The sequence below is a fragment of the Deltaproteobacteria bacterium genome, assembly GCA_016208165.1.
Lineage (GTDB): Bacteria > Desulfobacterota > Desulfarculia > JACQYL01 > JACQYL01 > JACQYL01.
Window position 1 is genome coordinate 1 of the sequence record JACQYL010000067.1, and the last position, 44976, is coordinate 44976.

The 44976-nt window shown below is 54.8% G+C and carries 34 protein-coding genes and 1 pseudogene; 20 read left to right on the forward strand and 15 right to left on the reverse strand.

The window, feature by feature from the left end; translation table 11 throughout:
• From HY788_14420 to HY788_14460, 9 genes are all read right to left on the reverse strand, one after another.
• Positions 1–367: RNA polymerase subunit sigma-70 (locus HY788_14420; protein MBI4775340.1), on the reverse strand; the 367-nt coding region annotated here is incomplete at its 3' end.
• A 279-nt stretch (positions 368–646) separates the two neighbouring features.
• Entirely contained in the window at positions 647–1243 is a 597-nt protein-coding gene (locus tag HY788_14425; GenBank protein ID MBI4775341.1) for an LEA type 2 family protein, read from the reverse strand.
• A 23-nt stretch (positions 1244–1266) separates the two neighbouring features.
• On the reverse strand, positions 1267–2061 hold the full coding sequence (locus HY788_14430; GenBank protein ID MBI4775342.1) for an ABC transporter ATP-binding protein: 795 nt from the start codon (positions 2059–2061) through the stop codon (positions 1267–1269).
• 90 nt (positions 2062–2151) lie between these two features.
• On the reverse strand, positions 2152–3402 hold the full coding sequence (locus tag HY788_14435; protein ID MBI4775343.1) for an ABC transporter substrate-binding protein: 1251 nt from the start codon (positions 3400–3402) through the stop codon (positions 2152–2154).
• Between the two features lie 92 nt (positions 3403–3494).
• Positions 3495–4625 (reverse strand): branched-chain amino acid ABC transporter permease, encoded by a 1131-nt coding sequence (locus HY788_14440; GenBank protein ID MBI4775344.1) that lies wholly within the window; start codon positions 4623–4625, stop codon positions 3495–3497.
• A 63-nt stretch (positions 4626–4688) separates the two neighbouring features.
• Positions 4689–5573 (reverse strand): branched-chain amino acid ABC transporter permease, encoded by an 885-nt coding sequence (locus HY788_14445; protein MBI4775345.1) that lies wholly within the window; start codon positions 5571–5573, stop codon positions 4689–4691.
• 3 nt (positions 5574–5576) lie between these two features.
• On the reverse strand, positions 5577–7508 hold the full coding sequence (locus HY788_14450) for an AMP-binding protein (GenBank protein ID MBI4775346.1): 1932 nt from the start codon (positions 7506–7508) through the stop codon (positions 5577–5579).
• Between the two features lies 1 nt (position 7509).
• Positions 7510–8331 (reverse strand): ABC transporter ATP-binding protein, encoded by an 822-nt coding sequence (locus HY788_14455; GenBank protein ID MBI4775347.1) that lies wholly within the window; start codon positions 8329–8331, stop codon positions 7510–7512.
• A 651-nt stretch (positions 8332–8982) separates the two neighbouring features.
• Positions 8983–10221, reverse strand: a complete 1239-nt coding sequence (locus HY788_14460; protein ID MBI4775348.1) for an HD domain-containing protein — start codon at positions 10219–10221, stop codon at positions 8983–8985.
• Between the two features lie 322 nt (positions 10222–10543).
• Here HY788_14460 and HY788_14465 point away from each other — a divergent pair, with 322 nt between their 5' ends.
• A complete protein-coding gene (locus tag HY788_14465; GenBank protein MBI4775349.1) occupies positions 10544–11797 on the forward strand; it encodes a M48 family metallopeptidase in 1254 nt (417 codons plus the stop codon).
• A 39-nt stretch (positions 11798–11836) separates the two neighbouring features.
• Here the strand turns inward: HY788_14465 and HY788_14470 are convergent, their stop codons facing one another.
• Positions 11837–13159, reverse strand: coding sequence for an LbtU family siderophore porin (locus HY788_14470; protein MBI4775350.1), 1323 nt, complete (start codon positions 13157–13159; stop codon positions 11837–11839).
• Between the two features lie 428 nt (positions 13160–13587).
• On the opposite strand from HY788_14470, the gene gpmA reads away from it, so the two are divergent.
• The 3 genes from gpmA (at position 13588) to HY788_14485 (ending at position 17876) form a co-directional block, all read left to right on the forward strand.
• Positions 13588–14340, forward strand: coding sequence for a 2,3-diphosphoglycerate-dependent phosphoglycerate mutase (gpmA, locus tag HY788_14475; GenBank protein ID MBI4775351.1), 753 nt, complete (start codon positions 13588–13590; stop codon positions 14338–14340).
• Between the two features lie 225 nt (positions 14341–14565).
• Positions 14566–16896: a DUF3536 domain-containing protein gene (locus tag HY788_14480; protein MBI4775352.1), complete on the forward strand. Its 2331-nt coding sequence runs from the start codon at positions 14566–14568 to the stop codon at positions 16894–16896.
• The gene (locus HY788_14485) at positions 16893–17876 is read left to right on the forward strand and encodes a peptidylprolyl isomerase (protein ID MBI4775353.1); all 984 of its coding nucleotides are present in this window, start codon (positions 16893–16895) and stop codon (positions 17874–17876) included. The genes HY788_14480 and HY788_14485 overlap by 4 nt, the downstream gene beginning before the upstream one ends.
• 74 nt (positions 17877–17950) lie before the next feature.
• Here the strand turns inward: HY788_14485 and HY788_14490 are convergent, their stop codons facing one another.
• The 3 genes from HY788_14490 to HY788_14500 form a co-directional block, all read right to left on the reverse strand.
• The gene (locus HY788_14490; protein MBI4775354.1) at positions 17951–18553 is read right to left on the reverse strand and encodes a hypothetical protein; all 603 of its coding nucleotides are present in this window, start codon (positions 18551–18553) and stop codon (positions 17951–17953) included.
• Positions 18554–18560: 7 nt separating this feature from the next.
• Entirely contained in the window at positions 18561–20054 is a 1494-nt protein-coding gene (locus tag HY788_14495; GenBank protein MBI4775355.1) for a CCA tRNA nucleotidyltransferase, read from the reverse strand.
• Positions 20055–20475: 421 nt separating this feature from the next.
• Positions 20476–20832, reverse strand: coding sequence for a hypothetical protein (locus HY788_14500; GenBank protein MBI4775356.1), 357 nt, complete (start codon positions 20830–20832; stop codon positions 20476–20478).
• A gap of 467 nt (positions 20833–21299) precedes the next feature.
• On the opposite strand from HY788_14500, the gene HY788_14505 reads away from it, so the two are divergent.
• The 7 genes from HY788_14505 to HY788_14535 all read left to right on the forward strand — a co-directional run bounded on the left by HY788_14505 (position 21300) and on the right by HY788_14535 (position 28009).
• Positions 21300–21767 carry a helix-hairpin-helix domain-containing protein gene (locus tag HY788_14505; protein MBI4775357.1) on the forward strand — a complete coding sequence of 156 codons (468 nt, stop codon included), beginning with the start codon at positions 21300–21302 and terminating at the stop codon, positions 21765–21767.
• Positions 21767–23185 carry a putative selenium-dependent hydroxylase accessory protein YqeC gene (gene yqeC, locus HY788_14510; protein ID MBI4775358.1) on the forward strand — a complete coding sequence of 473 codons (1419 nt, stop codon included), beginning with the start codon at positions 21767–21769 and terminating at the stop codon, positions 23183–23185. Before HY788_14505 ends, yqeC begins: the two co-directional genes overlap by 1 nt.
• Complete coding sequence (gene amrB, locus HY788_14515; GenBank protein MBI4775359.1) at positions 23175–24650, forward strand: AmmeMemoRadiSam system protein B; 1476 nt, start codon at positions 23175–23177, stop codon at positions 24648–24650. The genes yqeC and amrB overlap by 11 nt, the downstream gene beginning before the upstream one ends.
• 52 nt (positions 24651–24702) lie before the next feature.
• Positions 24703–25653 (forward strand): DUF362 domain-containing protein, encoded by a 951-nt coding sequence (locus HY788_14520; protein ID MBI4775360.1) that lies wholly within the window; start codon positions 24703–24705, stop codon positions 25651–25653.
• A 74-nt stretch (positions 25654–25727) separates the two neighbouring features.
• A complete protein-coding gene (locus tag HY788_14525; protein ID MBI4775361.1) occupies positions 25728–26231 on the forward strand; it encodes a RidA family protein in 504 nt (167 codons plus the stop codon).
• 102 nt (positions 26232–26333) lie between these two features.
• On the forward strand, positions 26334–27623 hold the full coding sequence (locus tag HY788_14530; GenBank protein MBI4775362.1) for a diaminopropionate ammonia-lyase: 1290 nt from the start codon (positions 26334–26336) through the stop codon (positions 27621–27623).
• Between the two features lie 2 nt (positions 27624–27625).
• Complete coding sequence (locus tag HY788_14535) at positions 27626–28009, forward strand: hypothetical protein (protein ID MBI4775363.1); 384 nt, start codon at positions 27626–27628, stop codon at positions 28007–28009.
• Here the strand turns inward: HY788_14535 and HY788_14540 are convergent.
• Complete coding sequence (locus HY788_14540) at positions 28000–29916, reverse strand: hypothetical protein (GenBank protein MBI4775364.1); 1917 nt, start codon at positions 29914–29916, stop codon at positions 28000–28002. The genes HY788_14535 and HY788_14540 overlap by 10 nt on opposite strands.
• Positions 29917–30360: 444 nt before the next feature.
• Between HY788_14540 and HY788_14545 the strand changes: the two genes are divergently transcribed.
• Positions 30361–32100, forward strand: a complete 1740-nt coding sequence (locus HY788_14545) for a DUF342 domain-containing protein (GenBank protein MBI4775365.1) — start codon at positions 30361–30363, stop codon at positions 32098–32100.
• A gap of 326 nt (positions 32101–32426) precedes the next feature.
• Here HY788_14545 and HY788_14550 read toward each other — a convergent pair whose 3' ends face one another.
• Positions 32427–34604, reverse strand: a complete 2178-nt coding sequence (locus HY788_14550) for a hypothetical protein (GenBank protein MBI4775366.1) — start codon at positions 34602–34604, stop codon at positions 32427–32429.
• A 439-nt stretch (positions 34605–35043) separates the two neighbouring features.
• Here HY788_14550 and HY788_14555 point away from each other — a divergent pair.
• The 8 genes and pseudogenes from HY788_14555 (at position 35044) to HY788_14590 (ending at position 44744) form a co-directional block, all read left to right on the forward strand.
• A pseudogene (locus HY788_14555) lies at positions 35044–35599 on the forward strand (hypothetical protein).
• A gap of 321 nt (positions 35600–35920) precedes the next feature.
• Positions 35921–36346, forward strand: a complete 426-nt coding sequence (locus tag HY788_14560) for a virulence RhuM family protein (protein ID MBI4775367.1) — start codon at positions 35921–35923, stop codon at positions 36344–36346.
• Between the two features lie 42 nt (positions 36347–36388).
• Positions 36389–36592: a hypothetical protein gene (locus tag HY788_14565; protein MBI4775368.1), complete on the forward strand. Its 204-nt coding sequence runs from the start codon at positions 36389–36391 to the stop codon at positions 36590–36592.
• 45 nt (positions 36593–36637) lie between these two features.
• Positions 36638–37903: a putative DNA binding domain-containing protein gene (locus tag HY788_14570; GenBank protein ID MBI4775369.1), complete on the forward strand. Its 1266-nt coding sequence runs from the start codon at positions 36638–36640 to the stop codon at positions 37901–37903.
• 451 nt (positions 37904–38354) lie between these two features.
• Entirely contained in the window at positions 38355–39416 is a 1062-nt protein-coding gene (locus tag HY788_14575; protein ID MBI4775370.1) for a virulence RhuM family protein, read from the forward strand.
• Between the two features lie 181 nt (positions 39417–39597).
• Positions 39598–41544 carry an ATP-dependent helicase gene (locus tag HY788_14580; GenBank protein MBI4775371.1) on the forward strand — a complete coding sequence of 649 codons (1947 nt, stop codon included), beginning with the start codon at positions 39598–39600 and terminating at the stop codon, positions 41542–41544.
• Positions 41545–41853: 309 nt separating this feature from the next.
• Complete coding sequence (locus HY788_14585) at positions 41854–43374, forward strand: cyclic nucleotide-binding domain-containing protein (protein ID MBI4775372.1); 1521 nt, start codon at positions 41854–41856, stop codon at positions 43372–43374.
• A complete protein-coding gene (locus HY788_14590) occupies positions 43371–44744 on the forward strand; it encodes an HD domain-containing protein (protein MBI4775373.1) in 1374 nt (457 codons plus the stop codon). The genes HY788_14585 and HY788_14590 overlap by 4 nt, the downstream gene beginning before the upstream one ends.
• The last annotated feature ends 232 nt before the right edge of the window (positions 44745–44976 follow it).

A 44976-nucleotide genomic window follows, 5' to 3' on the forward strand; every position in this document is an offset into this window, starting at 1 on the left:
AGGGATCGAACTTCTTTACAGCCTGCATCAACCCGATGTTTCCTTCCTGGATCAAATCCAATAGATTCTGCATCCAATATCTTTGGAAATCCAGGGCAATCTTGACCACCAGGCGCAAATTGGCAGTGATCAACCCGTAGGCCGCATCCATATCCCTTTTTTCATAGTACCGGGTGGCAAGATCCTTTTCTTCTTCCGGAGTCAGGAGCTTGTACTGGTTGATTTCCCAGAGGTAGCGACGAAGGGGATCAAATTGCGCCGGAGGGGTCGAATATGTAGGCGACGTGTTCGAAGACTCCGGCTCAGCCCTGGATTTTCGATCCCGGGAAACGTTTTCGCTTTTTGGCGTTCCTTTGCTCTGCTTCATACCTATCTATATAATCTCCGGAGCAAAAACTGGTCAATGAAAATATGAAACAACCCGATTTCCGTAGTTAGGAAGCTCCCGACAGCCGGAGGGTTTAGTCCCGGAAAGAATGCCGTGAGGTTTTATCCGAGAGTGGCGGTGGTAGGACCTGCCGGGGAAGACAAAGAAATACCGACGCTTCGAGGCTGCGTCGGTATCGGACTTGCAGGCCGAACGTATGGATTTCAGGGGTCGTCGAGCGCGTCTGATTTCGCCCGACGACCATCTACAAGCTACTGATTATTCGGGGAATTTTCCTGAGAAAGCGACGACCGCGCTGACGCCGTCGGCGCCGAACTGCGCCGCGCCCTCTTTAACATAGACGGGGAACGAGAAGGCCGAAATTCCCGTCCACCAAGACTCCAGCTGATCGAAAATGGACACATTCTTTTCTTTCAGTTTGAATCCGCCGGTTACACCCAGGCTCATCATGCTCGTTCTCGCGTCGAAAACCGCCGGGACGCGAAGCTCGTTTGTTTTGCCGGCGGGGATCCACATGGACTCATACGCATTTACGGTATTGAGATCGAAATCCTCGAACGCTACCGTAAACCTGAAATCATCCAACACGACCGGATACTCATTCGGGTTGGTTATCTCGAACACAAACGCCAAAACCAGCGGAGCGCCTCGATTGTCGGCTTTTCCTTTGGTCGGCTCTACCTGACTTGAGTAATACCACCAACCCCAGTAGCTTGCAACTTCAACCTGGCTCAACGTAACCGTGGGCATCTTAAAGTTGTCCTGGGACGGTTTGACGGGTATGCATCCTGTGGCGCTAAGAGCGAATGCGAGAACGATCATCAACCCAACTAGGATTATTCTTCTAATTTGCATGCGGGTCTCCTCTTATCAAGGTGTTAGGTAAGCCAGCGTTTCCTTCTCTTGTAGTGCTTGACATCACGGAAACTCTTTCTGCCACCCTTGTCGGTAAGGCCCAAGTAGAAATCCTTGATGTCCGGATTTTGTATGAGCCTTTCCGCTGTATCGTCCATTACGATGCGGCCGTTCTCCATGACGTAGGCATAAGGAGCTACGTTAAGAGCCAGCTTGGCATTTTGCTCGACCAAGAGGATTGTAATATGTTGTTCCCGGTTGAGCTTCGTTATGATGTTGAAGATCTCGTGAATGAGCATGGGAGCCAATCCCATGGATGGTTCGTCGAGAAGGATCATTCTGGGCTCGGTCATAAGCGCCCGGCCAACGACGGTCATCTGCTGTTCTCCACCGCTCACAAAGCCGGCGGTCTCGTTCCTCTTCTCTTTCAATCGAGGAAAGTATCGGTACACCATGTCCAATCCGTCTTTTATCGGACTGCCGCTCTTTCGCAGGTGTGCGCCAACTCTTAGATTTTGCTCGACTGTGAGATGCTCGAACACTCTGCGACCCTCGATCACCTGCACGATGCCCTTCTGAGCGATCTTTTCAGCGAATTGCCGGTCTATCCGATCACCCATAAACTCGATGTTACCATCCGTAACGGCTCCATCCTCATGTTTGAGAAGGCCGGAAATGGCTTTCAGCGTAGTGCTCTTTCCGGCTCCGTTAGCTCCCAACAGAGCCACGATACCGCCGTCACTTACTTCCACGGATACGCCTTTGAGGACGAGTATGACTTCATGATACTTGACCTCAATATTGTTGATCTTCAGGATCGATTCAGAGGATTCCGACAAGGACCTAACCTCCTTGGGATTCTTTACGTACGGATAGCGATTTCTTCGCGATTGGGGATACTGGAACTTCTACCAGCCGAGCCACTCCTTTTCCCATTTTTCGGACCAACGTCCTTTCATATCCACTCGTTCCAGCAGGTCGAACTTGCCTTTCTCCCATTTATATATGTTCACCTGTCCTGCGGGCCTGTGGTCCGTGGCCGTATACGTGACGGGAGAGGCGCCGAGACCTATGGGCCAATCCGCCATGGTTTCGAACCCTTTCTTGAGGATGCCTTCCCCTGCCAGCGATCCCTCTTTATCGGCGCGTTTCATGGCTTCGGTAGCGATAAGAACATTGCCCCAGCCCTGAATGGTCCGGATGAGGCGCTTTTCCGCCGGGATGCCGGGATTGTACTTCTTTGCGTACTCCATCACCTTATCCATCAGGGGCACATTTTCACCGAAAAAGGCGCAAGGGGCGGCGCCGATGGCTCCTTCGGCAGCCTCTCCGGCCAGTCGCGGCAGATTTTCGTCGAAACCCCAGTTATTGATGATGTGATCCGCGCCCAGATCGAGGGCATAGGCATCTCGAAGCGTAGCCGCAACGCTCATCGTGGTGTTCCCATGCCAAACCACGTCCGGCTTGAAATCCTTCATTCCCAGCACCTGACTCTTGGTATCCAAAGCCAGGAGAGACACGTCCTGATCGGGTCCGACCTCGAAGCCCAGCAGAACAGCCTGGTCTTTGACGGCCTTAATGGGCGCGCTGCAGTAAGGAGAAGCGAACATGTAGGAGCACAAAAACCGGGGTTTTCGTTTCTGATAGTCCGCTTTGGTGGGCCATACTTTATCGTACCAGGCGGTGAGAGCGGCTCTGGCATTGGTCGAGTAGTCCGTGGAAAAAAACAAATTGTAGGGTGTTTTCTTGGGATCCGTGAGATGCGCGGAATAGGAGGCGGACACATAGGGCATCTTGTCTTTCGTAACCGTGGGAGACAGCGCCTCTGTGTCACCCGTACCCCATCCTTGCACCAGGCTACATTTCAGTCGTTTGAACAGATTGTACTTGGTTAGGGCTTCAGGGATGCGGTAGCCGTAATCAAACTGGTACAGCTTGATTTCCTTGCCGTTGATGCCTCCGTTATCATTCACGTACCGGTAGGCTTCAGCGATGCCCAAGGCATAGTCCTTTCCAACGTCAGACGTGGCGCCGGTCATGTCGTTCAGCGCCCCGATAATCACCTTTTCGGCCATGGCCGATGGAACACTAAAGCCGGCTGCCAGAACAACGATCAAAGCTGGAATCAACAACCATCTAAAGCAAGTTTCGGATTTCATAGAACCCCCCTTTTTAGCGGATTGCAGGAAAGTTGCCACACTTCTCTACCCAAAGCCGAAGCAGTCGTCACCTCCTTCCTTGTTACTTGTTATTAGTAGGAAAAGGGCCATAAATTGAAGTAGTTCTTGGCCTGCCACCATCGATACGCCAAGCCGTTGGGCTCGTAAATCAGAAACCCGCAAATGGCCAACCCGAACAAACCGTCTTTGACGAACATGGACCGCATCAAAAGCGCCGGAAACACATCGGCCGTGATCATGATAAACTGATTCAGAATCTCGATAAGGATGCCCATGAAGATGGCGCCATAAATGGCGCCGTGCACGGAGCCGGCGCCGCCGATGAGGATAATCCCTACCAGCCAGAGAGAAAGAAACCAGGGAAAGTGCTCCGGACTTATAGCGGCCAGATTGCTCACCCAAAAGGCCCCCGCCACGCCGCCGATGAAACCGGCCACAAAAAAGGCAAAAAGCTTGTACTTGACGATATTGATGCCCATGGTCTCCGCAGCGATGTCATTGTCGCGGATGGCGACCCACGCCCTTCCGACCTTGGAACGAAGGAGATTCAGTAGACCGGCGCAGCAAAGAATGACCAGCACGAGCATAAAATAGTAAATCTTGATACCGGAATCCATGAGCCAGGGACCGATCTTAATGGTCCCCGGCGGCAAGGAGAAGGCTTGGCCCCGTCCGCCAATTTGAGAGACGTACTGTGTCAAGATAAAATCAACGGTGATAAATTGAGCGGCCATGGTGGTCAGAATAAGGTAAAACCCTTTGACTTTGGCCGATGGAAGACCGAAAAGGACGCTCCACATACCGGCCGTTACGGCAGCCACGAAAATACTGACGGGATATGCCAGTCCCCAGTCAAGCATGAACTGCGGCCAGGGAAACTGAAGGATCAACAGGGTGCTCGTATAGGCGCCGACCGCGATAAAAGCCGCATGCCCGAGAGTGACCTGACCGCAATAGCCGATAAGAAGCTGAACACCCAAAGCTCCTAACACATAGTATCCGATCACGATGAATACGGCAAAGGAAAATACCCCGCCGATGAATTCGACTTCTGCGATGTAAGGTTCGAGGAAAGGGAAGACCACAAACAGAAAAAGGAAAAGGAGGATCATCTTCCCCTTAACGAACCCTGTTTGCCACCAGGCGTGATCCTGGGAGTAGTTCTCGTGATAGGTACCGCAAGGCAGGAAAGTCGTCGACATACGATCCGCTCCTTTTACTCAACGATTCTCATGAATTGACAGGAAACAGTCACCACGAGTCGCTTACACCCGCTCGATTCGTTCCCAACCCCACAGACCGAAAGGCTTGAACAGCAGAAAAACGGCCATGAATGCAAAGGGCGCAATCTCTTTTACGCCTCCGGGGAAGTATTGGTCCAAATAGGCCCCGCATAGGTTCTGGAGAACGCCGATGATGATTCCACCTACGATGGCTCCGGGAACGGAGTTCAAACCGCCCAAAACCACGGCAGGCAACACCAGTAGGCCCAAATACCCAACGGAAATATTCAGACCGTTGATGTTGCCCAGCAGGCTGCCTCCAACACCTGCAGCCATGAACGCAATGGACCAGGCGGCCGCGTAAACAAACCGGGCGCTGACTCCGATAGAGAGGGCGGCCATCTCGTCGTCCGCGGTGGCCTGCATGGCCAAACCCCATTTTGTATATTTAAAGAACCCCACGAAAACGACGAGCAACAACAAAGCTACCACGAAACTCCATAGATACACACGGCCTATGACCAGAAAGCCGATGCGTATCGGCTCCATGGAGAAAACCGCAGGAGTGAAGACCCGGGTGTCCGTTCCCCAGATGATTTCGACTACGGCTCTGAAGAAGAAAGAAAGGCCTACCGTCACCATGATCACCGTCAGCACCGGCTCGCCAATGAGTTTGTCGAGGAAAATGCGCTCCGTAAGGATACCCAATATAAGTCCGATGATCAGCGAAATACCCACGGCCAGAACGAAGGGAACACCCGCCTCGTAGAAACTTAAGGATACATACGCTCCGATCAATGTGAGCTCGCCCATGGCAAGGTTCAGAACACCGGAACACTTGTAGATCAGCACCCAACCCAGCGCGATCAATGCATAGATGCCGCCCACCATGACGCCCGTTGTAATCGTCATCAAAAATAGTTCCATTGCTTACTCCTCTGAAACAGCCAGATCGGTCACGCGAAGATCGGTCTTGATATGCGTCTCACGTCCGTCTTCATATTTTATGGTGGTGTCAATATGAATGATTTCCTGATCGCCGTAGAGCCCTTCTACAATGTTCGAATATCTCCCCTCCACGAAAGCTCGCCGCAGCTTTCTCGTGCGGGTTAGCTCGTCATCGTCAGGATCGAATTCCTTGTACAGATTGATGAACTTATGAATTCGCGCCGGGGAGGGGAGGTCTTTGTTCGCTTCCCCGATCTGTTTGGCAATGAGAGCGCAGATCTCCTCCTTTTGCGACAATTCGTGGTAGGATGTGTAGTTGAGTTTCTTCTCATCGGCCCACCTGCCCACCACTTCATAATCGATACACGTGACCGCGGTCACGAAAGGCCTCTCATTACCGATCACCCAGGCGTCCTTGACGTAGGGGCTGAATTTGAGCCTGGTTTCAAGGTATTGAGGGGAAAAGAGGCGGCCGTCCGAAAGAGTCATAACGTCTTTGCTGCGGTCAAAAACCACCAGATGGCCGTCTTCATCGATGAACCCCTTGTCTCCGGAATACAGCCAGCCATCCACCAAGGTGTTCTTAGTCGCTTCGGGATTCTTGTAATACCCGAGGAATACTGAAGGACTTTTCGAAATGATTTCACCACCTTCCGTGATTTTGACTTCCGTGCCCGGAAGGGGAAGTCCTACGGTATCGAACTTGATGCTGCCGTTTCGATGAACCACACTGATTCCCGCGATCTCCGTCTGACCGTATATCTGCTTCAGGTTCACGCCCAAGGCATGGAAAAAACGAAAGTGATCGGGACCCATGGCCGCCCCGCCGGTGTAAGCATTTCGAATGTTCGAAAGCCCGAGATGGTCTCTCAGCTTCTTGTGGACGGTCCAGTAACAGAACTTCTGCAGCACTTTCCAATGAAAGGGTACGGGTTTCTTGTCGAATCCGAGATTGGCGACCTTATAGCCCACCTTCATGGCAAAAGTGTACAGATTGCGCTTGATCCACGTGGAATCCAAATGTTTGACTTGCACCGTTCGGGTCATCTGCTCATACATACGGGGGGGAGCAAACATGACGTGGGGTCCGATTTCCCGGATGTTCTCGAGAGCGGTTTCAGGTTCCTCGGGAAAATTGATCGTATAGCCAATCTGAAGTCCGCACGAGATGGACATCATTTGCTCTCCAATCCATGCGAACGGCAAATACGAAACAAAGTCGTCCGTGGGTTGGCATGGATCCACCGCCATGAGGTTGTGCCCCATGGTGAGCATGTTATAATGCGTCAGAAGGGCGCCCTTAGGGAGTGCGGTCGTGCCCGAAGTATAGAACAGAAGCGCGATATCATCCCCCTGCCCTTCGTTGATGCGATCCTCGAAAAGCCGGGGTTCTTTTCTGTCCAGTTTGCGTCCCAGTTCCATGACTTCTTTGAGACTGATCAACACGTTTTGCTGGTAATTGCGCATTCCTTTCGGGTCGTCCCAGACGATCTTTTCCAGCTTCGGGCATTCATCGAGGATGGAAAGTCCTTTATCCACCTCTTCTTGGCCCTCTCCCACCAGAAATTTGGTGTCCGAATGATCGATGATGTATTTGACTTCTTCCATCAGCGAATCCTGGAAGAGCCAGACACCGATGCCTCCGGCGCAGAGCGCCGCTATTTCCGTCCAGAGGCCCTCGGGCCTATTATCGCCTATGAGCGCTACCTTATCTCCCCGTTCGAGGCCTAAACCGATCAGTCCCAAAGAGATCAATTTCACTCGATCTAGATAGTCCTGCCAGGTAAGGGGGCGCCAGACGCCGAATTCTTTCTCCCGCATGGCGATTCTGGAAGCGCCGTATTTCCGGCACTGTTGCAGAAAAAGCTTGGGTATGGTCAGGTCTTTACTAATCTCGACGGAAGGACCGGTCATATTATCTCCTCGTAGCATAAAGATCTTCTTCCCCAAGATAGGCCTTGATCACCTCCGGATTGACCTGGACTTCCTGGGGAGTCCCATCCGTGATCACGTTTCCGAAATTCAACACCAATACGCGATTTGATATGTCCATTACCACACCCATATCATGCTCTACCAGAACACAGGTCACCCTCCAGCGCTCTTCTTCGTTCACATCCAGGATGAAGCGCGCCATATCCTCCACTTCCTCGAGATTCAATCCGGCGAGCGGTTCATCCAAGATCAGGAGTTCGGGTTCAAGGGCCAGCGCCCGGCCTAGTTCAACCCGTTTTTGCAGGCCGTAGGGAAGCATTCCCACGGTCTTATGCCGGATGTGTTCGATTTCCAACAAATCGATGATTTCTTCCTCGATGAACCTACGATGGTTAAGCTCCTCCTTGGCCGTCTTTCCCACATAGATACTGCCGGCGGCAATCCCCGACTTCATGTGGATATGACGACCGAGGCGGATGTTGTCCAACACCGTCATGCCGCTGAACAGTTCGATCTTCTGAAACGTGCGGGCGATGCCAAGCTCCGCCCGTCTGTGGGGGCTCAGCCGGCCGATGTCTTTTCCGGCGTATCGGACGCTTCCCCGTTGGGGCCTGTAGAGACCGTTGATGCAATTCATCATCACGGTCTTCCCCGCACCGTTGGGGCCTATGATGGAATGAATTTCCCCTTTTGCCACCTGCAGCGAAACTTCTACAAGCGCGGCCACCTTGCCGAAATGCATATGAACGTCTTCCAGTTCGAGAAGGACGTCTCCCTCTTTGAGGCCACTTCTTGGGACCATCTGGCTAACCTCCGAGTAACCTGGCGCTGCCGGGCAAGGCAACAATGATGTTTGAATACGGTGCGCAACCAAATCGGATTCGTTCTGGTCAAGTTGGATCAAGCAATTTCAACAAAAAACGAAAACTCAAAAAGCCATCCCCGACCGCATTGGCTCGGAAAGGGTGGCTTAAGAAACCGCATGTTCAAGTAAGCGGGGACAAAACTGAAGGGCTGATGTTAAAGGAACCAAAAACTTGTCCCGTACCCTCGCCTGTTTTTCTAGTACGGAGTTGAACGCGCTGGGGAGCGGCATGGATCCAAGGCACACTTCTTTCGCAACATTCCTTTTCTAAAGTTTTCAGGACGGCGTACAGCAGCGTTCTTCTTTGGAATGGGGTCGGGAACAACCATGGAGACGACCTACACACTGCTTCGTCTATCCTCCCACAGGAACCACAGAAATCCATTTCAAATTTTACCAAAAATCACAAGAAGTTAGATGACCTGTTCACCTGCAGGGGCACCTAACTTCTTGTCATGTTCTACATCCTTTGTCAAGGCAAAAACTGCTTTGAATCCACCTAAAAATCCAATATCGTCAAATACTAGTGCTGTATACAGAACGACCGCTTTTCTAAGTCGAACGGGGTACGGACAAGTTGTCGTTACTTTAGAACCGATCCGGAAGATGCTGGGGAATCAGCCGGCGTCGAGCACACTGCAAGAAGTATCGATCGGTCATTCCGGCGATGAAGTCACGCACGACCTCCTCATGTGAGTGCGTATCTACATAGTCTCGCTGCATCTGGTCAAGATAATCCAGAAAGATCTCGCTGTCCGTGCGTTCCAGACGGAGATCTTCCAGAAAGCCTGTAAACAGCTCAGCGTAGAGTCTGGCGATTTTGGGGCGCTCCGTTTTGATGAGCGGATTCGAATAGATGTGTTCGCGATTGAAATTAAGGAGTTCGCCAAGCGCGTGGACCATCCCTTCGCTCAAACAGAGCGTGTCCCGATCGAGACTGCTTTCGGCGACGTCTTCCACGAGTCGATACACAATGGTGCCGTTGGAGCGGCCCAGCGTTTTCACCACATTCGGCGGGATTTGCTCGGGCCGGACGAGGTTCAGTCGCATGGCGTCTTCCAGATCCCGCCCGACATAGGAGATTACATCGGCAATGCGGACCACGGCTCCTTCCAAGGTACCGGGAAGAGGCTCCAGGTTGCGGTCTTCCTGTTTGCGCGCTAGATCCCGATCCAGCTCTTCGAATCGGGATCTATGGACGGGTTTTATCGACGACAATAGCCTCTCGCCGTCGTGACAGAAAATGCCGTCCAGCACCTGCAGCGACAGATTCAGTCCTTTCCCGCCCGATTCGATCTGTTCCAGGAACCGAACACTCTGAATGCTGTGCTGATAAGAGGGCATTCCATGCTCCCGGCACAATGCATCAAGGATTTCCTCGCCGTCATGGCCGAATGGCGGATGCCCGATGTCGTGACCCAGGGCGATGGCTTCTATCAGATCTTCGTTGAGACGGAGAAGCCTCCCTACCGTTCGCGCGATCTTGGACAACAGTTGCACGTGGAGCACGCGATGCGTAATGTGATCATTCCGAATCAGATAGAACACTTGGGTCTTGTCGATGTATCGGGCATAGGAAAGCGAGTGGAGTACTCGATCCACGTCGATGGCGAATTGAAGCCGATGACCATGGAGCGCCTTCGGGTCAGGATTTCTCCGCAGCGCGAATCGGCTGCGGGCGGCATGAGGACTGAGCCACAGGTCTTCCCGTTCTTCAAGTTTTTTTCGAACGTTATCTAAAGGCGAATGACACAACGTATCGGACACGCTGAACCTCGGTCGGAATCTTTTGGAAGCGTACGTTGCAGCGGATGCTTCGAAGGTCATAATACCAAAACCCTGTTGAAATACAACATACCCTCACCCCTTTCTCTCTGGGAGTGAAGGCAAATGATCCGTCTCCGGTAAACGGAGAAGCAACGACCGTGACATACGGATCATCCGGCCGGACCTCCTTCCCGTACTGGAGCAAAGGGGTCGCAGGGATATTCCTTAATTTTTCGACGTGCTTATGGCATGATAACCTTGTTTCCTTGGGAAAAGACGCTTCGAAGGCCTGAAGGCTGGATTTTCACGATTCGAACAGGTAGACCGGAAGCAAACCGAGGCTGGACGCTTCCGGTCTCCGAATGAGGGAAGGTAACGAGTTATGATCGAGTGGAACCCCGTTCTCGTCGTGTTCCTATCCGTGTATGTGTTTCAGAGCGTGTTTGATCTTTGGCTCGAGAAGTTGAATCGCGATCATTTGAGGAAGTGGGGTGACCGGGCGCCCGATTCTTTCCGCACGGTGCTTGACGCAGAAAAGCTCGGGAAGATGCGCGCTTATACGATCGAGAACAGCAACTTCGATAGCTTTCAAACCCTGATCTCCGACGGCTTGCTGATTGCCATGATTGTGTTCGGGTTTTTTCCGGGCATCGAGCGTCCCATACAGGAGTGGGGCTTGACCCTTATACCGGCAGGGCTGATCTTCATGCTGGCGGCCGGGACGGTTTCCTTCCTCATCCATCTGCCTTTCGATTATGCTCACACGTTCGGGATCGAACAGAAATTCGGCTTCAATCATTCCACCTTGGCGATCTGGATCTCGGATCACATCAAGGCGGCAATACTGAATCTTCTCCTCGCTTCGATCCTCTTGTCCGCGTTGCTCTGGACCATCAAAGCGTTTCCGGACCGATGGTGGCTGGCCGCTTTCGCCATCATCTCCGGGATTCAACTCCTGCTGAGCGTACTCTATCCAATAGCGATCGCTCCGTTGTTCAACAAGTTCGAGCCGCTCAAGGACCAGGAACTGGCTCAAAAAGTCCGGGACCTGACGCGAGAAAACGGCATCCGCATTAAGAAGATTCTGCAGATGGACGCAGGGAAGCGGAGTCGCCATACGAACGCTTATTTTACCGGCTTCGGTAGGACAAAGAGGGTGGTTTTGTTCGACACGCTCCTTAATTCGCATTCGCAAGATGAGATTCTCGCCGTGCTGGCTCACGAGATGGGTCATCATAAAGGCCGCCACGTCTGGAAGCAGTTCGGGCTTTTTGAGGCCGCCATGTTTGCCGGCTTGTATGTGAGCTACAGGCTCCTGGATTGGCCTCAACTCTATTCGGCGTTCGGTTTCGTAACCATGAAACCTTATGTCGGGCTCTTCTTATTAGGGATTTTCTGGCAGAAAGTGGGTTATTTTCTCAGCCCTTTGTATATGGCGTTATCCAGAAGGCACGAGCGGTATGCGGACTCGTTTGCAGTGAAGCTGTTGAAAACGGGAAGACCGATGGCCGCTGCCTTGAGGCGTCTAGGCGTGGACAATCTGAGCAATCTGACTCCCCACCCTTTGTACGTACGTTTCCACTACTCCCACCCGCCTTTGGTCAAGCGGGTGGAAGCCCTGGAACCAGAAGCCTGAGAACATCCGGCGGATCGAGACCCGCGGAACGACCGGTTTTCAGAATTCGACGGCGAGCTGCGACGTTACCACATCTTCCTTGTCCAGATCCTCGTCGTTGTCATCGTACACGCCATGCAGATATTCGATGGACCAGGTGGTGAACGGGAAGATCTCCCACCCGAACACGCCGCCGTAACGCACTTGGGGAAGCAAGGAATACAAATCCATCGACCGTTCGTACTTGCCGGCAACCTGGAATTTCTCCAGAAAACTGAACGCCAACTCGAGATTCCAGGCGCTGGGCTTGGCCGATCTAGCCTCCTCGTTCAACACCGCGAAGTCGAGTTCACCGGGACGAAAGTCGTCCAAGGAAGTAACATATTCCGCCGACAAAGAAACCGGGCCGACGCTCCCTATGCCGAAAACCGAAAATCCGGCCACCAGCTCTTGCAGTTTCCGGTCCGGAACCCGCTCCGACAGCATATCCGAATCGGCCAGGTTACTGAAATACGAAGCGCCCAGCTTTACCCTGAAAAGTCCCAGAGTCCCTTCCGGATTATATACCTGAGCATTCGCCCACCAACTGTTGATCCGATCATCTTCTTCATCGGAAACATCACCGTTGAAACCGCCAATGCTCAAGTTGGCCCACGTTCCCACATATCCTACGGCCGCGGCGCTTTCTCGGGTTTCGGCAACCTCCAACGTCAATGGGTCGGAAATGAAATACGTATTGAATTCTCCGTAAGAGGGATAGAACCTCCCGGCCAGAAGATAGAAGGGAAAGGTCTCTGAAGCGCCCAACGTAATGGTCCCTTCGTCGACATCCAAAGGTTCCGTATCGTCTTCCTCCCACAACAGTATCAGATGAGCATTGACATATTCATGGATCGGGGCGTCGAACTCGAGCTGAGCGGTAGCCAACGTGATATCGGAGGTCTTCTCGTCTCCTTTGTCTCCTTTTCTTTCGAGGCTTGAATAGGAAGCCTCGATTTCTACAAGGCCGTTTACCGTTACGCGATGCGAGATTTCATCCAGAATGCCTTTCATACCCTTGTTCTCCTCCCCAAGGCGCGTCAATTCAGTGGAAACGCGTTCGTCCTCGGATCGAATACGATCGAACTCTTGGTGGGAGGACTTTTGCTCCCCGGCGGCGCTCCGCTGCCGGATCTCCTGCTCCAGTTCTTGAACTCGTTCTTTCAATAGTTTCAATTCCAGGAGCAACTCCTCATTGGACATCTGAGACCGGCTCGGAACATGAGAAACAAGCACAACGAACACACCCAGCAGAACGATGAGGACGCCTTTCAGATACATTTCAATCTCCTTTCCCGATCCGCCCCTCCTGGTGAACGGGACGGCCGGCAACAAAAAAGCCATGAAGCCTCTTCCCCCTTCTGGGGGAGCGTCTTCATGGCCCATAAAATACTTTCCGCGGCTTGCCTGAGGCATCGTCGCTGCCTTTGGCCCCGACAGCGACCTCGAAGCAAAAAAGTTATACCGCCGACTCTGCGTGACCTCGCCACACAGCGAGACCTAAACCGGCGTAAACACAGCCTCAAGACACAATAGCAGACCTTCGTGGTCCGCTTTACGGTGCGTAATAGACCAGATCGTCGGGAAATTGTCAATAAGCTTTCCACTCAGGGAAGTGTTTCGAATGGTGACAAAAGATGAACGGGTCTCTCCACCTTGATGCGATGGAGATGCGAGGGACGGACCGGGGGATGAATTCGCTTGGATTTTTCCCGGCGTTTGGGTATATAGGGGTAAATTTTGTTCAAAAAGCCGGAGCGGGTAGGTGGTTCATGCTGAAATTAGTACTATTGCGGCACGGTCAAAGCACTTGGAACCTGGAGAACCGTTTCACTGGTTGGACGGACGTGGATCTGTCCGAACAAGGCGTGCGTGAAGCCAAGGATTCCGGGAAGCTTTTGAGATCCGACGGCTACGTCTTTGACGTGGCCTTTACGTCCGTGCTCAAACGGGCCATCCGAACTTTATGGATCGTACTTGACGAAATGGACCTGATGTGGATACCGGTGCATCGTTCCTGGAGGCTGAACGAGCGGCACTACGGTGCGCTTCAGGGCCTGAATAAGAAGGATACCGCGGACAAATACGGTATGGATCAGGTGCATATTTGGCGTCGGAGTTACGACGTCCCCCCTCCCCCACTGGAGGAAGCGGACAGCCGGCATCCAAAACACGATGCACGATATGGCGGTTTGGACGCAGGGGCATTGCCTTCCACCGAGTCTCTCAGGAATACGCTCGATCGTGTCATGCCTTTCTGGCATCAGACCCTGGAGCCGGTGTTGCGTGAGGGCAAGCGGGTGCTGGTAGCGGCCCACGGAAACAGTCTGAGGGCCATGGTCAAGTATTTGGACGGCATTTCGGACGAAGAAATCGTCGGGCTTAATATTCCCACGGGTGTACCTTTGGTCTACGAGCTGGATAACGAGCTGAGGCCCTTGAAACATTACTACTTGGGGGATGAGGAGGCTGTAAGGAAAGCGACGGCCTCCGTGGCGGCTCAACTGGGAAAGGATCAAACGTAACCAGGCTCTCTGAGGCTCCTTTGACCGTTCGAGTCCGGCTTTCAAATCAGATTAGAACCTCGTTCGCCGGCGAACGATTAAACGATTCCATATCCGGAACCATCCTATGTGCGATTCCCGGCATGGACCAGCGGTCTTCCGAAAATCCGCCGTGGCTCGGTTCGCCTCATTTCCCTGCAGCGAAACTTTAAAGCCGAGTATTGCCCCGGTTCAAGATCGAGTTTTATGCATCGTTACATCTGTATTCACGGCCACTTTTATCAGCCGCTGCGGGAAAATCCCTGGCTCGAGGAAATCGAAGTTCAGGACTCCGCTTTTCCTTACCATGACTGGAACCACAGGATCACTGCCGAGTGCTACGCCCCCAACACCGCTGCGCGAATAGTCGACGCCGGGGGTCGAATATCGGAACTGGTGAACAACTATTCCAAGATCAGCTTCAACTTCGGACCGACCCTGCTCGGATGGATCGAGCGGCACAGACCGGACGTGTATGAGGCGATTCTCGGCGCGGACCGACTGAGTATGGAGAGGTATTCCGGACACGGGTCCGCGATGGCCCAAGCCTATAACCACCTCATCATGCCGTTGGCGTCCAAGCGGGACAAGATAACGCAGGTACGGTGGGGCATTGCCGATTTCCGGATGCGATTCGGCCGAAATCCCGAAGGGATGTGGCTTCCGGAGACGGCCGTGGACGAAGAGACACTGGACATACTGGCTGACCAAGGCATCAAATTCACTATTCTCGCCCCGACTCAGGCAAAACGGTTTCGAAGACTGGGCAAGGCGGAAACTTGGCAGGATGCGAGCTATGGTCAAATCGATCCGAAAACCGCATACGTGTGCCGGCTGTCGTCGGGCAGGGCCATAGCCCTCTTCTTCTACGACGGCGCAATTGCGCATGAAGTTGCCTTCGGAAGTCTCCTCATGAACGGGGAACGCTTTGCCGGGAGGTTACTCGGGGCCTTTTCCGAGGACCCAAACCGGGCCCAAGTTGTCCATATCGCTACGGACGGCGAAACGTACGGCCACCACCACCGCTATGGAGAAATGGCGCTGGCCTATTGCCTTCACGTGGTCGAATCCCACGAAGGAGCCAAACTCACCAACTATGGGGAATTCCTCGAGAACCACCCACCGGAATTCGAAGTTGAGATTCTCGAAAATACGTCCTGGAGTTGCGCACACGGCATAGAGAGGTGGAGGAGCAATTGCGGCTGCCGTGTGAGCCACCGACCCGAGTGGACCCAGGAATGGCGGAAGCCTTTGAGAACCGCGGTGGACTGGCTCAGGGATCTGGCCGCCGGCCTGTATGAGTTCGAGGCGGCCAAGTATACCGAGAAGCCATGGGAGGCTTGCGAGGCATATATCGAGGTGATCAGCGACAGGGCAAGGGTGCGGGCGGAACGCTTTCTGGAAGCTCACGCAGGCCGGACGCGTTCCGCGGAAGAAAAGGTCCGGGTTCTGAAACTGCTCGAGATGCAGCGGCACGCCATGTTGATGTACACCAGTTGCGGTTGGTTTTTCGACGAGATCTCCGGCATCGAAACCGTCCAGAATCTCCAGCATGCGGACAGGGTTCTTCAACTCGCGGAGGAATTCACGCATGAATCGTTGGAAGCCACCTTTCTGTCTCTTCTCGAGGTGGTGCCCAGCAACCGATATCGGAACGGGAAAGAAGTATACGAACAGCTCGTTCGACCTAACCGGGTCGACCTTTTCAGAGTAGCCGCCCACCACGCCATATCATCGCTGTTCCAGCGGCGTCCGAGCCAAGCGACAATCGGGCAATACGAGGCGCATACGAGATGCTTTGAGCAGGAGGAGGCGGGACGCTTGAAACTGATTGCCGGACTCAAGACCATTTTCGAAGAGCTGAGAATCGCGTTCAGGAAGTCGTCCGTCTCGCAACTTGTTCGCACCATGGATAAGCATTTTGGCAACCATTCCTATCACATATCGGATCTGTTCAAAGACAGGCAAAGAGAGATCATCAATCGCGTTCTCGAGGCCGACTATGCTCAAATTGAATCCTCGTACCGGCAGACCTACGAAAACAATTATCCACTGATGTGTTATCTGGAAAGCCTGGGAATGCCTCTGCCGAAACCGCTGTCCGTGGTGGCGAACCACATCGTTAATCTGAATCTGAAATCGGAGCTGAAGAGGAGCGACACCAATGGAACGGATCTCGAGGCCTTGACCCGCGAGGTTGAGCGCTGGTCCATAGACCTGGACAGGAAGAATCTGGCGTTTTTGGCAAGTTCGTGCGTTAAGCGTCTCGTGCGCCAGGTGATCGAGAAGCCTGAGAGCGTGCGGCTTCTGGAAAACACGGTACGGGTGTTGGAAGTGCTCAGGTCTTGGCAACTTGACTTCAATCTTTGGGAGGCGCAAAATGAATTTTTTCTCAAAAGGCGACAACTGCTGGATCGTCTGGCGAGTATGAAGGGTCCTGAAGACGGGGCCGCCTCGAATCAAATGCAGATGTTGCGACGTTTAGGTCATATGCTCTGCATAAACCTCGACATAGATATTCCAAAGGAGATCGTATGAATCGAAAAGCCGTGTGGGCGCTCGCTTGCGCCCTGTTCGTCCAAGTGTCCTTGATAGGAGGAGGCTGGTGCTCGGACAACTCGAAGGAAAGCACTCAAGGACTGGCTGCTATGGTGAACGGCAAACCCATCACTGTGGCGGCACTCGAGAAGAACCTCGTTATAGCCCAAAAACGATACGAAGCGATGAAGAAGAGGCTCACGGATCAAGAACGAAAGGAACTGAGGAGCACCGTTCTGAATACGATGATCGAGGAAATTCTGTTGGACGAAGTTGCGGATCGCGAAGGCGTGCGCGTTGACGACGCGGAGGTCGATTCCGTCATTGAGACATTCAAAGGAAAGTACCCTACCGAGGCGGCGTTTCAAAAGGCCGTAAGCGACGCCGGCTCGTCGCTCGATGAACTCCGGCAGAATATCCGTCGCGGCAAGCGTATTAAGAAACTTTTGGATAATCGATTCGAGCTGAAGCCCGGTGAAGCGGAAACGATGGCGCAGTCATACTACGAGAGTCATCCCGACGAGTTCGTTCAGGAAGAATCGTATAAGGTCGGCAACATCCTCATTCGAAAGAGCGAGAAAGCGGATACCTCCGTGCAGGAGGAGGCCCGAAAAAAAGCGGAAAAGGCTTTGAGCCGAATCAAAGCCGGCGAGAATTTCGCCGATGTGGCCAAAGAAGTCTCTGAAGGACCTCGAGCCAAGGAGGGGGGCGATTTGGGATACATAACGAAGGGGCGCATGGTCCCGGAGTTTGAAGCTGTCGCGTTTTCTCTGAAGCAGGGCGAAGTCAGTGACATTGTCGAGACGCGATTCGGATACCAGATTATCAAGGTGTATGACATCCGAAAAGGCAAACGAGTTCCGTTTGACAAAATCAAGGTTTCCCTCACCCGGAGAATGGAGCAGGACTTCGGGCGCGAAAAGACAAACGAATATGTGTCTTCACTTCGAGAGAAAGCCAAAATCGAAGTTTTTCAATAAGGAAGAGCGAGGCCGGACAAGCTCCGAGCGCCGGCCCGGCCGTCGGACAAAGTACGCATCGGGAAATTCTTGGGCTATACAGGACGTGAGACGGGCTGAGGAAGGTAGAATGCGTATTCGCTTCCCAGTATGAGGAATTGTTCGTCTGTTTCCTCGCGGATGGCCTGAAACAGTTCCTGCAGGGTCTCCGCTCCCTGAAGATGCCGGGAAAAGTCATTTTCGCTTCGATGGTAAGTGGCCATGGGAAGCAGGAAATGGTGTACTTGGCCATGCCATTTGACCCGCAGTTCTTCCTTGAGCTTCTCCAAAGTCTTGTAGAACGCGCGCACCATAACCGTCCTCAGTATGGAATGGGGAACGAGAATCATGCATTCCATCAGGCCGGCCAGATAATACACGTCGCGCATATGATCGGCGTCACGTCGCCACCGATAAAGAGCCCAAAGAGTAGCATCCGTACCGTGGTGCAGTGAGAAGTGGTTCGGCGTTTTCGGCGGGTAAGGATGTCCCTTCTTCCTGGATTCCTCGCGGTATTGTTCGAAACGGCGGGATTCTTCCTTTAACAGTTGCATGGGCGAGCCGCCTTGCCAGTCACCCCAGCGCATTTCCAGTGGCTTCCGGGTAATGAGATTGTCGTCTGCCTCGGATTCGGGCCTGAATTGGATAATGTCCGCCATATCGTCTCTAGGGCGCCGCGGTTGTTCCCGTGACGCCCTCGACTATTTTCCGAGCCTCGCCAAGGGCTTCTTCTCGTGTTCGGATGCTCCCCTCGATGACACCGAGTTCGATGCGTCGTAATATTTTACCATAGATCGGGCCCGGTGGGAGTTCGAAAATCGACCGGATGTCATTGCCGTTGATCAGTGGGGCGCGCCTTCTGTCGGGCAAGGACTTCTCTATGTAGATGGCGGTGAGATTGTACAAGCGGGGCGTCACGTGAGACAAATCTCCGCCGGCGGATTTGGGTCCCAGCGTGGCTTCATAGTCTGCCAGGAAGAGCAGAACCCACCCCCAGAAATCTGTTCCGGCTCGCTGGACGCATCTGCCCATGGCTCGTGGGGTAACTCTGGGAAGGGTGAGAATCTGTCCTATTCGCATGTGATTCCTCACCAGATTGCGGACCCATTCGGCTTCCCTTCGAGCCGGTGCGACCCTCGCCAGAAGGGGTACGATTCTTTCCGATCCCACGAATTCGTGCCTGAAAAAGCGGACCCGTCCGCCCTGATCTACAAACCGGCACTCCGGCTTTCCGACGTCATGAAAGAGGGTAGCCAACTTTAGCCAGAACGACCGTTTTCGATCCGGCACCATTTCTTCGGCCAGGTAGTCCCGAACACGGCTTCGATGTTCGACCGGTATGGATTGGAGGGTTCGGATGTGTTGTTCCAGTCTTTCCAGGGCAAACAGCGAGTGCTCCCACACGTCCAGATGATGGTATTCGTTTTGGGAGACGCCGCGCATACGATCGATAAAAGGGAAAAGAACCGACAAGACCCCGTCCCGATCCATGTCGCGCACGATTGAACTCGCGCGCTCCCCATCCAGAATCAGGTTCCATTCGTCTCGAACCCGCTCCCCTGAAACCGCTTTCAATCCGGAGTTCGTTTTCAAAGCCCTCTGGAGATTCAAGTCCAAGCGAGCCCCGATCTGTGCGGCAAAGCGGTACGCCCTCAATATACGGAGCGGATCGTCTTCGAAGGCTGACGGATCGGACAGGCGCAGTAATCGTTGCCGTAAGTCCGATTCGCCGTTCAAGGGGTCAATCAGTCCCCGTTCAGGGTGGAACAGGTCCAATGCCATGGAGTTGATCGTAAAATCGCGTCGTCTTAGATCCTCCCGGATCGTCGGTCCCCTCAATCCGGTGAAGTCGATGAAACGGCCTGCTTCATCGTCTGCCTTCCGAACAATTCGAAACACGGTTTGGCGATGGTCCAGGCGAAACCACGAAGCGCCGAGGTGGTTTGCCACTTCGCGAACAAAGGACTCCTCCGCTACGGATCCGGCAATATCGAAATCCACGGGCTTCAAGCCGAGTAGCAGGTCACGAATCGCTCCCCCGACCACAAATGCCGTCCGTCTTTCCTTTTGAGCCAAAGAGTGAATAAGTGCGAGGGCGGGTTCCCGGAGACAGGTTTTCGTCAGCGTTTCACCCCGCAGGTCTTGTTCCGGAAGAGACATATCAGCACTGGATTCGACCGCAGAAGCGTTCGGTTTGCCCCTAGATAGTTCCATTGACAAGGTAAATGACAAGTTAAGTTGACATCTTCCACGAGTTAGGTATAATAATCAAACTGCGGTATGTTGTGTGTGGAACCGCAAATTTACGTGAAAGAGATGACACCATGAGCAGAAGAAAATCTGTCAAGTCGATACGCAAAGAAAACCGCATGAAGGCGAATATGAGAAACAAGAAACGTGTTTGCCGTAAATGCGGTCAAATAATTGAAGGGCCGAACTACTTTTTTTGTGATTCTTGCCACCGGACTGTTTCCAAGACTGTCGCCTAGCTCGCCGCAGTTTCGGCCGCATTCAGGCGGCGGACACCCGTCTTGCTCCTACCGAAATCCTGGGCCGTTGCGCGTCGATGGACGCGTATCCACTAAACAAGGTTTTTCTCCTGCAAGAACTTCATGGTACGGTTGCTTATCGTAGTCGCTCGGGTCAGGGCTTCGGTTAAATGATGAGACGATTCGAACACCACTCCGGAATCCACCATGACAACACCGGTTTCCAGCGATTTTTGTATTTCCTGCCATTCCTTTTGCGGGGACACACGTTCCGCGACAGACACCTCGTTTTGGATCATTCTTAAATACACGGAAAACAGGCTCAAAGCTCCTCGAAGCTCGTCGCCCCTCATTCCTTCCATGATCTGAAGCAGAGTGTTTCCCACAATGAGAGAAGCCTTGATGCGCTCGCCCATCATCAGTCCCAGAATAGCTTCCTTTTCCGTCATAAACAGGACTCCTTTTTCTAACAGACGCTGCCTGAGCCTTTTGAAACGGATAGAATCCCAAACCCTGCGGACCGTCTTTCGAAAGTGAGCCGCGCGTCATCTGAAACCGGGTTCCAGGAACATTTCCGGAACAGGCGAAGTCTGGATTCATTCTCGTCTTTCCCTCAGAAAACATATCATAGCACTTCATCCCCGGTTTCTGAAAGTTCTTTTCCCTGCTTGCACGCCTGTAACAAACCGTTACCTCCTCTATCCCCCGTCGCATTTTTCCATTGGTCAAACATTTCGGCATCCCCTATAATTGTTTTGATATGGGTGATCAGACACGCAGACCTCGAGAATCCCACGTGGGGCGCCGGGGAGGCATCCCTCGAAGCGGCGCAGCCGTTTCCGTACAAGTGTCCGCCTTGGCTCTGGCTTTGATCCTGTTGATCGTACAGTTTATCTGCTTCCGGGAGAGTGTTTCGATGTCAAGACCGAAGACCGGGTCCCCCACTGGTCCCATTGCCGTCGAGATAAGAGGGCCGGAGGACTCTTCCCTCGTAAGTCTGTTTGACCGGGAGCCTTCGCTGGAAAGGGTGCTCGGTAGGGCCGGCTTCGAATCCAAGGAAGGAGCAGTCGCCTCCTCCTTCCAAACAGTAATAGTCCATGGATCTGTGGTGGAATGGGTCGGTGGGCCCACTAAAGATTCAGTCCGCATCTGCCCAATGGAGGCCCGCAAACGGCTCGCACTGGGCCTTAAGATAGACATCAACCATGCCGGTCTGGACGAGCTGACCGCTGTTCCGGGTCTCAGCCGCCGGCGAGCCGAAAGGTTGATCCGGTACCGCTTGGAATATGGGGCCATCGGACAACTTGAAGAACTTACGACAAAGCGAGTACTGGGAGTGGAAACGGTTCGTCGAATTCGTCCTTTTGTAGAATGTGTTCTTTGATGTCTCGCGATTCCATTGTTGGGGTGATTCTCGCCGCGGGATTCTCTCGCCGCATGGGCGATCCCAAGCAATTGCTCATGATTCAAGGGCAACGCCTCTTGGAGAGGGTCATACTGGCAGCCCTTCATTCCCAACTCCAAAGAGTTGTCCTCGTATTGGGCGGTTACGAATCGTCTGTCCGGAACGCCCTGGGAGATCTCCTGAATCACCCGAAACTCGTCGTCATCTCGAATCCCAAACCGGAGAGGGGAATGGGACGCTCTCTATCCATAGGCGTTTCCGCGATCAAACAGGAGAACATGGACGGCATCATGGTGCTCCTGGGTGATCAGCCCTTTCTTCGTGCACAGACCATCGATTCGGTCATCCGTCGTTTTCAGGAGTCGGACAAGCCTGTTTGCGCAGCTTTCTACGGGCCTCGAAGAGGGCACCCGATCGTGTTCGATCGATCGTTGCTGTCCCGGCTCGAGAGACTGACGGGCGACGAAGGTGCTCGTCAACTGTTGAAGGAACATCCGGAGTGGATCGAGCCCGTGGCCGTCAATCCGGCGCTGGGGTTGGATCTGGACGATCCTTCCGACCTCGGAAGGCTGAGAGAACAAGCGTCCGACACGGTGCGCGAATGTTCACCCTCGTCATCGGCTCCATTGTCTTCAGCATTCAAACTGGACGCTTGTAGGAGAATCAGTCTTGTGGGGGCTGGAGGGAAAACAAGCCTTATGTTCGCCATGGCGAGGGAACTCGTGGCTACGGGACATCGGGTCATCACCACCACTTCCACCAAAATCTTCAGACCTACCCCTGACGAGACCCCCTTTCTGGAATTGACCGGGAAGGGAAACGGCATCTCACAGGACCGCCTCGATCGACTGCTCGACCGCTACGGCCACATCACCCTGGGGGACCGATTACGGGCCGACGAGAAAGTGTCCGGGCTTTCGAGAGCTGAACTGGCCCAGCTTTTCGAATGTATCGGCGACATCCATGTCCTGGTGGAAGCGGACGGGGCTTCGAGAAAGCCATTGAAGGCGCCTCGAGCCCACGAACCCGTCATACCCGATGGAACCGATCTGGTGGTTGGAGTTATGGGTCTCGAGGCCGTGAATCAGCCATTTACTGAAAAACGGGTCTTTTCGATGGACGAGTTTCAATTTGTAACCGGGTTGCCCTTCGGCTCGTTAATCACGCCGGAGGCCCTGACGCGTTTGGCCGTTCATCCGCAAGGCTTATTCAAAGGGGCGCCCTTAGGCGCCTTCCGGATTCCGTTTCTGAATAAGTATGACTTGCCGGTGGATAAAACCGTGGCAGCGGAGGTTGCGCGGAGGATGCTTCAAAGCGGTGAGTTCCTCCGAGTCGTAACGGGAAGCCTTTTTCCGGAAATAGACGTACGAATCCTGGAGGTGCAAGATGATGTGTAGAAGATGGGTGATCGTATCGGCCTTTGTTTCCTTCCTCTGCGCATCTTCACAGGTTGGGGTTTACGCTGCTCCGGACAGGCTCCCGGTCCCACCCTGTAATCTGGCCGGAACCTGGTATCCGGAGGATCCGGATCAGCTGAGACAAACAATCCAGGCGTTCCTGGATGAGGTCGACGACGAGAAGACGGACGGCACGATCCTGGCAGGGATCGTGCCCCATGCCGCACTGAAGTACTCGGGACGTGTGGCGGCCAACGTGTACAAACGACTTCAGAGTGGAAGGGTCCGCAACGTGATTATTATCGGCCCGAGCCATTACGCCCGATTCCATGGCGCTTCCATCGCCTTGGTGGAGGGGTATCAAACGCCGCTGGGGACGGTTCCCGTCAACCTGGACCTGGCTCGGCGAATCCTTGAAACCGGAGCCGTGTTTAAAACCATCCCGGAGGCGCACGAGAGGGAGCACTCCGTAGAGATTCATGTGCCTTTTCTCCAGGTCGTACTCGGCGATTTCCGCTTTGTGCCCGTGCTGATGGGAGGACAAACCATGCAGGAATGCTCCCTTATTGCCGATAGCCTGTACGCTTCCATAAAGGATATGACCGAGCCTCCCCTGATTCTGGCCAGTACGGATCTGTCCCATTTTCATAACTCGGAAGAGGCCGGACGGTTGGATGGTTATTTTCTCGAGAGGCTTAGCCGGTTTGAGCCCGAGGGTCTCCTTAGGGACCTCGAAGAGGGGAAGTGTGAAGCGTGCGGAGGAGCACCCGTTGTCACAACGCTTCTTCTCGCTCGAAAGCTGGGCGCCAACCAGGTCAGAGTTCTGACCTACGCCCATTCCGGAGAAGTGACCGGGGATATGACGCGGGTCGTGGGATATACCGCGGCAGTGGCGTTAAAGGCGCCGGGCCAAGCGCAACTCGAAACGGACTTGAATGAAAGTCACCGGAAGACGTTACTGGAACTCGCGCGGCGCACGATTACCTGTTCGATCGAAGGGAAACCCGCCCCCTCTTGTTCTTCAGAAGATCCTTGTCTGAATACGAAACAGGGGCTTTTTGTAACGTTGAAAAAGAGTGGGATGCTTCGGGGATGTATCGGGACCATAGTCGGGGTAAAGCCTATCGTACAGGCAACGGCGGACATGGCCCGGGCGGCGGCTTTCGAGGATCCCCGTTTTGGTCCGGTCCAAGAAGAGGAACTCGATGGAATTCGCATCGAGATTTCCGTGCTTTCGCCGCTGCGGAAACTGGACGATACGGATCGGATTGAGATCGGAAAGCACGGCTTGTACATCCGGCAAGGCTATCGTAGCGGGTTGCTGCTTCCGCAGGTGCCATTGGAATTCGGTTGGGACCGGGAAGCGTTTCTCACGCAGGCATGCCGAAAGGCGGGGCTTCCTGACAAAGCGTGGAAAGACGGAGCAGAAATATACACCTTTACGGCTCGGGTTTTTGGGGAGTGATCGGTTCAGGATCTCCCGCCTGAAGCGGCACTGATCGGGGTAGCAAACTGGAATGAACAAGGGTAGTATCTCGAGGCGGCTCTTTCTGGCGGCGCTGGGCGGGCAGGTCACGTCCGGGGCGAACCGGCCCGAGCGTTCGATGGTGCTCCAGGCTCACTCGAAAGGGGCACTGGATTCTTCGGGAGCGCTGAAGGAGGATTGCGCGGAAAGGATGATCGAGAGCGTATTCGCTCAATTCGAGGAAGCGACGCGTCTCTTTGGCCCCGATGAACGGGTTGCCCTGAAACTCAACTGCCTGGCCGGGTCGGGACTGTCTCCCAAGCCTCCCCTGGTTTGGGCCCTCTGCCGAAAACTGGTCTCTCTTGGCGTGAAGCCCGGAAACATCGTGCTGTGGGACCGGAGCAATCGGGAATTGCAGCGGGCCGGTTACGATATCCAGACGGAAAGCAAGGATTTCAGGGTGTTTGGCACGGACGCCCTTGATCCGGGCTATGAATCGGAGCCCTTTGTACACAGAAGTGTGGGGTCCTGCTATTCGCGTATTCTGACGCGTTTCGCCACGATCGTGATTGGTATAGGGGTGTTGAAAGACCATGATTTGAGCGGTGTCAGTGCGGGCATGAAGAACTTCTTCGGGGCGATCCACAACCCGAACAAGTATCACGACAATCGGTGCGACCCCTATATTGCGGATCTGTGTTCTCAGCCCCTGTTGAAGGACAAATGGCGCCTTTCCCTGGTGGACGCCACGCATGCGCAATTCCATGGGGGACCCGCCTTGAACCCGGCTTACCGGTGGGCGGAATCGAGCCTTTTGGCGGGGTTGGATCCGGTGGCCGTAGATGCGGTGGGATGGCGTCGGATCGAGGAGAAACGAAAAGAAGCCGGTATGAAGTCGTTGGAAGATGAGAACCGGGCGCCGGTCTGGCTGAACACGGCGGATACGTTGGGATTGGGGAACGCGCGGGAAGATCGCATCGAGCTGGTGCGGATAGAGGTGTGAAACGGGTCGCCGGCGCATCGCACACGGCGCCTGTGCTGATAGGCTCTCACGAACGTGTGAATTGGAGGTGGATCATGGATATCGAAGGCAAGCTGAAAAAACTGGGTCTCCAACTGCCAAAGGCTCCCAGTCCGGTGGGTAACTACGTCACCGTGCTGCAAACCGGACCTTACGTATACACATCCGGACATATTCCGGTGGGCTTGACCTTTCCGGGCGAACCCGCGGAATGGAAGGGAATCCTGGGGGCGGACTTGGATGTGAATGAAGGATACCGGGCCGCCCGGAGTACGGTTCTACTCCTGCTTGCAACGCTGAAGGATTTTCTGGGCGATCTGAACCGCGTCCAGAGGATAGTGAAAGTCACCGGGTTTGTGCGATCCCAACCGGAATTCGAACAACAGCCTCAAGTCGTAAACGGAGCTTCCGACCTGCTGGTGGAGTTGTTCGGTGAGCGTGGGAAACACGTCCGAAGCGCCGTGGGTGTCGCCGGTTTACCCAAGGGGGTGCCTGTGGAGATCGAGATGGTCGTTGAAGCGGCGCCCGAACACGACCTGGCGTACGACGTTTCCGGCTAGGAAACCGCAGAATCTCCGATGTCCGGAGCATAGATCGAGAGCCTTCCTTCGCCGGGCAATTGCCCGCTGAGCATCCGTCTCCGGCGGAGTGGCCCCCGGGTGATGAGTCTGGAAAGGGAGGCCCCGAGATCGGTTGCGATGGAATGGGTGGAAGGAAAAGGCTTTGGAACTCGCGCGCACCCTCGTGTGGACGGAAACCTGTTGTCTGCCGCGGCTGCGGAAACCTGCCGGACGTTTCATCGAACACTTCCAAGCTACTCGATCACGCCGTTGCACGGCCTGGTTGGTCTCGGTCGCAGCCTCGGCTTGAAAGCGGTCTGGATCAAAGACGAGGCGAACCGTTTCGGGCTGAAATCCTTTAAGGCCCTAGGCGCGACCTGGGCCCTCTTTCGGTTGCTCAACAAGAGATTGGGACGGAAAGGGAACGAACGACTGGATTTCAGGGAACTGGCCGGTCAGGATGCCCGATCGAAGCTGGGCAGGCTTACCTTTGCAACGGCGACGGACGGCAACCACGGCAAGGGAGTGGCGTGGTCCGCCCGACTGCTGGGGCACAAAGCAGCCATCTACATGCCCGAGAATTCCGCTGGGGCTCGCATTGCGGCTATCGAGCGTCTGGGGGCGCGGGTGGTGATCGTACCGGGGAACTACGACGACGCGGTGCGCCGGGCGGCGCGGGACGCAGCGGAACGCGGATGGATCGTTGTCTCCGATACGTCCTGGGATGGATACCGTGAAATACCCACATGGGTGATGCAGGGGTATCTCACCCTGTTCGCCGAAACCGCGGATCAGCTCGAGGCCGCCGGGGTCCCACGTCTTGCAGCTGTTTTCCTGCAGGGAGGCGTAGGTTCCCTCGCGGCGGCGGGCGTTGGGTATTTGTCCAAACGTTATGCGGACCGGGCCCCTCTGTTCGTTTTGGTCGAGCCGGTGAAGGCCGCATGTTTACTCGAATCCGGACGAACCGGGGCTCTAAGACCGGTGGGCGTGACCGGAGACCTGTCCACCATCATGGCGGGACTGGCGTGCGGAGAACCCAATCCCCTGGCCTGGCAAATCCTCTGCGAGCGCGTACATGCATACGTTTCCATACCGGATTTCATGGCCGCCCACGCCATGCGGAGACTGGCGCGTCCAATGGAGGGAGACCCGGCCGTGGTATCCGGCGAATCCGGAGCCGCCGGACTGGCCGGTCTGATCGCCGTGAGACGGTTGGAGCCGTTTCGGCAACTGTGGGAACGTTTGAATCTAACGCAAAACGATCACGTGTTATGCGTCAATACGGAAGGCGACACCGATCCGTACGGATATAACGCCATCGTAAACGAGAACGCGCTTGCCGAGCCCAGCCTCTACCGCGAGGCATTGAACACCGGTCAACGAACGTCATGAGCATGTTCACGAAATCCGACGGCAAAGTCAGCAGCGAGGATTTGTTGTACAGGGAATTGGTGTGTCTGCTGGTCCTGCTGATCGCCTGCATCCTGGTTTCCGTTCTTTGGGCCGCCCCCTTCGAGTCCGCTCCGGGAAGCAGCGAGGAGGAAACAGCGCCCTGGTTTTTCGCCGGTATACAGGAACTGCTCAAGCATTTTCCAGCCTGGCTGGTGGGGCTTGTTTTTCCGGCTTTGTTATTGGCGTTCTGGGCCGCCCTACCCTTTTTTCGGCGAAGTCCGAGCGCGGAGGACGATCCATTATTCAAATGGCGTTTGCCGGAAGTCCGGGCGTTTCTTCTGACCATGGTCCTATTGGGCGTATTGACGGTATGGGGCTACTGGTAACCCAACTCTTCAAGGCGGTACTTTTGATAGGCCCGGGTGGGGTTGAGGAGGCGCCTGAGTTCGTCCGCATTGAACGGCCGTGCACCGCCATGCGTGGATACCTGGACCGGACGACCTGTCAGATCCACCATTTGGCTCAGTTGGAAGCTGATGTCCAATCCGTCCAGTCTGGGACGAGTAAGGGGTACGGCAACGGGTTTATCGCCGTTCAAACGGATTTGAAGGGCTCCGAGCCCGGCGGCTTTGGCGTTCAGGTGACAGCCTTCGCAACGGACCACCTGTCTCCTGATCGTGTGGGGTGCGTAGGGGTTCATGGCAAATCCCAATTGGCCGTCAAGTGTGCGTGGAATGACGCTGTCCAGTCGGACCGTTCCGGTTCCATCCACCCAGGTGATCATATATTGATACTGGGGACGGAACACCCGGACCAGACCGCTCGGGTCCCGTCCGAGAACGTTGCCGTCCCATCGCCGCATGCTCCAACCGGAATACCAGGCGCCTGACCGTTGTTTCGAATCGATCCAGTCTTTGGTGACGGGCGCGGACCACTGTTCTTCCAACAGGGAGAGGTTTTTCCCCAGCAACTCCTGGATTTGGGGGTCGTTTTGCGCCCAAAGGGGTCGCCATTTCTCATATCGAGGCACATCCTCACGGAAAAGATGTAGTCCATAATCCTGGAACGACCAAGCCGCATGGCAGCTATGACACGTCATGCCGTCCATGTGTTCCACAATGCGGTGATCCGTGGGCTGTGTATCCATGTCCAGAAGAACCGGCACGAGGTGTCGTCGGCCCGTCACCTTTGAGGTGAGAACGAGTCGCTCTTCCTGCAGGCGGACGTTTGAAATCCGATCCCCGCTTTTTGCGAGGACCGTTCGGTCCATCGGCGGTTCGGGATCGATAGGATTCGAGCGTTGTGGGGCGGAGGGGGGCACGGTCTCGGGTCTCCGGCGCAGGTCTCCGTGGCAATCCCGGCACGTGACCTTCAGAGCATCGCGAGCCACTCCGTAAATGTTGCCGTCACCCATGAGTTCGGACTGAACGTGGCAGTCAATGCAATGAAGGCCCTTCTCGAAATGCACGTCGGGAAGCAGTCGATGGTGGTCGAGACCGTATTTCGGATAGAACTGTCTTCCATCCGGAGATAGGAAACGATAAGCCTCATGATAGTCCCGTTCGAAAAGGCCCAGATAGTCGGCCCCAACTCGGTTTCCGTTGTGACAGTGCGCACACTGGGTGTTGGGGATCCGGGTTGTGAATCCGTGCCGAATCGGGTGACCTTGCCCTCTTCTTTCTTCCTCGGGTTCTTTCGGATCGATGCTGGAGTGGATGTCGAGGCTGAGCCCGTCGTCTGCATAAAGTACATGACAGGCGGCGCATCCCTCGCTCCTGAAATCGCCAAAACGCCGGGCGCCTCTCGTTCCGAGATGGCACCTCAGACAGCGTCTGCGAAGCAGGTCGTCCACCAGATCGTTTTCCGCGTCCGAAGGCTCCGGGACCTGTTTCAGGCGGTCGACGGGAGCCGTGGCGTACTCGAGCGATCCTTTTTCCTGACGACCGAACACGTATCGGGTCTGATTGATTATCCCGGCGGCGGTGGCCATCAAGGAACGTCGTACCCTTTCCACCTCATCCCGATGGCAGGGACCGCAACGTTGCTGAGCGTCATCCAGGGAGGAAGGATTCGAAACGAGTTCGTTGTGCGCTTCCGGCAAGGTGTCGGCCTTGTTGTTTCCTCCATGGCAGTCGGAACAGGGAAAAGCGTGGCTGGGACCGATCTCTTCCACGTCCTTGTGGCAGGATCTGCATCCGTCTACAGAACCCCATGCCGGAGCCAAAGCGGAAATGACGAGTAACGAACAGGCGAGAATCGGAGTTCGGCTCCATAGGAGCCATTTGCCGATCAAGAGGAGAAATCCGGCAAAGATGGTCGGCTGCGTCCAAAAATACGATTTGATGAAAGCGCTCTGATTTTGAATGGCATCTCCTCGAAATAGCCGTTTACCTCGAGGTGTTAGAGAGTATCAGAAATCCCTTGCCGGTAAAAGCGGGTTGTAAAATCGGTGTGATGGAGTCCTTCTGCGGGGCATTTGGCTGAACCGGACTGCTTTTCGAACTCCTAAAGGAAAAGAAGCGGGTACAGGGAGGGGCGAACGTGCTGCCTAACCAGGCCGGCCGGCCACACGAGCGGGATGGATGGATTGACCCATGGCTCATGTTTTCATAAGATGACGGTCGGATAATCCTCGATACGGCCGGTCGCGCAGAGGACGGACGGATCAATCGAGCAGGTTCGTCACCGGCAAATGTGTACGTCTATTTCTCCACGTTTGACAGCCCATAGGTACTGAATGGAATCCGAAGGCAAAGCGATCACTTCCTGTCCCTCATGCCGCAAGAAATACCGAGTTCCTGAATTCCTCGAAGGGAGAACCGTCGCCTGCAAAAAATGCGGTGAGAGTTTCAATGTCGCTTTCACGGAGTCCGCTCATGCTGCCGAGCACCCCGGTTCCGGACAGGAAGCATTCGATGTTTCCGTGTCGGACGATCAGTTGGAGGCGTTTATCCTTCCGAAGATCGATACCTTCTCCACCATCACCGTTGACGACATCAAACTGAAGTTGAAGGAATTCAATATAACGTATGGAATTTTGGACGACGAACAGATAGAGGCTTTTCTGGAGGACGGACCGTACGCGCGGATGCCGTTCAAGGTAGCTCAAGGCAAAGTGCCTGCGCCTGACACGGACGAGCCTCTACAACTATATTTTCCTGCCCGTCGTCTGGAAGAAGTCGCGAGTGCGGAGATGGCTGCCGCGGATTCCGAGGAACGTCCAATGATCCCCCGGGTGAAACAAGGAGATCTGATCGCCCAGTGGGTCGTACCGATTGAAGGGTATGAAGGCGTAAACGTCTTCGGAGAACCTGTCGTGCTCTCCGGATTTAGAGGTTCGCGGATTCCCCACGGACCCGGGACGGAGACTTCCGTAGACGGGCTGAGGCTTTTTGCCGACATCGACGGCATTCCTAATGTTACCATCGACGGGAGGATCCGTGTACTGCCCGAACTTCGTATACCGGGAGACGTGAATTCAAAGACCGGGCCCGTTCAATTTGACGGATATATTGTCGTTAAGGGGGAAGTAAGGGACGGCTTGAGTATTCGCGGCGGCATGCTTGTGGCAGGGGAGATACAGAAAGCGGAGATCGACGTCGAGGGCGACGTAGTGGTTACGGGAGGAATTATCGGAGGACGCTTGCGCGCCGGCGGGAATGTGCGGGCTAAATTCGTCAAGAACGCGGCCATTCGAGCCTTGGGAGATGTCGTAGTACAAAAAGAGATCCACGGTTCACGGATTACGGCGTGCGGCCGAGTCACTACCGAGCAAGGGAAAATACTTTCCTCCCGAATATCGGCAAAAAAAGGGATTAAGGCGGTCGATATCGGCTCCGTTCCCTCGACACCCTGTCTTCTTAGCGTGGGGATCGATGAAATCACCGAACAGGAGACCAAGAGGATCCGGACGTTGATGTCTGAAAAGGATGAATGGATCCATGGGCTTCGATCCATGTTGACCCGGTTGGAGCAACAGGCCGTGACTCTGAAGAGGAAGATGGCCGGAACGTCGACAGCGTTGATGGAAGGCAAGGCCGACCTCGCACTGGTAGAAGAGAAACTCGCACAGGCTCGACGGGACGAACAGCCGCTGAACGTGGCCCGGCTGGAAAAAGTTGCGGCGGAACTGGACACGAAAATCATTCAAACCGGGAAGACCCTGGAGAACCTGGGACAGGATCGCGAGCAACTCATTGAACGGATCGATGATCGGCAGGAAGAACTGGCTCATTCCGAAAAAGCATTGGAGGACCTGGAAGCTCAGTATGAAAGTATGCTCGATTGGTCTGCGGCCCAGCCCGCCCACCCGGAGATCATGGTCTCGGGAGTGATCGTTGCCCGGACGTCGGTCCAAGGACCTCACGCGTCAGCCGTGCTTGTTAAAAACGAAAGAAACGTTCTCATCCGTGAAACCAATATTTCGGGGTCCGCGTTTTCCGACGAATGGTCTTTTTGGATAAGCCCGCTCCGATAGAATCCGTGCCTCATCCCGTGTGACTTTTCGGAGGGACTGCTTTTTGGAAAAAGCCGCCCCTCCGAGCCGCCCCGCGAAAAACCTTGAGCGAGCGCCACGCCGTCCGCTTGAGGCGCTTTGGTGGGTGCATTGGTCTGCGCGGAATCAACGGCAGCACAGACCATCCGGGTGGCGCGCAGCCACGGGAAGCCTCTCTCGCCTGTTGATGTGAAACAGGCTTATGATGTGAAACGGACAGCAGCTTGCTGTCTTCCGGATCTCACTGAGTTCGTCCGGAATAACGTTCCCGAAATTGCGAAAAACAGTCGCCAAAGTCGGAATGGCCGTCAAGGTGAAGCCTGTTGGGATTCCTCCGGCTCCCATACCGCTTCGGTAGGATCCGGCGGAATGAAGCGCATGTCGGTCTTTCCGGCCAGAAAATCGTCTTCGAGCTGCTTGTGTTTCGGTTTCAGGGCCTCCTCGAGGCTTTTTCTAAAATCCGAATAGATCGGATCCAATTCGCTTCTATGACAGACCAGGCAGCGGTTGACAGCGAATATCCGCCTCAGTTCGCCACCATCAAAGGGTCGCGCTCCCAAATGGGACTGACCCTGGTTGGGTCTGCCTTCGCTGTCCGCCAGGGCCTCCAAAGAATAGCGGAAAGGCAGCCCTTCAGCACCCGGATCCGACAGGGTGACAAATTCACCGGGTTTCCATGAACCCACACCGTCTCCCAGGCCCAACCTTTTGGGGTCCGCATGACATTCGTGGCATCCGGGGACCTCGGTCCGCACTGTGTGAGGAAATCCCGGAGTGCTGATAATGCCGTTGCCATAAAGCTCACCCCGAAATACGAACCGGTTGAAGGGTTCGATCAGATTTCCGTCGGAATTCAAAGCGTTGAACAGCACCTGACATCCCGGTATGAAGGGAGCCACCTTGTTTCTGCTGTTGCGTCCCAACGCGGGACGGCCGAAGCGGTAATAATCGCGCGTTTCCAGCCACAGGCCGGGAGAAGGGACGCGGGCCTGCGCGTCATAATGGAGGGCGTCTTCCTGCCGATAGTCGTGACATCCATAGCATTGAGGCGCCCAGCTCGTGTGGCAGGCGTAGCATTCCATATTCGAGGAACTGTGGCCGGTGATTCCGTGCGCCCCGCTCTTGCCTGTGATGACGCTGATGCGATGGCGTGACCCGTCTACTTTCGAATAGAGGACCAGATCCGTTCCTTCCTGCCGCACGTTGATCAGGACTCCTTTGCGGCCTGTCAGGGCGACACGGTCGCCGGGCCGGTTCGGCGGAATGTTCAGGTACCGGGCGGCCCAGACGGAATATTCCCCTTCGTCTTCGATTTGGTGCAATTCAGGCGGGGCCTCGAAGGTTCCGTGACAGTCCGGGCACGCCACTTCCACCTGGTCCCTCATGCGGTCGTATATCTTTCCGTCCCCCATGGCGTCGTTTCCCGTGTGGCAGTCGATGCAATGCAGGCCTTTTTCAAAATGAACATCGGGAGCCAGATGATAGGCCGTTCGTCCTCCGCTCAGCCGGGTGGCGTTCATTTCGCCCTGGTGATAAGGTGTCCCGTAACCGTCCGACTCCATCAGTCCCTGATAATTCAGAGCGATACGAGTGCTGCGATTATGACAGCGTTGGCACTGGGATACCTCCATAGCCGTGGTCAGGCGATGCTTCGCCCCGCGAACCGGGGCCGCCTGCTTCAAGGTGACGTCTCCTCCATGGTAGCGCCCGTCGTCGGAGTAGGAAACATGGCAGGCGACGCATCCTTCGCCGTGCACACTGTGGCCCTCTTCCCGAACGTTCCAAAGATGGCATCGCGAACAGAATTTCCTCCATTGGTCGTCGGCCCATTGGCCGGATATGGATATGGGGTGTCCCGTCCTGTCTTCGAGTTCCGGCCTGTTGTTCGGACCCTTGGGCGCCTGAGCTGGGCCAAAAAAAGGCACGGGATCGAGTCGCTTCTTGCCGTCCAGGGACTCGACGGTCTGCGATGCAAACCGGGGTTCCATCGTGTCCTGAGCGTTCCAGACCACTCGCAGCGAGGCGATGACGCCCGCCATGGTCGCCATGAGCGCCCTGGGAACGCGTTCCGTCTGGCTCCGGTGCAGGTCCGTCCGGCCCCCGTGACAGGCGGCACCGTCCGGAGCGGTTCTTCCACAGGTGCGGTCCACGACGTCCAGTCGAGAGGGATTCTGCGCTCCGAGCAGGCCGGCGTGCGCCGCCTCCTTGTCCAAAGAGCGCCCGTCTCCACCGTGGCAGATGGTGCATCCAAACGCCTCGACCGGATGAGCGGAACTGATTTCCTCCAATCCGATATGGCAGGTAGGGCAGCGGTCGACAACGTTCCATTGCGGGATGCGAACCTCGACAATGGCCGGTTTTTTCGTTTGGTCCCATGCCTTCTGGTATTGGGTCCATTCCGGATTCATTGCCTTGTAGGACGCCCAGATCAGGGTCAAGAGAAGTATCGACAGCAGCGAGCAGATCATGAGGGCTTTTCGTGTCATGGGAGAGCGATCGCTGTTTTTCGTGTTTGATAGGGATCTTAACGGGTTGGCCGGATCGGGCCCCTGAGGAGAGACCCTATCTCTATATCCATCAAGCTATTCCATGGGCAGGCGGGTGTCAATGTATGAAAAGGGTTTGGATTGCAGGCGTCGGCTTCGAAGGGAGGCCCTTCCACAGCGGCTCCCGGAACCGTAAGCGCCTCCGCCGTGGAGTTCCGGCCTATTCCGCCGGACCCGATGGCCGCCTGTCTAGTCAAAAGCATAGAAACTCTCTGAAACTATTTGAGAAACGGACGAGATGTCATATAATGAGGGCTATTCTATTGAAGGCGGACTGTATGGAACCCTCTGAACACTGCATGGACCTGAAGTTTTTCCTCAAGGGTTTCTTCCGACGGCCTTTAGACCTCGTTCTGGATGCCGGCGGAAAGGAAAAGCCATGATGACCCTGCGGCTTTTTTCTCGTAAGTTCGAATCCGTGCCCGCTGCCACAGCCTGGTATCTTGCCGACCTGAGTGAAGCGCGAGGTAAGCAGGAGCTGTTCACCCGTCTGTCGCCGCAACGTCTCAAGGTTCTCCGGGAGCATGCCCTCATTGAAAGCGCGGTATCGTCCAATCGAATCGAGGGCGTGGAGGTCGATCAATCACGAGTTGCCACTATCGTTTTCGGCAAGCCGCTCCTGCAGGATCGAGATGAAGAGGAAGTCCGGGGATACCGGCAGGCGCTGACTTGGATTCATGAGCAGGGTGCGAAACTCCATATATCCGAAGAGACCATTCTACAGCTCCATCGCCTTACCCGAGGGGAGATCTGGGATGCCGGAAAATACAAGGACCATCAAGAATTTTCCTGCTGAGTTTTCACTGGGCGATTTGGAGAGAGCTTGTCCGGGTGTAAGCCGGGATATGGTTCGCAGGGTTCTTCGGGATCTTCAGGCCAAAGGGGGTGTCGAATGTCTTGGGCGAGGTCCCGGTGCTCTTTGGCGAAAGGATTAAAAGGGGTAATACCGTTAAAGGGTGTAATAAAGAGGGTAATAGAATGACGGATGGAACCATGAGAAGGGCTGATAGGATAACCTTATCACGAACCGTCGAAGTGATAAGAATGCACGTTTTTTGGTAAATATATCTTGGTAGAATATATAGAGTCGGGGCCTAATATCTCTCAGGCCTGTTGCTTGAAATGGCAGGAGGGCAAATGTCGTGGATTATCTACCCGACAACCGAACAGACTTTCTGTTTTATACCTCGGCAGCCGGCGAAGTAAAAGCAGAGGTTTTTTTGAAGGATGAATCGGTCTGGCTTACACAGAAAAGCATGGCGACGTTGTTTGGCGTCAAGGTTCCGGCAATAAACAAACATTTAAAAAATGTCTTTGATTCCAAAGAATTAGATGAGGATTCAGTTGTTTCCATTTTGGAAACAACTGCTGCGGACAATAAAAAATACAAAACAAGGTTTTACAATCTTGATGCTATTGTCTCGGTCGGATACCGGGTCAATTCCTACCAGGCAACCCAATTCCGCTCAAAATATTTTTGTAAAATGCGTGGGCCTGACCCTGAGACCCTGCCCCGATGGGAAATGGCCGCTCAAGTCGCCAGCCAAGTCGTCGCACATGCCTGCGCCAAAGCGGCTTGGGCATCCTGGCAAGTCGCGGCAGGATTTAAGTGCTGGAGTATGGGGAAACGGGGTTTAGTTGGAATCAAGGAAGCAGTTGCCGGCAACACCGACAGAGAGTGACGTCCGATGTACCTATCTGAACTTCGTATAGAGAACTTCCGAATGTTCGGCGAGGGTGATGCAGCGCTGCTCATGCCGCTTCACTCCGGCCTCAATGTCCTCGCGGGTCAGAACGATTCCGGCAAGATGGAAGCTGCACTGCTCAAGAAGATCGTCGCCAACCGGGGGGCGCTTTTGGAAGAAGGGCTTTCCGGCGTAGAAGTCAAGGCCGAGCAGCCGACGCTGTGTTCAGAAGACGGGGTATAAGATCACTAAAACGGAGTCGGAAACGGCAGGGGAAAGAGGAACGACATGTTCGATACCATTGCGGAATTACTAGAAAAGCTGCGACTGGGCGAAGACACCTACCTCGAATCGAAGGCTGTTCGATTCGCGGGGGGCAAAGTCGCCGCTCCGCATCGGGACAGTCTTGCCGACGAACTAGCGTCAATGGCCAACAGCCGGGGAGGAGTATGCCTGCTCGGGGCGGAAGATGAGACCCGAGACGCCACCGGTATCCCGTTAGAACATCTTGATACGGTTGAAGATTTTGTGCGCGAGGTTTGCACGGATTCCATCAAGCCGGGTCTTGCGCCTGTCATTGAGCGGCTCTTTCTTCCCGATGCGACAGGAACTCGAGTCCCGATCATTAAGGTGGAGGTGCCCCGCAGCCTGTTCGTTCACCAGAGCCCGGGGGGCTATCTATACCGAATCGGCAGCGCCAAGCGCCAGATGCCGCCGGATTACCTGGCGCGGCTTTTTCAACAACGCAGCCAGACCAGATTCATCCATTTTGATGAACAAACCGTAGCCGGCAGCCGGCTCGATGAATTGGATCCTTCGCTCTGTCGCCGTTTCGCCGGCTTGAATCAGGGCGGCCTGGCCGAGGATCTCCCGATCAAACTCGGAATGGCGCGAAAGGACGGAGACGGCGTGGTTCGCCCCACGGTGGCGGGTGTTCTCATGGCGACGCCCGAGCCCCGACGATGGCTGCCCAATGCGTTTGTTCAGGCCGTAGCCTATCGGGGAACTACAGTTAGCACCGGCGAGGACGGGATCTACCAGCTCGATGCGTCCGATATATCGGGGCCGCTAGACAAGCAAATCACAGATACTTGCGCCTTCGTGAGGAAGAACATGAAGGTCGCAGCGATAAAACGTCAGGGACGCACAGACCTGCCCGAATACGATATGACCGCTATTTTCGAGGCGGTCGTAAACGCCGTGGCGCACCGTGACTACTCGATTCACGGTTCGAAGATCCGCTTAAAAATGTTCGCCGACCGCCTGGAGATCTATTCACCCGGAACGATCCCCAACACAATGACCATAGAAAGCCTTCCATACCGTCAATCGGCCCGCAATGAAACGCTTACCAGTCTGCTGGCCCGCTGTCCCGTTGGCGGCGGGGATTGGGCCCCGCACAGATCCCACATGATGGATAAACGAGGCGAGGGGGTCCCGATTATTCTGGAACGCAGCCGTCAACTGAGCGGTCGCGAGCCGCAGTATCGGCTGATTGATGACACGGAGCTTATGCTCACCGTGTGGGCGGCTCGGCCGGATAAATACAATTGAGAGGAAGAGCGGTTATGAATTCACTTTCTCTTTGTCCCTGAACCGACCCGATCGAGTTCCATCCTAACGTGTAAGCGGGGCGCTAACTGAGGCGGCGTTGGATTTGACGCGACTAATGACTCAATCCCGTGACCCAAAAACCTACGACCTGAAGTCGCCCGGTTTCCACTGCGCGTGAAACGCCTCGCTTTTTCCAACACGTTGAATAGAATAGACTCGGTTGGCAGTGATCGAATTGTGAAGGGGCGTGGAGGCGTTTGCATTCTCGACCCCCTTTCCTCTCTCACGATAGATATCTGTACGAAACTGCAGCGCGGGAACCCATTATCCATGGACTTCACATCTCCTGGTTCGAACCCATGCGCTTGTTTCGGCGATGCACAATGCCGGCGAACAAGCGGCAGACCTCGGTAAGAAGCCGCTTTGTGGTTAATTATTTTGGAGCACGCAAATGACCAAATTTCCGGACAAGTTCGATCGCTCCGAAATCGTCCTCTACCAAACCGAAGACGGCCGCACGCGCATCCAGGTGCGGCTTGAAAACGAAACGGTTTGGCTGACCCAGGCCGACATGGCCAGGCTTTTCCAGACCACACCTCAAAATATCACGCTTCATCTGAAGAACATCTTCCTGGAAGGTGAATTGGACCAGGCGGCAACTTGCAAGGATTTCTTACAGGTTCAAACCGAGGGAAATCGAAAGGTCCGCCGCAGCCTCAGGTTTTACAAGCTGGATGTGGTCATTTCAGTGGGTTACCGGATCAAGAGCCATATAGCCACCCGGTTCAGGCAATGGGCCACTCAGCGACTTCGGGAATATATCATCAAAGGCTTCGCACTCGACGACGAACGGCTCAAGCAGTCGGGCGGTGGCAACTATTTCGAGGAGTTGCTGGCCCGCATCCGGGACATTCGTTCCTCGGAAAAGGTTTTCTGGCGCAAGGTGCTCGATATTTACGCCACAAGCATCGACTACGACCCGAACACTAACATGTCCCACAAGTTTTTTCAGGTGGTGCAGAACAAAATACACTGGGCGGCACATGGTCATACCGCGGCCGAAATTATCTCCGCACGCGCCGATGCCGCCAAACCCAATATGGGACTCACCTCGTGGACAGGAGCCAAGCCCACGCAAGCCGGCAGCGAAATCGCCAAAAACTATTTAACCTTAGAGGAATTGGACACCCTCAACCGGATCGTCGCCATCTACCTCGATTTTGCGGAGTTGCAGGCCCTAAACCGAAAGCCGATGTACATGAAGGACTGGATTGCCAAGCTGGACGAGTTTTTGAAAGTCAGCGAGCGGGACATTCTCAAACACGCGGGCACAATCAGCCACGAGACGGCCATTGAAAAGGCGCGCAGCGAACATGAAAAATTCAGGGAAAAGATGCTGAAAGAGCCATCGCCGGTGGAGCGTCACTTCATGGAGGCGGTGAAGGAAGTCAAAAACCTGGATAGGGGGAAACCACTAACCGCACGCAATACACCAAGGGAGAAAACGAAGTGAGTTGATTTTTCTAGTGATACTTGTATCTCGTGTTTCAATTTTTTGGAGGATTTCTTCGACCTGATCATCGTCGGGGAACTTGATATCGGTCGAATAATGAAGGGTCGCGGAGAGGTATGCGGACGCGGCCCCTTTCCCACACTTATATGTACTAAACAACGGCGCAGGAAACTCATTATCCATGGACTTCACATCCGATTTGAATCCCGAGCAGAAAGAAGCGGTTCTGGCGGACGAACCGTATATTCTGGTGAATGCGGGACCGGGGACGGGAAAGACGCACACGTTGATCCGGCGAATCGCCCGCTTGGCAGGAGAGCCTTCTTCCCCAAAGGCGTCCATCGTGGTTCTTACGTTCACCCGCAAAGCGGCCGAAGAGCTGAAGTCGCGCTTATCGGGCGTAATGGCGGACGCTCCGGAGACCTTGCAGAACATCTGGGCGGGAACCATACACGCCCGGTGCGTACATCTGCTTCGGCAGGATCATGAGAAAAAGCAGGGCGAGTTCTCGTACAGCGTCTTGGATCGGGAAAACCAACTCGAACTGGTGCGAATGCTGCTCGAAAGTGGGGTCATGCCTGCGTGCGAAGCCACGGGCACGGAGGTACTGAACGCATTTTCCTCCGCCAAGAACGGGTGCCTCGATGGCGAGCCCTTTGCGGGGTGGCGGGAAGCGCTCGAGATCTATCAGAAGACCCTGAAACGAATGAAGGTGCTGGACTATGACGACCTTCTGATCGAAGCCCTCGAACTCCCCGACTACGAAGCATCGACGCCTGCGCACGTTTTGATCGACGAATACCAGGACGTCAATCCGCTTCAGCATCGGCTGGTCCGAAAATGGGTGGCAGACACAGGTCGTCTGTTCGCCATCGGAGACGCCGACCAGTCCATTTATGGATTTCGCGGAGCCGACACCGGTCGCTTCCTTCGCTTCGAAAATGAGTACCCGGGGGCGCGAGTTCTGCGGCTGACCATGAACTATCGCTGCGTTGCGACCATCGCGGAAGCGGCGGGAAGCGTAATCCGCCACAACAAAGAGCGGGTGTCCTCGGTGATCCGGGCCCATCGGGAACAGGGCGAACCTCTTCGGTGTGTCGAGGTTGACGATGAAAGGGCCGAGGCCGATTTCATCGCTCGGGACATCGAGCGTTTGATCGGGGGGACGCACAGCTTAGGGGTCCGCCGCCTGCAGACCGGCGGAGAGGACTCGGAGTCGGAATTTCACTTCGGGGATGTGGCGGTCCTGTTTCGGACCCATGCCCTGGCGCAGCCGATTCGAAAGGCCCTCGAACAGGCGGGATTCCCTTGGAAAGAGGCCGCCAGGGACCCTCTGTATGAGAGCGATTCGTGTCGAGGCGCCTGGAGTCTGGTTCGCTTCTGTTCGAATCCGTCGGACGATCTGGCGTTGTCTTCATGGATTCGATGTCGATGGGGCGCTCCAGCGAAAGCTCTTCTAAGCGCACTTCGAAGAGGGGCCCTGGAAACGGAAATGAACATCGAAGCGGTTCTGAGCTCCTATATTCCCCATACCACCGCGCAGGAAAGCATCCTGGGTCCGTTAAGGGAGGAGCTTGTCGTCCTCTCCGAAGACTTCGAACGGCGGACTATGGCCGAGCTATTGAATCGGATCGGGAATCTTCTCAATGTGGATTCAAGATCGGAGGCCTTCTACGCGTGGGAGCACCTGACACAGCGAGCAACCTCCTTGGACCCGGCGCCGGCCCGGGAATCGGCGCGGGATTTTCTGGACTTCTTCAACTTGAAAAACCCGTCGGAACGATTCTACGAGCGGTCGGAGGCCGTTTTTCTGTTGACGCTTCACGCGGCCAAGGGACTCGAATTTCCGGTGGTGTACGTGGTGGGATTGGAAGAAGACCTGTTGCCATACAAGAAAGAAGGAGAGGTCACGGACATCGAGGAAGAACGGCGGCTGTTCTATGTGGGCATGACTCGGGCGTCGGACCGGCTGGTTCTGACCCGGTGTGAGAACCGAGTCGTTTGGGGGCGGAGACGGTCGTCCAAACCTTCCCGGTTTCTGTCCGAATTGGACCCCAGCCTGGTGGTATTGGAACGGGTGAGGAAAAAACCCGCTCCAAAAAAACAACGGCAGAAAACCCTTTGGTAGGAATAACCGTTGAGGGCTTACATTCAAAAGGCGGTTGAACCGTTTTCAGCATCGTCGTCATGAGAAGGTGAGCGATAGAGGTCGTCTGATTGCATTGAAAGGATCGGTTCAACGCATAAGCCGTTGCGTCCCACTTGTTTTTGCTATAGCATTACCCATGTAGACATAGGATTTCATGGATTCCGTTATGCGGATCGCGTGTATTGTAAACGTGTAATTGAACATTAAGAGTGTCCCCCTGCTAATAGTGATCTTTGGTGATAACCGAATTGAGAGAGGGAATTCGTGATGTCGGGACAGGAAACCTCGATGGAGCCTTTTCACAACGTAGCGGCTGCAGAAATAGACAGTGAAGCATTTGAGAAGATACTGTCGGCTTCCGAACCTGTTAAATACAGCCAAGGCGACGTGATCATGGCGAGCGGTTCCGATTCGCAATCGATCTGCTACGTGGAAAAAGGGACCGTGGAGGTTTCGTATTCTACGAAGGGTACCAATATCGTAGTGGCTCTCATAGGACAGGGGGAGCTGTTCGGCGAAATCGGCTTCTTCGACGGGGTTTCCCGCGTGCGTAATGTCCGGGCCGTGGAGAATTCGACCCTTCGGATCTGGGAACGGGATCAGGTGCTCCGGATCCGGAGCGAGGATCCGGGCCTCTATGGGAGCTTCGTTACCTTGATGGCTCAGTCCATCTGCAACAAATTCCGACGAGTGCTGGAAGATCGCGAGCCGCTCACAGGATATGCCGCGTCGTTATCGACGGGCAAAAGAACCTTCCGGGAGGCGCGAGCGATACCGGAACATCTTTTCGTCACGGAGGAATGGCGGCTGGTGAACCGCCTCGTGGAACAGTGCAAGGCCGATTTTTTCGGTCTCGGTTACGAGTTGCAGCGAGAGAAGGGAGAGGAGGTCAGCGAAGAGAGGCGCTTGGAGTGCCGCGGCATACTGGATCGATTCAATGACGGGCTCCAGGATTGCATCTCCCTGATCGACGACGAGCAAATTGAAGAATACTTATGGGGGTTCGTGTTCAAGGAAATATTTCCCTATTTCATGAGGAGCCGGTTTGCAGAGCGAGCGTTTTACAAACCCAAAGGCTACGCGGGCGACTTCCTCATGATGGAAATGATCTATCAGAACCGACCGGACGGAGACGGCAAGTTGGGCAGGCTGGTCGACGAGTGGTGCATCAATACGGCAGCGGCGCGAGCCGTTCGGGGGCGGAGGGAATTGCTGAGCTCCATTCTGGAATCGTGGTGTGAAAAACATCGATCGCGGGAAGCCGCGACCCGTATTCTGAACCTGGCCTGCGGCTCGAATCGGGAGCTGTTCGATTTTCTCGGACGCTACAAACGGACGGAATCCATCGAGGCGACCTGCGTGGATGCGGATACGGAGGCCCTCGAGTATACCAACCGGCACGTGAATGTTGTTCCCCATCGGGCCGCCGTGCGATTTATGCAGGACAATGTGATAAAATGGGCCCTCGGCCGTGTCCGGCACAAATTGGGACAGATGGACATCATCTATTCCGCGGGTTTGACAGACTATTTGGATCGGAAGTTGCTCCAAGCGTTGGCCAGACAAAGTTATGAACATCTGAAGCCCGGAGGCGTGTTTGTGGTGGGCAACTTCGGCTTGAACAATCCCAACAGGGCCATGATGGAACATCTGCTGCAATGGAATCTGATTCATAGAAGTGAAGATGATCTTCGGAACATTTTTCTCAATACACCGTTCGGAAAAAACATCGATGTACTGTCCGAATCCGAAGGAATAAATCTGTTTGCAGTGGCCAGAAAGCAACCTGAGGGAAGCCTGACGGTTTGAAGCACAGGGATAAAGATCTCGAAGGACGGTTTCGAAAGGACCAGGAACCGCTCGTCCGCGGCAGGGTCGGTTTCATATTGATGATGGGCGTGATCTTCGTGCCGCTCTTCAGATTGATCGATTACCTGCTGTTTCCCAAGTTCTTCAACACGTTCGCGCTGTACCGATCTCTGGCCTCCGGAGGCTGCCTTGTCCTTTATCTGGTTAATCGGTACGCGGATCTGGGGTTCAAGAGCTTCTATCTGGGAGTGGCGGGCTACTACCTGGTGGGGTTCAGCATCATCAAAATGATTCTGGACCTGGGAGGGTATACTACAAGTTACTACGCCGGTTTGAATTTGGTATTCATCGGATTCACCGTAATCCTTCCTTTGGACACACGCCGCACGGCAACTCACTGTATTTTACTCTATCTGATCTATACGGCGGCGCTGTTGTTGACAAAGCGGCCCGAGCACCTCGCCCTGTTCCTGTCCAACAATTCGTTTGTAGTCAGCACCCTGGCCATCGTGATTTTTGCGGCGTATGTGAATTACCAACTCAGATGGAAAGAGTATATTTCCCGCATTCATCTCGAAGAGCTTCGGAATCAACTGAAACGTTATTCCGAAGGCCTCGAAAATGTGGTGGAAGAGAAGCACAAGGCCCTCATGAAAAACATCGAAGAGCTGCACGAGCGCCAGGCAATGCTGGTCGAAACCCAGAGAGCGGCCATTTTCGGATTGGCCAAGCTGGCTGAATCCAGGGACAAGGAAACGGGAGAACACCTGGCTAGAATGAGGTGCGTGTGCAAAGCCATCGCGGAAGAGCTGATTTTTTCCGACGGATACAGCGATCAAATGGACCGGAAGTTCATTGAGGATCTCGCGGATTCGTGTGCATTGCACGATCTGGGTAAAGTGGCGGTGCCGGACGCCGTCTTACTCAAGCCGGGGCCGCTCACCGACGAAGAGTACGAGGTGATCCAGAAGCACGCCGCCATAGGGGGCGACGCTCTCAAGGCCATTGACGAACGGTTGGGAAACGAGAGTTTTATACGAATCGGGCAGGAGATCGCGTATTCTCATCATGAACGCTATGACGGTACGGGTTACCCCACGGGGCTGAAAGGTGAAGAAATTCCCCTTGCCGCGCGCATCGTGGCGGTAGCCGACGTGTATGATGCACTGACTTCGAAGCGCTGTTACCGGGCGCCGGTCACGCCCGAAGAGGCGTTGGACTATATTGTGAGAAGCAGGGGACGTCACTTTGACCCCGACGTGGTGGACGCTTTTTTGAGGGCGTATCCCCGGTTGCGGAGAGAGACCTCTCCTTCCGGTGAAGACGATTGCGACGAAGGAGGAGGTAAGTCCGCCAAACCTGGCGAATGAAAACGGGTTTTGCCGGTTGCATATGAAGAGGCCGGCGACGGGAAACCCCCTGCCCGCATCGGAACTCTTCAGGCAAGCTCCACTCCGCCGGAGGCGGGCGCCCCGGGACCACGCGGTCGGTTGACTCGGCGAGCGCGCAGGGGCTACTCCGTCATGGGCCGGCGCAAGCGTTGGGCAGTGGTTCGTAACCCGTTCCGTGTTTCTTCCGAGGCGTTCCCCCCAGACGACTTCC

Bases quoted from the DNA above. Each gene is read 5' to 3' on its own strand.
- HY788_14425 (MBI4775341.1), bottom strand. From the start codon at position 1,243: ATGCAAATTAGAAGAATAATCCTAGTTGGGTTGATGATCGTTCTCGCA.
- HY788_14435 (MBI4775343.1), bottom strand. From the start codon at position 3,402: ATGAAATCCGAAACTTGCTTTAGATGGTTGTTGATTCCAGCTTTGATC.
- HY788_14440 (MBI4775344.1), bottom strand. From the start codon at position 4,625: ATGTCGACGACTTTCCTGCCTTGCGGTACCTATCACGAGAACTACTCC.
- HY788_14445 (MBI4775345.1), bottom strand. From the start codon at position 5,573: ATGGAACTATTTTTGATGACGATTACAACGGGCGTCATGGTGGGCGGC.
- HY788_14450 (MBI4775346.1), bottom strand. From the start codon at position 7,508: ATGACCGGTCCTTCCGTCGAGATTAGTAAAGACCTGACCATACCCAAG.
- HY788_14455 (MBI4775347.1), bottom strand. From the start codon at position 8,331: ATGGTCCCAAGAAGTGGCCTCAAAGAGGGAGACGTCCTTCTCGAACTG.
- HY788_14460 (MBI4775348.1), bottom strand. From the start codon at position 10,221: ATGACCTTCGAAGCATCCGCTGCAACGTACGCTTCCAAAAGATTCCGA.
- HY788_14465 (MBI4775349.1), top strand. From the start codon at position 10,544: ATGATCGAGTGGAACCCCGTTCTCGTCGTGTTCCTATCCGTGTATGTG.
- HY788_14470 (MBI4775350.1), bottom strand. From the start codon at position 13,159: ATGGCTTTTTTGTTGCCGGCCGTCCCGTTCACCAGGAGGGGCGGATCG.
- gpmA (MBI4775351.1), top strand. From the start codon at position 13,588: ATGCTGAAATTAGTACTATTGCGGCACGGTCAAAGCACTTGGAACCTG.
- HY788_14480 (MBI4775352.1), top strand. From the start codon at position 14,566: ATGCATCGTTACATCTGTATTCACGGCCACTTTTATCAGCCGCTGCGG.
- HY788_14485 (MBI4775353.1), top strand. From the start codon at position 16,893: ATGAATCGAAAAGCCGTGTGGGCGCTCGCTTGCGCCCTGTTCGTCCAA.
- HY788_14490 (MBI4775354.1), bottom strand. From the start codon at position 18,553: ATGGCGGACATTATCCAATTCAGGCCCGAATCCGAGGCAGACGACAAT.
- HY788_14495 (MBI4775355.1), bottom strand. From the start codon at position 20,054: ATGTCTCTTCCGGAACAAGACCTGCGGGGTGAAACGCTGACGAAAACC.
- HY788_14500 (MBI4775356.1), bottom strand. From the start codon at position 20,832: ATGACGGAAAAGGAAGCTATTCTGGGACTGATGATGGGCGAGCGCATC.
- HY788_14505 (MBI4775357.1), top strand. From the start codon at position 21,300: ATGTCAAGACCGAAGACCGGGTCCCCCACTGGTCCCATTGCCGTCGAG.
- yqeC (MBI4775358.1), top strand. From the start codon at position 21,767: ATGTCTCGCGATTCCATTGTTGGGGTGATTCTCGCCGCGGGATTCTCT.
- amrB (MBI4775359.1), top strand. From the start codon at position 23,175: ATGATGTGTAGAAGATGGGTGATCGTATCGGCCTTTGTTTCCTTCCTC.
- HY788_14520 (MBI4775360.1), top strand. From the start codon at position 24,703: ATGAACAAGGGTAGTATCTCGAGGCGGCTCTTTCTGGCGGCGCTGGGC.
- HY788_14525 (MBI4775361.1), top strand. From the start codon at position 25,728: ATGGATATCGAAGGCAAGCTGAAAAAACTGGGTCTCCAACTGCCAAAG.
- HY788_14530 (MBI4775362.1), top strand. From the start codon at position 26,334: ATGAGTCTGGAAAGGGAGGCCCCGAGATCGGTTGCGATGGAATGGGTG.
- HY788_14535 (MBI4775363.1), top strand. From the start codon at position 27,626: ATGTTCACGAAATCCGACGGCAAAGTCAGCAGCGAGGATTTGTTGTAC.
- HY788_14545 (MBI4775365.1), top strand. From the start codon at position 30,361: ATGGAATCCGAAGGCAAAGCGATCACTTCCTGTCCCTCATGCCGCAAG.
- HY788_14550 (MBI4775366.1), bottom strand. From the start codon at position 34,604: ATGACACGAAAAGCCCTCATGATCTGCTCGCTGCTGTCGATACTTCTC.
- HY788_14560 (MBI4775367.1), top strand. From the start codon at position 35,921: ATGGCGACGTTGTTTGGCGTCAAGGTTCCGGCAATAAACAAACATTTA.
- HY788_14565 (MBI4775368.1), top strand. From the start codon at position 36,389: ATGTTCGGCGAGGGTGATGCAGCGCTGCTCATGCCGCTTCACTCCGGC.
- HY788_14570 (MBI4775369.1), top strand. From the start codon at position 36,638: ATGTTCGATACCATTGCGGAATTACTAGAAAAGCTGCGACTGGGCGAA.
- HY788_14575 (MBI4775370.1), top strand. From the start codon at position 38,355: ATGACCAAATTTCCGGACAAGTTCGATCGCTCCGAAATCGTCCTCTAC.
- HY788_14580 (MBI4775371.1), top strand. From the start codon at position 39,598: ATGGACTTCACATCCGATTTGAATCCCGAGCAGAAAGAAGCGGTTCTG.
- HY788_14585 (MBI4775372.1), top strand. From the start codon at position 41,854: ATGGAGCCTTTTCACAACGTAGCGGCTGCAGAAATAGACAGTGAAGCA.